Genomic DNA, 53847 nt, shown 5'->3' with positions numbered 1-53847 from the left:
TACGACAACGCGCTGGCCGAGACCGTGATCGGGCTGTTCAAGACCGAAGTCACGAACCGCCGCTCGTGGCGCAGCCGGGAAGAGGTGGAATGGGAGACCCTGGACTGGGTCGACTGGTATAACCACCGACGACTGCTGGGGTCGATCGGCAACATACCCCCGGCGGAAGCCGAGGCGGCGTTCTACGCCNGCAACCCGGGTCACGCCATGGCGGCGTGACTCAAACGAAATGGCCTCCGGAGAAGCCGGGGCGATTCACAGTGGCTGTTGTCCGGGCTGGCCTCCTGGAAGGAAATCGATGGGCATATGTTGACTGGCAGGTACGGCCGCTACGGCCAGCAGACCTGCAATGTGCGCCTGAGCCATTACCTCGACTGGATTGGAAGCGTGATCTCCGGAGAGCCGTAGGCCGGCGGGCGATTCCATTGGCCCCGCTCGAAGCGGGGTGGGATCCAGCTGCATGCGGAGCGCGTGGCCGGGATCGGCCGCTTGGCGGGACTGCGGCGTGCATTCACTCCCGGTCACGAGGCCATCGGCCGGGGAGCGAACCTGGCCCCGTTCTTTCGCGCGGTCTCCTCCAATCTCACCGCCTGAGATAGCGGCCCCGTAGAAAAGCGGGCTCCCATCCGGAGCCATCCATGTCCGCACTGACCGCGTTCGAACCGCCACGCCTGCCTGCCGCGCCGTCCGATGGAGGCGGCTTCGCCATGCGCCTGGCGGGCAAGTACAGCGGGCGGGTGACCGGGCATTTCGTGCAGCCAGGCAGGGAAGGGCGCTATGCGCCGCTGCCGGCCGACCTGTCGCCGGCGCTGGCCGCGGCGCTGCGGGCCCGCGGTATCGAGCAGCTCTACGCGCACCAGGCCGAGGCCTGGGAGGTGGTGGCGCGCGGCGGTCATGTGGTGCTGGCCACGCCGACGGCTTCGGGCAAATCGCTGTGCTACACGCTGCCGGTGGTCAGCGGGGTGATGACCCGCCAGGCCAAGGCGCTGTATCTGTTCCCGACCAAGGCGCTGTCGCAGGACCAGGTCGCCGAGCTGCTGGAGCTCAATCGCGCCGGCGACCTCGGCCTGAAGCCGGCCACCTTCGACGGCGACACCCCCGGCGACCAGCGCCAGGCGATCCGCCTCAATGGCGACATCGTCGTCTCCAACCCGGACATGCTCCACCAGGGCATCCTGCCGCACCACACCAAGTGGGCCCAGTTCTTCGAAGGCCTGCAGTACGTGGTGATCGACGAGATCCACAGCTACCGCGGCGTGTTCGGCTCGCACCTGGCCAACGTGCTGCGCCGGCTGAAGCGTGTCTGCGCGTTCTACGGCTCGAAGCCGCAGTTCATCCTGTGCTCGGCCACCATCGGCAATCCGAAGGCCCATGCCGAGGCGCTGCTGGAGGACGAGGTCCACGCCATCACCGAATCCGGCGCGCCCAGCGGCGACCGCCACGTCCTGCTGTGGAACCCGCCGGTGGTGAACCCGGACCTGGGCCTGCGCGCCTCGGCGCGCTCGCAGTCCAACCGTATTGCGAGGGCCGCGCTCAAGGCCGGGCTGAAAACCCTGGTGTTCGCGCAGTCGCGGACCATGGTCGAGGTGCTGACCAAGTACCTGAAGGACGTATTCGACAGCGATCCGCGCAAGCCCGCGCGGGTCCGCGCCTACCGCGGCGGCTACCTGCCCACCGAACGGCGCGAGGCGGAAAAGGCGATGCGCGCCGGGCAGATCGACTGCATCGTCTCGACCTCGGCGCTGGAGCTGGGCGTGGACATCGGCAGCCTGGACCTGGTGGTGCTCAACGGCTATCCGGGATCGGTGGCCGCGACCTGGCAGCGCTTCGGCCGCGCCGGCCGCCGCCAGCAGGCCTCGCTGGGGGTAATGGTGGCCAGCTCCGATCCACTGGACCAGTACATGGTGCGGCACCCGGAGTTCTTCAGCGCCGCGCCGCCGGAGCACGCGCGCATCGCCCCGGACCAGCCGGTGATCCTGCTCGACCACATCCGCTGCGCCGCCTTCGAACTGCCGTTCCTGCAGGGCGAGCGCTTCGGTCATGTGGAACCGGAGGTCTACCTGCAGCTGTTGGCCGAGGATGGCGTTGTGCATCCGGACGGCGGCCGCTGGGAGTGGATCGCCGACAGCTACCCGGCCAACGCGGTGAGCCTGCGCTCGGTGGCCGACGGCAACTTCGTCGTGGTCGACCGGACCGACGGCCGGCAGACCATCATCGCCGAGGTCGACTTCAGCTCCGCGCCGCTGATGCTTTACGAAGGCGCGATCCACATGGTGCAGTCGGTGCCGTACCAGGTCGAGCGGCTGGACTGGGAAGGGCGCAAGGCCTACGTCACCCGCACCCACGTCGACTACTACACCGACGCGATCGACTACACGAAGCTCAAGGTGCTGGAGCGCTTCGACGGCAGCATCGCCGGGCAGGGCACCTGCCACCACGGCGAGGTGCACGTGGTCCGCCGCGTCGCCGGCTACAAGAAGATCCGCTACTACACCCACGAGAACATCGGCTACGGCCCGGTGAACCTGCCCGACCAGGAGATGCACACCTCGGCGCTGTGGTGGCAGCTGCCACAGGCGGTGCTGGAGGAACGTTTCGGTTCGCGCCAGGACGCGCTGGACGGGTTCCTCGGCGCCGGCTACGCGCTGCACGTGGTGGCCAAGGTCGCGGTGATGGCCGATTCGGCCGACCTGCAGAAGGCGGTTGGCAGTGGCGACGGCGCCTGGTTCGCCACCGCCGACGGGCGGGGCAGGGGACAACTGCGCGGTCTCGACGGCAGTGCGGTGAACCCGGACCGGCACGACAGCTTCGTGCCCACGGTCTACCTCTACGACAACTATCCCGGCGGCATGGGCCAGAGCGAGCCGTTGTGGCATCGGCAGCGCGAACTGGTGACCCGCGCACGCGAGCTGGTCGAGAGCTGCGACTGCAAGGGCGGTTGCCCGGCCTGCGTCGGCCCGGTGCTGGCCGCACAGGAAGACGCCGAGGCCACGCCGCGTGCGCTGGCGCTGCGCGTGCTGGCCGCGCTGGAGGCCGCGTGAGCGTTTCCCTGGCCAAGGTGCAGCAGCTCAAGCGCCAGGCCGGCGCAGCACCGGCGCGTCCGTCGCGCGCGGAGCAGGCCTCCGCGCACAACCTTTCGCTCGACCACCTGCGCGGCCTGCTGCGCGTGCGTGCCCGCGGCCCGGAGCCGGTGGTCCGCGGCGACCGCAGCCTGCCGGGTACCGAGATCGCGCCGGGCCTGTTCTTGGTCGAGGGATTCCTGCCGGACCCGGAGGTGCCCGCGGCGCTGGACGGGAGCTTCGATCGCGGCGAACCGATCCCGACCGGCGACGTGCTGTTCTTCGACACCGAAACCACCGGCCTGGCCGGTGGCACCGGTACCCGTGCCTTCATGATCGGCGCGGCCGACTGGTGCGGTCCGCGCCTGCGCATCCGCCAGCTCACCCTGGCCAGCATGGGCGCCGAACAGGCCATGCTCGACACCTTCGCCGGCTGGCTGCAGCCACGTACCATCCTGTGCAGCTACAACGGCAAGTGTTACGACGCGCCCTTGCTCAACACCCGCTACCGCCTGGCCAGGCGCGCGAGTCCGCTGCCCGGCCTGCGCCACGTCGACCTGCTGTACCCGACCCGCCGCAGCTACCGCGGCGTCTACGAGAACTGCCGCCTCGCCACCATCGAACGCCATGTGCTCAAGATCGTGCGCGAGGACGACCTGCCGGGTTCGGAGGCGCCGGCGGCATGGCTGGGCTACATCCGCGGCGGTGGCAGCACACTGCTGCGGCGCGTGCTGGCGCACAACCGGCAGGACGTGATCACGCTGTCGCGGCTGCTGGGGCGGCTGGCCGCCGCCGCAGGCTGAGCGGATGGCCGTCGCGCGGCGCCAGCACAATCTGCGTCCGGGCCATGCACCTATGGACGTTGTCCGCGTCCCGAATCAGGGCTCCTGCGCCGCTACCCGCACCGGCAGCTCGCCGCAGAGGACGCGCAATCCCTGGCCCGGCTGCGCTGCGACACCCGTGACCGCTTCGAGCCAGTCGCGCAAACGGGCCGTCGTCGAAGCATCAGGGACCAGATCGGCGCCAAGGTTCGCCTGGGCCACGCACAGCTCATGGATCTTTTCCACCAGCTGCCCGAGCGCGGGAGGAACCTGTGCGTCTGGCAGGTTGCGGATAGCGGGCAGCAGGGTCCTCACATGCTGCCAGTTGCAATCCTCGCAGTCGTCGACCAGCGCCAGCAGACAGGCGGCAATTTCCTGCCAGGCGCGTGCGATGGCCGCTGCAGGCGCGTCGTCCATCGACATGAGCCTGTTGCGCCACTGGATTGCGCTCGAAAGCGCACGGGTGCATTCGTGGCCGTCCGGCCGGCCTTCCACCATCGTGCGCATGAGCACGCGCGCGCGCATCCCGCCATAGATGCAGGCCAAGGCCCTTGCACCAAAGGCATCGTCCCTGTACTCCACCGAACCCGGATACAGGTCCATGTCGCGCAGCGCATGGTCCATGGCATCCACGAGACGCCTGCCGTCCTCCGAGCTGAAATCCGTCGCGGCCACGAGCGCGCACAGGCGATCGATGCCTTGCCACGGGTCGTTGGCGAAGACTGGATCGTCCATTGCCTCGGCGGGCAGCGCCGATTCGACCAGCACCTGGAACTGGTAGGCCAGTAGCGAGGTGTCGTAGATGGCCCAGGACAGGAAGATCGCCGGGTCGAAGAACTGTGCCGCGTGCGGGCTATCCCACCCAACCCGGTTGATGAGCTCGGGCAGCTCGTTGGTCAGTGCCGAATCCAGGTCGACCAGTTCGACGAGGTTCCTCAGCGATGCAACCTTCCGGAACAGCTGTTCAAGAAGCTGGTAGCGGGCCGCCTGCACGACCGGGGCACCCAGTGCCTCGCCGACGAGCCGGCGGGCTTCGTCGTCCGCGATCCGGACGCGCCTGACGGTACCGACGAGCAGGGGGCCCAGGATGGCGCGGAAGAGCGACCATTCGCACGTGCTCATGGGTTCGGTGCCGTCGGCGAACTCCGGGTCCTGCAAGTCGGCCAGGCCGATCCCGTAGACCGAGGCGCAGACCAGGCCTAGCGCGCGCTCGGCGACCTGTGCGCGGTCGCCGAACTGCTCCTTCAACTCGGCGACGGTCGCCGAGTACAGCTGCTCGCGCGACGCGGGCAGGATGGCGCCTATCTGCGCGCCCATGAACTCGTCCTGCGACAGCACATCCTGCTGGCGGTTGATGCGGCTGATGCGGCGGATACGGTCGCAAAGCAGCAAGGTCTCCGTAGGCGACAGTCTAAGTTGCCGGACGGTACCCAGGATCATGCCGGAGTGCGCCGGAGCGGCTTCCTTGCCAAAAGCGCGGAAGTACCGGTCGACGAACTCCTCGTCGGTGCCTTCGGCAGTATCGAGTCGGACCAGCTCGCACCCCGGCAGCCAGCCTTTGGATTCGAGCCCGGACAGCAGTGCAGGGCGCTTGCTGAAGTCGGCCCCGACGAGCCAGCGCACGCCGTTGCGCTCGGCCTTCCAGATGTGACCGAAGATCCAGTACTTGCCCTCGATGAACATGTCTTCGGGCGCACGCCACATCGGCATGTCCTCGAAGCCATCGATGGCGACCAGCCGTGGGCTTTCGAGCGGTTCCTCCGCCAATGCCCCGATCCGGTCCAGGAATTCGATCAGGCCCTTGTAGGAAAGGATGCCTTCGGCGCCGAGATGGACCTGTTCATAGGTGCCGCCTGGATTCGCTGCCGCCCATTGCCGGCAGACTTCGTCAATGAAAGACACCCGCGCCAGGTCGTCATCGGCATCGACAAGAACGATGCGCCGGGCGTTCCCGTCGCCGTCCTCCAGGCAAAGCCGCTCGCAGGCATTGTTTACCTGCAGCTGCCGGGACATCAGGCGGCCAACCATCTGCGCCGGGAAGCGACGTTCACGCGACGCTGCTTCCGCGAGGTCATCGATCCGGTCCTCGAAGAACCGCCGGATCCCGGCCAGCATCTCCGTGTTGGTCGGCGATATCTCCTGGACGTCGAGCACCTGCGCCCCTGCATAGGCACGGATCGCCGCACGCAGGCGAGGAAGCCTGCTGGAGTCGTCCTCGCCCCCATTCTTGAGGATGAAGAGACCACTGGGGCCGGCATCGGTGCCTGGCGGTGGCGCGAAGTAGCGGTACACCTCCAGCTCGGTCACGCTGGTCCCGTCCTCGGGGCGCTCGCGGCCTTGGGCCAGCGCATCAAGCGTCTCCGGTGCGGGTGTCCAGCCGTACCGGTTTCCGATCAGGCCCAGGAAGTAGGGCTTGGCTTCGTCGACCAGATCCAGGCAACGCCGGATGATCTCGGCCTGGGTGCCGGGTCTGGAGTCGGGAATGCCCCAGACGAGGTCGATGACCCCCAGGCGGACGCCGCGGTCAGCTGCGTACTGTTCAAGTTCCTTGAATACCCCGTTGACCAGACAGCTGCGCGTGTCCTCCATGTCCTTGAACGTGGAGGAAATAAATACCAGCAAGTTTTTCATGAAGCCCCCTGTCCCCTATTGTGTTCTAGCACAGGGGGGCATGACCAGTCAGCCCGGAGGAATTCCAGGCTGAGCGGACTGGAGGGCAGGCTGGAGAAGGAGCAGGGCTGCGTCATCCGCGCACGAAACCGGCGTGTGGGTGACCGGGAACGTCTGTTAGCATCCGCCGGCGGAGCATCACACGGTCAAGGAGAGACCCATGGCATCCTGCAGGCTTGCTGCATCCAGTCTGTGCGTCACCTTGCTGGCGATGGCGCCGGCCTTCGGCCAGGCCATCAACAAGTGCACGCATCCGGTCACCGGCAAGGTGGCGTACTCCTCTTCGCCATGCCCGGCCACGGCCGAGGAGTGGCGACGGGAATTCGATCGGACCGGCAACCCGAATGACCGGGACCGGATGTCGGCGGCCGAGGCCAACGCCCGCATCGCGTCCTACGAACGCCAGGCCAGGCCTGCGCAGGCAGTGCGCGTGTCGAACGCGGGTCGCAGCGCCTCCCAGGGCGGCGTGATCCCGGTAACCGGCGGCAGCCAATGCCGGGACGCGAAGGCCCGCCGCGACCGGCTGCTGTACGAAGCCGGCCCGCGACCGTCGATCGAGTACCGCCGTGCCCTCGACAAGGAAGTGCAGGCCGCCTGCAAGTTCTAGCCGCAGGCAGACGCGAGGACCGGCACTGTTCCCGCTCAGGCGCGGAGCGCGGCAGCGCCTTCCGTCCGGTCTTTCCGGCCCGCCTCGAACGGATCCAGGTTTGGCTCTTCCTGCTCCTGCAAGCCGGCTGCCGCGCTGCGTGCGTAGCGCCCCGGCGGACTCCCGACATGCCGCGAGAAGGCGACGCTGAAGGTGCTGGCCGAGCTGTAGCCCACGCGCTGCGCGACCTCGGCGACGCCGATGTCGCCGTGCCGCAGGAGGTCCCTGGCCAGCGCCATGCGCCAGGCGAGCAGGTACTCCATCGGCGGCATGCCCATGACCCGGTTGAAGCGGTCGAAGAAGGCGGAGCGGGAGAGGGCGGCTTCCCTGGCCAGCTCGTTGACGGTCCAGCTCCGGGCAGGGTCCGCATGCATCGCACGGATCGCCGCGGCCAGGCGCGGATCCGACAGCGCCTGGACCAGGCCGCGGTCCACGCCCGACCCGGTGGCCGAACGCAGGGCCTCGATGAACAGCACATCCAGCAGCCGGGCCAACACGACGTCGCGCGCCGGCCGGCTTTCGCGCGACTCGTCGCCGAGCATGCGCACCAGCGTGGCCAGCCGGTGCTCACCGCGGATGTGGATCAGCTGCGGCATCAACGGGACCAGCAGGGCCGCGTCCGGCGAATCGAAGCTGCAGTGCCCGGCCAGGATGCGCATGTCGGCCGGTCCGTGCTGCGCCCCGATGCGGTAGAAGCCCTTGTCCAGTTCGACCGGAATCGAGTGGGTCGTGGAGTCCACCTCGTGCAGGCTGGACATGGTGACGCCGTAGGCGGCCGGGACCAGCACGAAATCCCCGGCCTGCAGGACCACCGGCCCGCTACCTTCGAGCACCAGCCGGCAGCCGCCCTCGATCACGACGCAATAGAACGGGTCCCCGCCATCCGATCGGCTGACCCGCCAGGGCCCGGCACCCACCACCTGCTTGGAGAAGCGCGCGGTGGGCTTGAGGAGCAGGACGATCTCCGCCAGTGGATCAACCATTTCCGGACTCCCGCGAACGGATAAAGGACTCTGGATTGTAGGAAGTACGGACACGGGTGCATACCTTGGTGACTAGCCCACCACTCGTGAGAACCCGAATGAAGACCGTACTGATCACCGGCTGCTCCTCCGGCTTCGGGCTGGACACCGCCCGTTATTTCCTGGGCCGGGACTGGCGCGTCGTCGCCACCATGCGCACCCCGCGCGAAGACCTGTTCCCGGCATCGCCGGACCTGCGGGTGCTGCCGCTGGATGTCACCGACCCGCACAGCATCCGGGCCGCGGTCGCCGGGGCAGGGGAGATCGATGTCCTCGTCAACAACGCCGGCTTCGGTGCGCCGGCGCCGTTCGAGCTGCAGGACATGGAGACCGTGCGCGGCCTGTTCGAAACCAACACCTTCGGCACCATCGCCATGGCCCAGGCCGTGCTCCCGCAGATGCGCGAGCGCGGGTCGGGCGTCATCATCAACGTGACCTCCAGTGCAACCTACAAGCCGCTGCCGCTGAACGGCGCCTACCGCGCCTCCAAGGCGGCGGTGAACGCCATCACCGAATCGCTGGCCGCCGAGATCGCCCAGTTCGGCCTGCGCGCGCACCTGGTCCTGCCTGGATCCTCCGGCGAGACCCGGTTCCGCGAATCCGCGCGTAGCGGCCTGCGCGGTTTCGACGACCCGGTGTACGGCCAGTTCATGCAGGACACCATCGCCCGCATGGCCAGCTCGGTCGGTCCCGGGACGCGTGCCCGGGACGTTGCCGAGGCGGTCTGGCGCGCGGCGACCGATCCGGCGGCGCCGCTCTACATTCCCGCTGGTGCGGATGCGGAGCAATGGGCCGCCGAGGCCAGGTAAACCCCGGTCGTGTGCTATCAGAAGACTCGGCCTGGGGACGGGCTTTGCCGCATGCGGCAAAGCCCGGTTTCTTCAGGGGCGAACAGAGCACCAGACGGCCTGTGGCCGGGCAGGATCCCTCTCCAAGGCCCTAAGTTAATTTCGCATAATGCACATTATGTAATAAGCAGGATGGCTCACCGTCCGGGTTCCCCTCTGGCCCGGAACTCCTTTCCGGACGCTCTGAATCCACAGCCGCCGCGACGATCCCGCCCGCGACTGCCCCCGTCTCTCCATCTTCAGTCCTCGAACGCCAACGCCCGGCATTGCCGGGCGTTGATGATTCGATTGCTTGTGGCGGGCGTTTGCCGCCTCGCAAGCACGACAGCGGCCGGCTGCCAGGCTCAAGCCGGCTGGTCAGATCGCCGCGGTCACCACGATCTCGACCTTCCATTCCGGTCGCGCCAGCCTGGCCTGCACGGTCGCGCGCGGCGGCGTGTGGCCCGGCACCACCCATTCGTCCCAGGCGTGGTTCATGCCCTGGAAGTCGGCGATGTCGGCCAGGAAAATCTCCGCGCGCAGGATCTTCGACTTGTCGGTGCCGGCCTGCGCCAGCAGCGCGTCGATCGCTTCCAGCACCTCGCGGGTCTGGCCGACGATGTCCTTGGTCGGGTCCTCGGGCACCTGGCCGGCCAGGTAGGCCACGCCGTTGTGGATGGCCATTTCCGACAGCCGCGGGCCGATCTCGAAACGCTGGATCATGGGTAACTCCTGAATAGGGATGCGAGAGCGTGCGCAGCATACAACGCGGCGCTTCCGGCCGGTTCTGGCGCGCCTCCGATGCCTCGCCCCGGATGCCGGCTCCTACGCACTCGACCGCGAATCGGGGCCGGCCAGGCGCGCGCGGAATTGCCCGAAGTTGCGCTTCCGACCAATGGGAACGCAGGGCCTCCGGTCTTCAGCCAGCAGCGAGGCTGGCGGCATACACTGGCGCTGCAGACAGGCATTCGGGAGGTTGCCATGTTCGCAAGCCTGACCCTCGCGGCAGCCCTGGCGCTGGCTCCGGCCTCGCCCGCCTCGCCATTGCCCGACATCACCGATATCCCCTCGGTACCGGTCACCCCGATCGCGCCATTGACCATGGAACAGGTCATGGCGGTGCCGGAAGAACTGCGCGCCGAAGTCCGCAAACGCGTGGTCGAACCCGGCGGCGGTTCGCGCAGCCGCAAGCTGGACCTGCTGGCGGCCTACGTGTTCGGCGACGACGGGCTGGCTCTGGACTACGACAACGACTACACCCGCACCGTCTCCGAGGTGTACCGGGACCGCAAGGCCAACTGCCTGTCCTTCACCCTGCTCTTCGTGGCCCTGGCGCGCGAGGCCGGGCTGGACGCGCAGGTCCAGGAGGTGGGCGAAGTGCTGGCCTGGTACCAGGACGAAGGCGTGATCTACAACGCCAACCATGTCAACGTCGGTGTGCGCACCGGCGCGCAGTGGCAGGTGGTGGACGTCGATACCAACATCCTGGCGGCGCGCAACCGGCCGTTCGGGGTGGACGACCGCCGCGCCATGGCCCACTTCCACAACAACCGCGGCGCCGAGCTGATGGCCGACGGCGACCTCGCCTCCGCCCACCTCGCCCTGCGCGCGGCGCTGCAGGACGATCCGGAATTCGTCCCGGCCTGGAACAACTACGGCGTGCTGCTGCTGCGCATGGGCGACCCCCAGGGCGCCGAGCACGCGTACCTGACCGGGCTTCGGCACAAGCGCGAACACGCCGCCACGCTGAGCAACCTGGTCTCGCTGTACCGCCGCACCGGCGACGAACGCCAGCAGCGACGCTACGAGTGGCGGCTGGACCGGGTGCAGCGCACCGACCCGTTCCACCAGTTCATGCTGGCCCTGGAATGCGAGCACAACGCCAACTACGAGTGCGCGATCACCCGCTACCGGCGCGCGATCGCGCTGCAGGGGGAGGAACACCAGTTCCACTTCGGGCTGGCGCGCGTGTATTTTCTCTCCGGCGACCTGGGCGCGGCCCAGCGCGAACTGGGCCGCGCGCTCAACCTCGGCGACAACGACAAGGTGCGCAGCGTGTACAAGCAGAAGCTGGACAGCCTGCGTCGCTGGCGCGAACAGGCCTCGACCCGGCTGCAACACTGAGGACAGGGATGACCGATACGCTGGAGTTCGAACTGGAAGGCGAATACGTCGAACTCAACCAGCTGCTCAAGCTGGCCGGGCTGTGCGACAGCGGCGGCGCCGGCAAGCAGCTGGTCGCCGCCGGCCTGGTCCGCGTGGACGGCGAGGTCGAATGGCGCAAGACCTGCAAGATCCGCGAGGGCCAGCGGGTCGAACTCGACGGCACCACGATCCACGTCGTGACCGCGCCCGTCGACTGAGCCCGCCCCGCGCCCGGGTCCTCTCCCCTGCCCCGTCCCCGCACCTGATCTGGACCGCCGCCGCGGCATGAAGCGCCCGCGCGCCCTTAGAATGCCGGCCAGGCGGCGCGAACGCCGCGGGAACGACGGGACGAGGACGGATGAAGCAGGCGTTGCCCACCTGGATGCGTGACTGGCTGGACGTGATCGTGCCGGTCGGCGAGGTCGTGCTGGTGCTGCTGGGGGCGTGGCTGCTGCAGCGCCTGATGCGCTCCCTGATCGTCCGCCTGGGCAACACCCGCGGACTGCCCCGGGAAATGGCCACGGTGATGCGCCGCGTGTCGGCGACGCTGATCAGCTTCGGCGCGGTGCTCCTGGTCCTGGATCGACTGGGCGTGTCCGGCACCGTGCTGTGGACCGCCTTCACCGGTTTCGCCGCAGTGGGCGCGGTCGCGTTCTTCGCCGCCTGGAGCGTGCTGTCGAACATCTTCTGCGCGGTGCTGATCTTCAGCACGCGGCTGTTCCGCCTCAGCGACTACGTCGAGGTGCTGGAGAACGGCGAGAAGCCGGGGCTCAAGGGCCGGGTCGTGGACATCAACCTGATCTACAGCACGCTGCAGGAGGTCGGGCCCGACGCCAGGGACACCGGCAGCGTGCTGCAGGTGCCCAACAGCATGTTCTTCCAGCGCACCGTGCGACGCTGGCGCGGGACCACGGTTCCGACCAGGTGGCTGGATACGCCGGCCGCCAACGCGGCGTCGCAGGAAAGCCGCTGAGGCGCGCGACCGGATCGGCGCTCAGCGCAGCTGGCTGTCCTTGCTGCCACGGCGGTTGTAGGCGCTGAACGCAGCCTCCTCGTCGTGCGCTTCCTGGCATGGCACGCACAGGCGCACTCCGGGCATGGCCCGGCGCCGCGCCAGCGGGATCGGCGCGTCGCACTCCTCGCAGCGCTCCAGGCCCGGGCCCTGCGGCAGCTGCCGGCGCGCGCGCTCCACCGCGTCCTTCACCGTCGCGTCGATCTGGTCGTTGACCGCGCCGTCGCCTGCCCAGCCTGTCGCCATGTCCGTCCTCCAGCCCTCACTCTCCCCGACAGCATGTGGCCGCCGGGAGGGGGATTCAACCCGCCCGGCCCCGCCCGGAACGGCTGCCCGTCCCGGCCTTGCGCGCCCTTCCGCCGCCAGCCGTCGTTCCTGGACCACGCACCGGACCGTCGCCGGCGACCTTGCGACCACCCGAGGTGCGCGTGGTCGCGCGGACCGTACCGGTCGACGCCTTCTTCGCCGCCTTCGCGGGAGCCTTGCGCGCGGTCTTCGTGGTGGCGGCTTTCTTTGCGGTCGTCTTCCGTGCCGCTGCCGACTTGCCTGCGCCGCCCCGGCCACCTGCTTTCTTGGCCGCCTCCATCCGCAGTTGGCCGCTGTCGCCCATGGCCGAATCGTCCTTGCGCACCCGCGAGATCACGAAGGCGATGGCCTTGCCCAGCAGCGTCGACGGACCGTCCCAGTACTCGACCGTGTGCACGGTGACCTTGATAAGGGCCAGGTCCGGATCGGTGCGGCCGCCGGGGAAGAACGCCTTCATCGCGTCGTTCCAGTAGGCGTCGATCAACGCCTGCTCGTCGACCAGTTCGGCGGTGCCGGCCACCGACAGGTAGACGTTGCGTTCCTTGGAGGCGTAACCGACGTTGACCTTGGGGTTGCGCCGGATCTCGTCGACCTTGGCGCTGGAGCGGCGGGTGAAGAACCACAGCACCTTGCCGTCGAACTCGGCCTCCTGGGTGCTCAGCGGGCGGCTCACCGGGAAGCCGCCCTCGCCCCAGGTGGTGAACATCGCGATGTCGATGCCCTTGATCAGGCCCCGCAGTTGTTCGCGCTTCTCGGTGGCGGTGGCCATGTCCTTCCTCGCTGGCGTTGGATCGCAGGTCGCGATGCCGTGACGCTAGCGGGACCGGTGGCGATCCGCCGTGAAGGACACACGGCCGGTTGCAACGCCCGGCCGGATGCCGGCGCGCGGTTCAACCCGCACGCCGGCCATTGCGAAGATCAGGCGCGCCCGGTACGCGTGCCGCGCTGGTGCCACGCCGCCAGCAGCTCGGCCTCGCGTTCGCGGCTGATCCCGGCGCGCAGCTTGGCCTGGCGCTCGGCCGGCAGCTTGCCGAACCAGTCCATCAGGTCGGCGATGGTGGTCTCCAGCGGACGGAAGATCAGGCCGGCGGCGACGGCACGGGCATTGCTGACCTGGCCGTAGCCGCCGTAGGGACCTTCGTTGCGCGGCACCCAGATCGGCAGCTCGATCTGCTTCTCCTCGACGAAGGCGCTGTCGACGTAGGTGAAGCGCGGCTGCCCGCCGGTGGCCTTGCGGCTGGCCTCGAGCATCGCGTCCATGGTCAGCGTGTCGCGCGGGCCGCAGGCGTTGAAGGTGCCGAAGGTGCGGTTCTCGGCCAGGCGGATCATCCACTCGCCCAGGTCGCGGCCATCGATCACCTGGATCGGGTCCTTGCCGTCGCCGGGCACCAGCATCTCGCCGCCCTGCGCCACGCGGTGCGGCCAGTAGGTGAAGCGGTCGGTCTCGTCGCGCGGGCCGACGATGTAGCCCGGGCGCACGATGGTCACCGCCTTGCCGAACTGGCGGAACGCCTCGGCCTCGCTCAGCGCCTTGAGCGGACCGTACAGGTTTTCCATGTCGGCGATCAGGGTCTGCCGGGTCTCGGCCATCGCGTCCTTGCCGCGGTACTGGGCCAGCGGCGCGTCCTCGTCGATGCCCGGCCGGCTGCCGTCGGCGTAGACCGAGATGGTCGAAATGAACAGGTAGTGGCCGACGTTGCCGGCCAGCACCTGGGCGGCGTCGCGCACCCACGACGGCAGGCTGGTCGGGTTGTCGATGCACACGTCCCAGGTGCGGCCCTTGAGCGCGGACAGGTCGCCGGTCTCGCGGTCGCCGTGCAGCTGTTCGACCTCGCCCGGCCATTCCGGCGAAGGCCGCTTGCCGCGGTTGAACAGCGTGACCTGATGGCCGCGGGCCAGCGCGTACTGGACCTGGAACGGACCGGTGAAGCCGGTGCCGCCGAGGATCAGGATGCGCAGCGGGCGCGCGGCGCGGGCGATCGGCGCCCACGACGGCAGAGCGGCGCTGGCGGCGGCGAGCGCGCCGATACGGAGCAGGTCACGACGGGTGGTGCGCATGGGTCTCTCCTGTCTGCGGGAGCAGCCACAGGCGGGCCTCCCGATCGACGGGATTGAAGCATCGTGCCCCGTGCCGGCGCCCATGACGAAAGTCGGGGGGCCGCCCGGCATGCCCTCCGGCCAGACCGCCCAACACCCGGCGTTGATGCGGCGACCGGCACGCTTGGCCGTACGTCACCGGCCGGAGCGATCGATGGAAGCCACCTACCACCCCTTCTCGGAACTGTTCGCCCAGCTGGGCCTGGCCGACGACCGCGCGGCGATCGAGGCGTTCATCGCCACCCACGCGCCGCTGCCGGAGCAGCTGCGGCTGGAAGAAGCGCCGTTCTGGACGCCCGCGCAGGCGCAGCTGCTGCGCGAGGAGCGCATCGACGACGCGGACTGGGCGATCGTCGTCGACCAGCTCAACCTGGCGCTGCGCGGCCCGGGCCCTCAGGCCTTGCGCAGGAAGATGGTCTTGAGCACCAGGCCCTTGATCTTGTCGGAGTTGCCCTCGATGTGCTCGGGGTCGTCCTCGACCAGGCGGATGTTGCGGATCACCGTGCCTTGCTTGAGCGGGATCGACGAGCCCTTGACCTTGAGGTCCTTGATCACCACCACCGAATCGCCGGCGGACAGCACGTTGCCGTTGCTGTCGCGCACCACCACGCCGCCTTCGGCCGCCTCGGCGACGGACGACCACTCGTGGCCGCAGTCCGGGCAGATCCAGAGCGCGCCATCGGCGTAGACATTCTCAAGCCCGCATTGCGGGCAGGCGGGGAAATCGGCCATGCGTGGCGGTCCGTTCTATGGGGCCGCGCATTTTAACCGACGCCTGCGTACGGCTGGTCAAGGCCAGCTTCGGTCCGTCGGTGCGCACCTGCCAGAACGGTTCGTTGGTGAGCAGGACCAGTTCGTCCTGCAGCGACGGCGTACGCGCGTCGGGCTCGTCCGCGGCGGCGCCGGCATCGACGGACGCGGCGGGTTCGCTCGCGCCCTGCTCAGCCGCGCGTCCGCACGCGGCCAGGGCCAGGCAGAGGGCTCCTGCATAGGAGCGGCGGGAAAGCGGAGAGTGACAGGCGCATCGTGCTTCTCCTCTTGCGGTTGGGCCAACGGCCGCGGCCCCGCCCTCAGGGCGATGCCAGGGTCTGCGCTCCGCGTACCAGTTCGTCGACGGGGTAGCCGAGCGCGCCGAGCTGTTCGACCAGCGTCGCGTACAGCTGCGCATCCATCACCGGATCGCGGGAGAGTATCCAGAGATGGTCGCGATCCGGGCCACCGACCACCGCCCAGCGGTAGTCCGGATCGACCCCGATCACCCAGTAGGGCGCCCAGGTCATCGGCAGCCAGGAGGTCCACTTCGGCGCGAAACGCACGCGCAGCGAACCCGGGTTGCCCGGCACCGGCTGGGCCACGCCCAGCGCTTCGATGCGCTTGCCCTTGGCCGTGGTGCAGGCGTTGCGCACCTCGATCGTGCCGTCGTCCTGCAGCGTGTAGGTGGCGGTGGTATCGCGCACGCACTTGCGCTGGAAGAACATCGGCAGGTGCGCCACCTCGTACCAGGTCCCGGCGTAGCGCTCCAGGTCCAGCACTGGCACCGGCATGTTGCGGGAGATGTCCTGGGCCGCGACGGGGCTGGCCGGCAACAGCAGCAGGGAAAGCAGGACGGCAGGGAGCGGGATCAGGCGCATGCAACGGTTCATGGAATTCAAGGTGGTGCGACCCTGACACCGCCGGCGTGAGTGCGCCGTCGTGGCAATGCCGGGTCGCTTCAGCATCCGGAAAAGCGTCCTCAGGCGCCAAACCTCAGCACCCGCCAGGTGTACAGGCCCAGCGCGGTCAGCAGCAGTGAGCCGCCCAGGTGCAGGGCCACGCCGAGCACCGCGCTGCCGTACTGCTGGCGCAGCAACTGCTGGACGATTTCCGCGGAGAAAGTGGAGAAGGTCGTCAGCCCGCCGAGCAGGCCGGTCACGAGGAACAGGCGCCATTCCGGGGCCAGCCCCGGTCGCGAGGTGATGAAGCCCATCGCCAGGCCGATGGCGTAACCGCCGACGAGGTTGGCGGCCAGGGTGCCCAGCGGCACCGGCGCGCGCGCCGGGTTGAGCCACACCGACAGACCCCAGCGCATCCACGCGCCGATCGCCGCGCCGGCGCCCACCGCGATGAAGGAACGCACCATCTCCACTGCCCTGCTCCCCCTTCGGATGCCGCGGTGCCGTCGCTCAGCCCTTGCCGCGGCGCGCTTCGGCGCGCGCCGCCCGCAACCGGTCGAGCTTTTCCTTGAGCTTGATCTCCAGCCCGCGCTCGACCGGTTCGTAGTAGACCCGCTCGCCCATCGCATCGGGGAAGCCGGTCTGGTCCAGCGCCACCCCGCCAGCGGCGTCGTGGTCGTACTGGTAGCCCTTGTTGTAGCCCAGCTGCTTCATCAGCTTCGTCGGCGCGTTGCGCAGGTGCATCGGCACCTCGGCCGTGCCGTACCTGTGCACGTCGGCGCGCGCGGCGTTCCAGGCGGCGTAGGCGGCGTTCGACTTGGCCGTGCTGGCCAGGTAGATCGCCACCTGGGCCAGGGCCAGGTCGCCCTCCGGGCTGCCCAGGCGTTCGTAGGTGTCCCAGGCGTCGACCGACATCTGCAGCGCGCGCGGGTCGGCCAGGCCGATGTCCTCGACCGCCATGCGGGTGAGCCGGCGCGCCAGGTAGGACGGATCGCAGCCGCCGTCGAGCATCCGCGCCAGCCAGTACACGGCCGCGTCGGGATTGGAACTGCGGATCGACTTGTGCAGCGCCGAGATCTGGTCGTAGAACTGCTCGCCGCCCTTGTCGAAGCGGCGGGTGCGGTCGGCCAGCACCTGCAGCAGGGTCTGCTCGGTGACCTGGCCGCCTTCGTCCAGCGCCAGTTCGGCGGCGATCTCCAGCAGGGTCAGGGCGCGGCGCACGTCGCCGTCGGCCGCCGAGGCGATCTCGCGCAGCAGCGGCTCCTCGACGGCGATGCCCTGCCCGCCCAGGCCGCGCTCGCCGTCGGCCAGCGCCCGCTGCAGCGCCTCGGTGATGTCGTCGACCGACACCGCCTCCATCACGTGCACGCGGCAGCGCGACAGCAGCGCCGAGTTCAGCTCGAAGGACGGGTTCTCGGTGGTGGCGCCGACGAACACGATGCTGCCGCGCTCGATGTGCGGCAGGAACGCGTCCTGCTGGGTCTTGTTGAAGCGGTGCACCTCGTCCACGAACAGGACGGTGCGGCGGCCCTCGGCGAAGCGCTGCGCCGCCTCGGCGAGCACCTGGCGCACTTCCGGCAGGCCGGAGAGCACGGCGGAGATCGCGCGGAAATCGGCGTCGGCGTACTGCGCCAGCAGCAGCGACAACGTGGTCTTGCCGCAACCCGGCGGCCCCCACAGGATCATCGAATGCACGCGCCCGGATTCGACCGCGCGGCGCAGCGCCGAACCCGGCGCCAGCAGCCGGCGCTGGCCGACCATCTCGTCCAGGGTGCGCGGGCGCATGCGCTCGGCCAGCGGGCGCATCGCCTCCTGCCGCGCGGAGTCGGCGGACAGCAGGTCGGTATCGGTGGAAGCGGCGCGGCGCGGACGGCTCATGCCACCATCCTAGCGCCTGCGATCGCGCAGGCCGCGACCGCGGCGCCGTGGATCATTCGCCGACCACGTCCACGCCCGGACCCGGGGTGAACCTGAAGGTGGTGGCGGCGAAGGCCGGGTTGCGCTTCCAGCCCTGGAAGCTGATCTCGGTCTTCTGGCCGACCAGGTCCAGCACCTGCATCCGCGCCAGGCCCTGCGCGCCGAAGCCCAGGCGCGCCATCTGGAAGTTGGTTTCGGCGCCGACCTTCGGGGTCAGGGTCAGCCACTGCAGGCCGTCGCTGGCGGCGGCTTCCTCGCTGACGTCGAACTGCCGGTCCAGGCGCGCCGGGTCGAACAGCGCCACCAGCGGGCTGTTGCGCTCTTCCTCGCCCTGCGGCTTGAGCGTGGCCTGCTCCAGGTCCGGCTCGTAGATCCAGACCTTCTGCCCGTCGGCGACGATCAGCTGCGCGAACGGCTTCGTGTACTCCCAGCGGAACAGCCGCGGCGCGGCTACGGCGACCGTGCCGCTGCTCTTTTCCTTGGCGCGGCCATTGGCGTCGAACACCTGCTGGCTGAACTGCCCCTCCAGGCCCTTGAGGCCGCTGGTGAAGCGGACCAGTTCGTCGCGGGCGCCGGCGCTGGCGTTGCCGGCCAGCAGCAGGCCCAGCCCAAGGCCGAGGACGAGACGGAAGGCGTTGCGCGGAGTGCGATGCATGGCGATGACCGGAGTCGTGATCGGATGGCGGGAGTGTGCGACGGGAAACCTGAACAGGCGTCGATGCCGCCGGGGAACTGCCTTGCTCAGTCGCGCGGCGGCGGAGGGGCCAGCACGCTGCGGTCGCCGTTGTGCTCCGGCCCGCTGACCACGCCGGCCGCTTCCATCGCCTCGATCAGGCGCGCGGCGCGGTTGTAGCCGATCTTCAGCCGGCGCTGCACGCCGGAGATCGAGGCGCGCCGGGTCTCGGTGACGATCCGCACCGCCTCGTCGTACAGCGGGTCGGATTCGTCGCCGCCGCTGCTGGTCTCGGGCAGGCCGGTGGCGCCGACCACCACGCCGTCGCCCAGCGTCTGGACCTCGTCCAGTACGCCCTCGATGTAGTCGGCGCGGCCGCTGGCCTTGAGGTGTTCGACGACGCGATGCACCTCGTCGTCGCTGACGAAGGCGCCGTGGATGCGCTCGGGCATCGCCGTGCCCGGCGGCAGGTAGAGCATGTCGCCGTGGCCCAGCAGGGTCTCGGCGCCGGACTGGTCCAGGATCGTGCGCGAGTCGATCTTGCTCGAGACCTGGAAGGCGATGCGGGTGGGGATATTGGCCTTGATCAGGCCGGTGATCACGTCCACCGACGGACGCTGGGTAGCCAGGATCAGGTGGATGCCGGCGGCGCGGGCCTTCTGCGCCAGGCGCGCGATCAGCTCCTCGACCTTCTTGCCGACGATCATCATCATGTCGGCGAATTCGTCGATGAAGATGACGATGAACGGCAGCGGCTCCAGCGGGCGCGGCGCCTCGCCCAGCTCCGGGTTCGGCCGGAACAGCGGGTCCATCAGCGGCTGGCCGGCGTCCTGGGCGTCCTTGACCTTCTTGTTGAAGCCGGCCAGGTTGCGCACGCCGACCGCGCTCATCAGCTTGTAGCGGCGCTCCATCTCCGCCACGCACCAGCGCAGGCCGTTGGCGGCCTCCTTCATGTCGGTGACCACCGGCGCCAGCAGGTGCGGGATGTCCTGGTAGACGCTCAGCTCGAGCATCTTCGGATCGATCATCAGCATCCGCAGTTCTTTCGGCGTGGCCTTGTACAGCAGGCTCAGGACCATGGCGTTGACCGCCACGGACTTGCCCGAGCCGGTGGTACCGGCGACCAGCAGGTGCGGCATGCGCGCCAGGTCGGCCACGGTCGGCCGGCCGGCGATGTCCTTGCCCAGGGCCAAGGTCAGCACGCTGGCGGACTTGTCGTATTCCTTCGAGCGCAGCAGCTCGGAGAGGAAGATCATCTCGCGGCTGGTGTTGGGGATCTCCAGGCCGATCACCGACTTGCCCGGGATCACGTCGACCACGCGCACCGACTTCACCGACAGGCCGCGGGCGATGTCCTTGTCCAGCGAACTGATCTGGCTGACCTTGACGCCCGGCGCCGGCTCCAGCTCGAAGCGGGTGATCACCGGGCCCGGGTAGGCCCCGACCACCTGCACGTCGATGCGGAAGTCCTTGAGCTTGAATTCGATCTGCCGCGACAGCGCCTCGAGGGTCTCCTCGGAGTAGCCGCGCGCCTGCGGCTTGGGATCGTCGAGCAGGGCCAGCGGCGGCAGGCCGTCGGGCGTGCTGCCGGCGCCGTGGAACAGCGGGATCTGGGTCTCGCGCTTGGCGCGCTCGCTCTTCTCCACCACCGGCGCAGCCGGCGGCTCGATCTTCACCGGCTCGCGGCGCGCCTGGCGCACGGCCTCGGTCTTGCGCGTCTCCTCGCGCTCCTCGCGCAGGTCGCGGGTGCGCTTCCACTGCTCGGCCTGCTGGGTCTTGCGCCGGACCATATCCGGCAGCGCCAGCACCAAGGCGCCGATCTTCTCCATCACCCAGAACCAGGACAGCCCGGTGGCCAGGGTCACCGATACCAGCAGCAGCACGACCAGGAACATGTTGCCGCCCAGCTCGCCGAACCCGGTGGCCAGCGACTTGCCGACCAGCTGGCCGATCACGCCGCCGGCCTGGCCCGGGTCGCCTACGTTGAGCGCGCCGATCCGGCGCAGGTGCAGCAGGCCGGTCAGCGAGATCAGGAAACCGACGATGCCGACCAGGCGCAGCGCCGGCCCGAGCTCGTCCTCCTCGCCCAGGCCGAACAGCGCGATCCACGCCACCGCGCCGAGGATCACCGGCAGCACGAAGGCGGCGTAGCCGAACAGCTGGATCAGCACGTCGGCGATATAGGCCCCGGCGAAGCCGCCGAGGTTCTGCACCGGCGCGGTCAGGCTGCCGCTGTGCGACCAGCCCGGGTCGTCAGGCGAATAGCTGGCCAGGCATGCCAGCAGGTACAGCAGCAGCGGCGCGATCACGATCAGCGCCAGGTCGCGCCACAAGCGTTGCCGGCGCGCGCCGGCCGCGGACGCGTCGGCGCGTGGGGCTGCGCCACGGCTGGACTTGCTGCGTTCCGTCAATGCCTTGGCCACGTCGTCCCGGTTCTGGAAGTTGCTCGCAGAATGCGATGTTAGGCCTTGATCTTAAATGCTTCTGTCCGCCATTGCCTAGCGCTGTCCCCGCTGGCCGGGCTCCCCTGCCCCATGGCGCCGCCGGCCCATCCTACCGGCCTGCGGACGCGGCGCATACCCGCGCTCCGGAGCACTGCATGGCGACCGCGCATGCATGCACCGACGACGCTGTGTCCGGATGTTCGCCTTGATTCGCCCCCGTACGGCCGCCACTCTATGCGCTGCCTTCCGACCCCTTCCTGGACTGCATGACCTCCACCAAGCACTCGCGCCTGCTCATCCTCGGTTCCGGCCCCGCCGGCTGGACCGCCGCCGTCTATGCGGCCCGCGCCAACCTCAAGCCGGTGGTGATCACCGGCCTGCAGATGGGCGGGCAGCTGATGACCACCACCGAGGTCGACAACTGGCCGGGCGACGCCCACGGCCTGATGGGCCCGGACCTGATGGCGCGCATGCAGGCCCATGCCGAGCGCTTCGACACCGAGGTCGTGTTCGACCATATCCACACCGCCGACCTGTCGAAGAAGCCGTTCACCCTCGTCGGCGACAACGGCACCTACACCTGCGACGCGCTGATCATCGCCACCGGCGCCACCGCCAAGTACCTGGGCATCGAGTCGGAGGAGAAGTTCAAGGGCCGCGGCGTGTCCGCCTGCGCCACCTGTGACGGCTTCTTCTACAAGGACCAGGACGTGGTCGTGGTCGGCGGCGGCAACACCGCCGTGGAAGAGGCGCTGTACCTGTCCAACATCGCCCGCAAGGTCTACCTGGTCCACCGCCGCGACACCCTGCGTGCGGAGAAGATCATGCAGGACAAGCTGTTCGCCAAGGTCGAGGCCGGCAAGATCGAGCCGGTCTGGCACCACACCATCGACGAGGTGCTCGGCAACGACGCCGGCGTCACCGGCGTGCGGGTGAAGTCGGCGCTCGACGGCAGCACCCGCGAGATCCCGTGCCACGGCTTCTTCGTCGCCATCGGCCACCACCCGAACACCAGCCTGTTCGAAGGCCAGCTAGCGATGAACAACGGCTACCTGGAGATCCGCTCGGGCCTGGGCGGCAACGCCACCCAGACCTCGGTCGAGGGCGTGTTCGCCGCCGGCGACGTCGCCGACCAGCACTACCGCCAGGCGATCACCTCCGCCGGCTTCGGCTGCATGGCCGCGCTGGACGCGGAGCGCTACCTCGACAAGGGCGCCTGATGCCTGCCAGGTCGCGGCGACGCTCCGGCGCCGCGGCCGCAACTGCCGCGCCCCGCTTGCGGGGCCGGGCACCGCGATGAGGGCGAGGCCGTGACCCTGCAGGTCCGCGAACTGGACGCGCTGGCGTCGATCGATGCGACGCAGTGGGATGCCCTGCACGACGGCCGCAACCCGTTCGTCGCGTACGCGTTCCTGGAAGGCCTGGAGCGCCACGGCTGCCTGCGCCGCGACTGGGGCTGGACCCCGCGCCATCTCACCCTGTGGGACGGCGGCGAACTGGTGGCCGCGGCGCCGGGCTACCTGAAGACCAATTCGCACGGCGAGTTCGTGTTCGACCATGCCTGGGCCCATGCCTACGCCCGGCACGGCATGGACTACTTCCCCAAGTGGCTGTTCGCCGTGCCGTATTCGCCGGTCACCGGTCCGCGCCTGCTTGCCCGCGACGACGCCTGGCGGCGCGAGCTGCTTGCCGCGATGGCCGGACACAGCGCGGCCGCCGGCCTGCCCTCGGCCCACGTCAACTTCCATACCGACGGCGAGGACGCACTGTTCGGGGACGACTGGCTGCCGCGCAGCGACGTGCAATACCACTGGCACAACCGCGGCTGGACCGGCTTCGATGCCTTCCTGGCGGACATGGACCACCGCCACCGCAAGAACATCCGCCAGGAGCGGGTCAAGGTCGCGCGGGCCGGGGTGGAGTTCCGCCGCCTGCATGGCGACGAGGCCTCGAGCGTGGAGCTGGACGCCATCCACCACTTCTACCGGCAGACCTTCGCCGAGTACGGCAACGCGCCCGCCCTTACCCGCGACTTCATCGGACATCTTGCGCGAAGCATGTCGCGCAACTTGTTGATAATACTTGCATATCTCGGGGGGTCACCCATCGCCGGCGCCTTGTGCCTGCGCGGCACCGACACCCTGTACGGCCGCTACTGGGGCAGCGACGCGGTGCTGCCGGGCCTGCACTTCGAGACCTGCTACTACCAGGGCATCGAGTACTGCCTGGAGCAGGGCCTGGCCCGCTTCGAGCCGGGCGCCCAGGGCGAGCACAAGATCGCCCGCGGTTTCCTGCCGGCCTTCGTGCGCAGCCGCCACTGGATCGCCGATCCGGCGTTCCGGGGGGCGCTGCGCGAATGGTGCGCCGAAGAGGCGGAGGCGACCCGCCGCTACGCCGCCAGCCTGGCCCGGCACAGCCCCTTCCGCGAGGCCGCCGGCCCCGCCCCCTGATCGCCATGCACCGCCTGCCCTTCGTACTGCCGGACGACCCGCACGCGCCCTTCCCTCCCGCCGACCAGGCGCTGGACGAGCCGGACGGGCTGCTCGCCATCGGCGGCGACCTGTCGCTGCCGCGCCTGCTGCAGGCCTACCGGCACGGCATCTTCCCGTGGTACTCGCGGGGCCAGCCGATCCTGTGGTGGAGCCCGGACCCGCGCACCGTGTTCCGTACCGACGGGGTGCGCCTGTCCAGCCGCTTCCGCCGCGAGCTGCGCCGCAGCCGCTGGCAGGTGCGCGCCGATACCGCCTTCGCCGAGGTGGTCGCCCGCTGCGCAGCGATCCCGCGGCCGGGCCAGCACGGCACCTGGATCCTGCCGGAAATGCAGCAGGCCTACCGCCGGCTCCACGACCTCGGCCACGCCCATTCGGTGGAGGTGTACGACGAGGACGGCGTGCTGGCCGGCGGGATCTACGGCGTGGCGGTCGGATGGATGTTCTTCGGCGAGAGCATGTTCAGCGCGCGCTCCGGCGGCTCGAAGATCGCCCTGGCGGCGCTGGCGCGGCGCCTGCACGACTGGGGCTGGCCGCTGCTGGACGCCCAGGTAGCCAATCCGCACCTCGAGTTCCTCGGCGCCGAGGCCTGGCCGCGGCCGCGGTTTCTCGCCGAGGTGGCCAATCTGGTCCGCCAGCCCGGGCGCGAAGGCCCTTGGACCGGGGCTTTCGGCACCATGGCGGCGGCCGGCCTGGCCGCGTCATCCAGCGTCCGTTAACACATTTTTTGCCTTTGCCGCCAGCCTGGCGTAAAATGCCGGGCTTTCGCCCCAGAAGCGCTTACCGGAACCGCATGTCGAAAGACGATTCCATCGAGTTCGAAGGCACCGTCATCGAGACGCTGCCCAATACCACCTTCCGGGTCCGCCTGGAGAACGGGCACGAGATCATCGCCCACATCTCCGGCCGCATGCGCAAGAACTACATCCGCATCCTGACCGGCGACCGCGTGAAGGTCGAGATGACGCCCTACGACCTGACCAAGGGCCGCATCACCTACCGCATGAAGTGACGGCTGGCGCACCGCGCCGGATCCGTAGTAGAAAAGGCGGCCACCTGGCCGCCTTTTTTCTTGCCCTTTGCGCGGGCTGGCGCCAGCGCGTGCCGCAAGTCACCGGGACCTGCGACGCAGTGTCCAAGGTCACTGTCACCTCAGGCAGATTTGCCGCCGAAGCGCGGCGCATAGCCTGTGCACGGTCCAATCCGGACCGGACCAAGAACCCTTTCCCCATGAACAAGAAGCTCATTCTCGCCGCCGCCGCGATGCTCGCCGGTTTCGCCGCCAATGCGTCCGCCGCCAATGGCAACGCCCTGACCGACTGCGTCGACCTGGGCAGCAACCAGGAAATCGTGCGCTCGGGCGGCACCCAGAACTTCCTGCTGCGCGATGGCGACGAGCACTACCTGGTCGGCTTCCGCGGCGACTGCGCCTCGCTGCCGACCACCTCGAAGCTGGAGATCATCACCGAGGGCACCGCCAACCGCCTGTGCGCCACCGGCACCATCGTCAAGACCAAGCGCGAGAACTGCCAGGTCGGCAAGGTCGAGTCGATCGACGCCGAGCAGTTCGCCGCCCGCAAGAAGCGCGCCGCGCGCTGACCGCCTGCGCCGGTCGCCCGCCGCCCGTCTACTCGTCGTGGCGGCCGGCGGCGACCCGGCCAGAAAGAAAGCCTCCGCCATGGACTGGCGGAGGCTTTTTTCTTGCGCAGGTTTTGCTGTTGCGCCACGGTCAGACCGTGGCCGGGAGCAGGCGCTCCGGCTCGGACTGGCTCTCGACCACCAGCTCGCCGTCGACCACGTCGATGTTGACCCGGCCGCCATCGACCAGCTTGCCGAACAGCAGCTCGTCGGCCAGCGGGCGCTTGATCTTCTCCTGGATGACGCGGGCCATCGGCCGCGCACCCATCAGCGGATCGAAGCCGTGCTGGGCCAACCACTCGCGGGCGGTCGGCGAGGCCGACAGCGCCACGTGCTTCTCGTTGAGCTGCATCTCCAGCTCGATCAGGAACTTGTCCACCACGCGCAGGACGTGGTCGAAGCCCAGCGGCTGGAACTGCACCACCGCGTCGAGGCGGTTGCGGAATTCCGGGCTGAAGCTCTTGCGGATGACCTCCATCGCGTCGGTGGAGTGGTCCTGGCGGGTGAAGCCGATCGAGCGCCGCGAGGCCTGGGCCGCGCCAGCGTTGGTGGTCATCACGATCACCACGTTCTTGAAGTTGGCTTCGCGCCCGTTGGTGTCGGTCAGCACGCCGCGGTCCATGACCTGCAGCAGGATGTTGAAGATGTCCGGGTGCGCCTTCTCCACCTCGTCCAGCAGCAGCACGCAGTGCGGCGTCTTGACGATCTTCTCGGTGAGCAGGCCGCCCTGGTCGAAGCCGACGTAGCCCGGGGGCGCGCCGATCAGGCGCGAGACCGAGTGCGGCTCCATGTACTCGGACATGTCGAAGCGCACCAGCTCGATGCCCAGCTGCAGGGCCAGCTGCTTGGTGACCTCGGTCTTGCCCACGCCGGTGGGGCCGGCGAACAGGAAGTTGCCGATCGGCTTGTCCGGGTTGCCCAGGCCGCTGCGCGCCAGCTTGATCGCCGAGGCCAGGGTCTCGATCGCCTGGTCCTGGCCGAAGATCACCATCTTCAGGTTGCGCTCCAGGTGCTGGAGCACGTCCTTGTCGGTGGCGCTGACCTGCTTGGCCGGGATCCGCGCCATCTTGGCGACGATGGTCTCGATCTCCTCGACGTCGATCAGCTCCTTGCGGCTGCCTTCCGGCAGCAGGCGCTGGCGGGCGCCGGCCTCGTCGATCACGTCGATGGCCTTGTCCGGCAGCAGGCGGTCGCCGATGTGCTTGACCGACAGGTCCACCGCCGCCTGGATGGCGTCGTCGGCGTAGGTCACGCCGTGGTGGGCCTCGTACTTGGGCTTGAGGCCCTGCAGGATCTCGTAGGCCTCGCCCACGGTCGGCTCGACGATGTCGATCTTCTGGAAGCGGCGCGCCAGCGCGCGGTCCTTCTCGAAGATGCCGCGGTATTCCTGGAAGGTGGTCGAACCGATGCAGCGCAGGTCGCCGGAGGCCAGCGCCGGCTTGATCAGGTTCGAGGCGTCCATCGTCCCGCCGCTGGCCGAGCCGGCGCCGATGATGGTGTGGATCTCGTCGATGAACAGGATCGCGCCGGGGATCTTCTTGATCGCCGACAGCACGCCCTTCAGGCGCTTCTCGAAGTCGCCGCGGTACTTGGTCCCGGCCACCAGCGCGCCCAGGTCCAGCGAGTAGATCACCGCGTCGGCCAGCACCTCCGGCACCTCGCCATCGACAATACGCTTGGCCAGGCCTTCGGCGATCGCGGTCTTGCCCACGCCGGCCTCGCCCACGTACAGCGGGTTGTTCTTGCGCCGGCGGCACAGGATCTGGATGGTGCGTTCGATTTCGTCGGCGCGGCCGACCAGCGGGTCGATCCGCCCGTTGCGGGCCTGCTCGTTGAGGTTGACCGCGTACTCGGCCAGCGCGTCGGCCTTGCCTTCGCCCTCGCCGTTCTCGGCCTTGCCCTCGCCTTCGCCCGGCGCCGGGGCGGCGCCTTCCTGCTCGTCGCCGAGCTTGGCGATGCCGTGCGACAGGTAGTTGACGACGTCCAGCCGGGTGACGTCCTGCTGGCTCAGGAAATAGACGGCGTGCGAGTCCTTCTCGCCGAAGATCGCGACCAGCACGTTGGCGCCGGTGACTTCCTTCTTGCCCGAGGACTGCACGTGGTAGACGGCCCGCTGCAGCACGCGCTGGAAGCCCAAGGTGGGCTGGGTATCGCGGCCGTCGTCGTCGGCCAGGCGCGAGACCGAGGCCTCGATGGCCTGTTCCAGGTCCACGCGCAGGCGGTTGGCATCGGCGCCGCAGGCGCGCAGCACGGCCTGGGCCGAGGGGTTGTCGAGCAGCGCCAGCAGCAGGTGCTCGACGGTCATGAACTCGTGGCGCGCTTCGCGGGCGCGCTTGTAGCACTGGCCGATGGTCTGTTCGAGGTCTTTGCTGAACATGGCGGACTCCGGAGCTTTGCCAACAATATGCGGCCTTCCGTCCGGATTTCCACAACCCCTGCGGATCGCAGCGTTCAGCCGGCGGCGGGGCGTCGCCGGGCCCTCCGGGCGACGCCGGTCAGGCTTTCTCCATGGTGCACAGCAGCGGGTGCTGGTTCATCCGGGAGAACTCGTTGACCTGGGCCACCTTGGATTCGGCCACCTCGCGCGTGAAGACGCCGCAGACGCCCCGCCCGCGGGTATGCACGTGCAGCATCACCTGGGTGGCGCGCTCGAGGTCCAGGCCGAAGAACTGCTGCAGGACGGCGACCACGAAATCCATCGGGGTGTAGTCGTCGTTGAGCAGGATCACCTGGTACATCGGCGGCGGGGCGACCTCGGGCTTGCCGGGTTCGACCATCGCGCCATGTTCGTGTTCGTGGCGTGGGGTATTGGGCATGTGCGCCATTATACGGAGCCGCGCGGATGGACTCGTCGAAGGCCGGGCCGGACAATGGAGCCTTTCCGCCGTGAATCCCCCGTCGATGCCGCTCCGCTCCCGCCTGCTGCTGCCGCTCCTGCTCGCCTCCCTCTGCCCGGCCGTGGCGGCCGCCCCCGCGCGGCCCGATCCCCACGTGGGCGTGCTGCTGGAGCAGCTCGGCTACGACTACGAAGTGGACGAGGACGGCGACTACAAGCTGGTCGTGCCGGTCGACGGCGAGGGGCGCACCCAGCTGGTGTACGTGCGTTCGCCGGTGGAGACCTTCGGCCACCACCGCATCCGCGAGATCTGGTCGCCGGCCTACGCCTCGCCGTCGGGCGCCTTCCCCGGCCCGGTCGCCAACCGCCTGCTGGAGGCTTCCAACGAGCTCAAGCTCGGCGCCTGGGTCAAGCAGGGCCCGCACGCGGTGTTCGTGGTGAAGATCGACGCCCGCGCTGCGGCTGCGGAGCTGGACGAGGCGATCTCCGCCGCCGTGTCCAGCGCCGACGGCATGGAACAGGAACTGGCCGGCGACCCGGCCAGCGACGAGTACTGAGCATGGCCGACCTCAACTCCTGGCACCCCGATGTCACCGTCGCCAGCGTGGTCGCGCGCGACGGCCGCCTGCTGCTGGTCGAGGAACGCATCGACGGCCAGCTGGTGCTGAACCAGCCGGCCGGCCACCTCGACCCGGACGAGAGCCTGGTCGAGGCGGCGGTGCGCGAGACCCTCGAGGAAACCGGCTGGGACATCCGCATCGACTGCTTCATCGGCACCTACCAGTGGCACGCGCCGGGCGGCCGCCAGTACCTGCGCTTCGCCTTCGGCGGCCAGCCCCTGGCCCATGACCCGGCCCGTCCGCTGGATACCGGCATCGAGCGCGCGGTGTGGCTGACCCCGGCCGAACTGCAGGCCCAGGCCGAACGCCACCGCAGCCCGCTGGTCTGGCAGGTCGCCTCCGACTGGCTGGCCGGCCGCCGCCATCCGCTGTCGCTGCTGCGATGGATGCCGTGAGCGCGCCCCGTACCGTTGTCGGCGTGTCCGGCGGCGTCGATTCCTCGGTCGCCGCCTGGCTGCTGGTCCAGGCCGGCGAGCCGGTGGCCGGGCTGTTCATGCAGAACTGGGACGACGACGGCAGCGGCGAATGCCGCGCCGAGGAGGACCGCCGCGACGCGGTCGCGGTCTGCGGGCGGCTCGGCATCCCGTTCCACTTCCGCGACTTCTCGAAGGAGTACTGGGCCGGTGTGTTCGAGCACTTCCTGGCCGAGTACCGCGCCGGGCGCACGCCCAACCCGGACGTGCTGTGCAACCGGGAGGTCAAGTTCAAGCACTTCCTCGACGCGGCGCGCGAGCTGGGCGCCGGGCGCATCGCCACCGGCCACTACGCGCAGGTGGCGTTCGAGGGCGGGCGCTGGCGCCTGTTGCGCGGCGCCGACCGCGACAAGGACCAGACCTATTTCCTGCACCAGCTCGGCCAGGAACAGCTGTCGGCGACCCTGTTCCCGATCGGCCACCTGCCCAAGGCGCAGGTGCGCGCGATCGCCCGCGAGGCCGGCCTGCCGACCCACGCCAAGAAGGACTCCACCGGCATCTGCTTCATCGGCGAGCGCGACTTCCGCGAGTTCCTCGGCCGCTACCTGCCGGCGCAGCCGGGCGAGATCCGCGACCCTCAGGGCGTGCGCATCGGCGAGCACCCCGGCGTGTTCTATTTCACCCTCGGCCAGCGCGAAGGCCTGAACATCGGCGGCGTCCGCGGCCGCGCGGCGGCGCCGTGGTACGTGGTCGGCAAGGACGTGGCGGGCAACATCCTCTACGTCGACCAGGACCGCGACAGTCCGTGGCTGCTGTCGCGCGGGCTGCGCAGCGAGGCCATGCACTGGATCGCCGGCGCGCCGCCGGCGATCGAATTCGACTGCACCGCGCAGGTGCGCTACCGCCAGGCGGGAGAGCCGTGCCGGGTGCGGGTCAACGACGACGGCACCGTCGCCGTGCGCTTCGAACGGCCGCAGCGCGCGGCCACGCCGGGCCAGTCGCTGGTGCTCTACGACGGCCCCGAATGCCTCGGCGGCGCGGTGATCGAGTCGACCGACGCGCCCGTGCCCGGCCGCGACTGAAGCAGGCCTGCAGGTAGAATGCGCGCATGACTTATTCCTACGACGACCGCGTGCTGGCCCTGGCCGGCCTGGCCCAGGCGCTGCAGCAGGTGCGCCGCATCGCCGAGACCGGACAGAGCGAGACCGGCGCCGCGCGCCCGGTGCTGGACAGCGTGTTCCGCATCGACGCCGAGTCCACCGCCGCGGTGTATGGCGGCGCGCGCGCCCTGCAGCCGGGACTGCGCACGCTGGACGGTTACTTCTCCAGCCGCGATGCCGATCCGCTGCTGCCGCGGCTGGCGCTGGCCACCCTGCAGCTGGAGCGGCGCTTCGCCTCCGAACCGGCCACCCTGCAGGCGGTCGGCAACGGCATCGCCGGGATCGCGCCGCGGGCCGAGGAACTGGGCAGCACCCATCCGGACGTGCTGTCCGCGCTGGGCACGCTCTACGCCGACACCATCAGCCACCTGCGCCCGCGGATCATGGTCCAGGGCAATCCGCATTACCTCGGCCAGCCCGGCGTGGTCTCGGAGATCCGGGCGCTGCTGCTGGCGGCCGTGCGTTCCGCGATGCTGTGGCGCCAGCTCGGCGGCAGCCAGTGGCAGTTCCTGTTCGCGCGCCGGGCGATGGTCCAGGCGCTGCAGGCGCGCCTGCCCTGACCTGCCACGACGCCCGCCGGCGCTGACCGGCGTGCGCGTTACCGGATCGCTTACTGCCGCAGCGGAGCGGCCTGGCCAGGCCCTTGCCCATCGCTTCGGCGAGCAGCTGGCGCATTTCCGCCTCGGCGCGCTGGCTGGCCTTCTCCATCTCGGCGCTGAGTCCTTCCATCTGCGCGGACAGGGCCTCCATCGGCTTGCTCGCCTGCTCCATCTCCCGCGACAGCGCCTGCATGGCCTGGTCCTGGCTGGCGACCTGGGCATCCAGCTCGCGCGACTGCGCGTCCATGCGCGCGCCCAGCGCCTTCATTTCGCGATCCAGGGCCTGCATCTGCCGGTCCAGCTCGGCCGACCGCGCGGCGTCGCCGGGCGCGCTGGCGTACTGGCGCGCCACCTGTTCCTGCCTGCGGGCCAGGGCTTCCTGTTCGCGCGCAAGCGCCTCCATCTTCTTCGCCGCCTCGTCGATGCCACGGGTGGCCTGCTTCGGCAGCGCGGCCTGCTCCATGCGCTTGCCGATCGCCTCCATCTGGCGGCCGTGGGTTTCCATGCGCCCGCCCATCGCACTCATGCGCTCGCCGATCGCCGCCGTCTCGGCCCAGCTGCGCTGGGCACGGGCGACCATCGCCGGATCGGTCACCACGTAGGCCTTGCCGTCCTGGCGCAGCCACAGGAAGTCGCCGTCGATGGCGCGCCTGGCCGCCTCGATCTGGTCGTGGTCGCCATTGGTGCCGGAAACCAGGTAGGAGTCGTCCTTCCTGCGCACCAGGGCGTAGGCATCGCCATTGCGCCCCGTGCCGACGTGCATCACCGAAGGCGACGGCGGCGCCGGGGGATTGGCCGGCGGGGCCGGTACGCGCGGCGCCTCGATCGTCGGCACCGGCGGTCTGGCCGGTGCCTCCGGGGCGGCCGGCGGTTCCGGCGCCAGGCTGCGGCTGCGGGCAGTGACGGCCTTCGGCGCAGGCGAAGCCGCGTGCGTCGGAGCCGCCGCGGGGGCTGCCTGGACAGCAGGTGCCGGCGCGGGAGCCACGGCCGGATCGCGCTGAGCCTGGGCGTAGAAGGCCAGACCGGCAGCCGCCAGGCCCAGCAGGGGGAAGACCAGGCGACCGCTGCCGCGGACCCGGCCCGGGCGGACCAGCTGTTCGATGCGGGACATGAGTTGACCTCCGTGTGACAGAGCGGCCAGGGCCGGCCGCGGAACGGCGCGCAGCGCCGCGTGATGGTCGGCCAGGGCGGCCAGGGCCAGGGCCAGCCGCCGCGGTTCACCGATGGCCCCGGCAGCGAGCCGGTCGGCGACCAGTTCGCGTTCGGCATGGATGCGACGCGACAGCCACCAGGTGACCGGGTGATAGAACAGCAGGGCCTCGGCCACGCCCTGCAGCAGGTTGACCAGGTAGTCGTGGCGGCGGACGTGCGCCAGCTCGTGGGCCAGCAGTGCTTCCACGTACTCCACCGGCAGCCGCGCCAGGACCGCGACCGGCAGCAGCACCACCGGCTTCCAGCAGCCGGCCGCGGCCGGCGTATCCAGCGCCTCCACCAGGCGCAGCGCCACCGGGCGGCGCACGCCGCAGGCCGCGGCGAGGCGGTCCAGCCGCTGCTGCCAGCGCTGCTGCAGCGGCTTTTCGCCGACGTCGGGCAGACGCCCCAGCCACCACACGCCGGCCGCCAGCCTCAGCGACAGCACGCAGGTGCCGGCCGCCCAGGCGGCGACGATCCAGGGCAACGCCTGGTCGATGGCCGGCCAGGCGAAGGCGAAGCCTGACTGCGGAGCGTTCGGCGGCAGCACGGCGAATCCGGCATCGGGCTGGGCGGGCGCAGCAACCGCGCCTGTCGCCGCTGTCCCGGACGTTCCCGCCAGCTCCAGCAGCAGCGTCGCCGCCGGTGCCAGCACGCAGGCCAGCAGGGCCAGGCAGGCCACCGCGTAGCGCAGTTGCGGCCGTGCATCGCGCAGCAGCTGCAGCAGCAGGGCGGCGAACGCCCCGACCAGCGCGCCCTGCCAGAGGAAATGCAGCAGGGTCCTGCCCAGTACCGGGATCCCGCTGGCGATCAGCTCATGCATGGCCCTTCCCTCCCTTGCCGCCGCCGCGAGCGGTGGCTTCCGGTTCCTCGAGCAGCCGGCGGATCTCCTCGCGCTCGGCATCGCTGACATGCGTGTCCAGCGCAGCCATCACCAGCGCCTTGCCCGAACCGGAGAACACCTTCTGGATCAGTTCGTCGAGCAGGTTGGTCTGCAGTGCGTCCTGCGGATGCGCGGCGGCGTAGACGTGCGAGCGCTGGCTCTCGTCGCGCACCACCAGGCCCTTGCCGTGCATCACCTGCAGCAGGCGCAGCACGGTGGCCTGCTGCACGTCGGGGCGCTCGGCCTGCAGCGCCTGGTGGACCTCGCGCGCGGTCGATGGTCCCTGCCGCCAGATCACCCGCAGCAGGTCGAGCTCGGCGGCGGTGGGACGGGGCGGGCGCGGGCGGGACGGCTTGCGGGTCATCGTGCGGTTCTCCGGGGTACGCCGGCATCCTGCACCCTCCAGACAATCTTGTCTAGACAAGATTGTCTAGGTCGAAAGTCATGCCCTGCCGGGCCCCAGGCGGCCTTCACGCCGGCTGAGCGGACGCAGGGGAAGAGTCCGCGGACCCGTCCCGTGCAGGCCGTGCCTGCCAAGAAGCTCGCGATGAACCGCATGCGCATCCAGGCCTTCGTCGTCCTTGCCACGCTGGTGCTCCCGGCGTCAGCGGCCGAGCCACCTGCACCGTCCGCGGAGGAGCAGGCGGCGATGGAGGCCTACCAGAAAGCGGCCGCGCCCGGCCCGGAGCATGCGCAGCTGGCGGCGATGGCCGGCACCTACGACATGACCGTGCGCAGCTGGTACGGACCCGGCGAACCGGCCACCGACAAGGGCACGGCGACCCGCCGCATGATCCTGGGCAACCGGGTGATGGTGGAGGACGTGGACGCGACGATGATGGGCCAGCCGTTCCAGGGCCAGGGCCTGCACGGCTACGACAATGTCACCCGCCGCTACTGGTCGGTGTGGAACGACAGCATGGGCACCGGCGTGATGCTCAGCGACGGCGAATGCGATGCGAAGGGCAACTGCAGCTTCACCGGCCGCTTCAACGATCCGGTCGGCGGAGCCGGACGTGCCGCGCGCATGACCACGCGCTGGACCGATGCTTCGACCGAGGTCTTCGAGATGTACGGCCCCGGCCCGGACGGCAAGGAAGCGAAGATGATGGAGATCACCTACCGCAAGCGCGGGCCGTGATGCGAGTCACCCTGCTCCGGCCTGGAGCGCGGTGCGGTTCGCGAAGCGGTCAGGGCTGGTGCGCCAGCGCGTAGTCCAGCGCGGCGCACGTGGCCGCGACCTGCGCCTGGTTGCCCTGTTCCGGGGTCGCGCCGGGGCTGTCCGGATACACCTCGGTGGTGGTCACGAACGGCGCGCCGGTGACGCTGGCGCACAGTCCCAGTGCTTGCACCGGATAGTTGATGACGCCATGGGCGACTACCGGCGTGCCGATCATCTTCCCTTCCGCATCCGCCGGGGCGATGTGGGTCACCTGCTCCACCGCGGCGATGATCGCCTGCTGGAACTCCGGCTGCGGGTTCCCGGTGTCGCCGACCAGGTAGAAGCCGTCGGGGATGCCACCCGGCTCGAACGGCTTGCCGTCGCGCGCGGCCAGCGCCGGGCGGAACTCGCCTTCGTCGCTGTCGGTGGTCTCGTGCAGGTCGATGTGGACCAGGAAGCGCCCGCGCAGCGGTTCGACCAGGCGCATCAGCGCCGCCGCTTCCTCCGCCGGGCACGGCTCGCGGAACGAGCGGTTCGGGTCGACCGCCTCGGCGTTCCAGCGCTGGATCCGCTCGTAACCCCAAGGACTCACGCAGGGCACGACGAGCAGGTTGAGGCGGCCGGCGTAGCGGTCCGCATGTTCGCGCGCGAACTGCAGCGCGCCCATCACCCCGCTGGTCTCGTAGCCGTGTACGCCGCCGGTGACCAGGGCCACCGGCAGTGCGTCGTCCCAGTCGCGGCTGCGCAGGGCCAGCAGCGGGTAGCGGTCGGGCGCATAGTCGAGCTGGCCGTAGGCTTCCACCTCCCAGCGCGCGCGCAGGCTTTCGATCGCGGCGACCACGTCGCCGGCATGGCTGCGCTGGCGGACCTGACGGGCGCGCCACTGCGCGCGCTCGGCCTCGCCCCAGGGCTGGCCGGGCGTGCCGATGGGATAGAAGCGTTCGATCGTGTCCAAGGCCGGGATCCAGGCAACTGCGAAGCTGCCCACTTTATCAGCGCGGTGGCGCCATCAGCCGGTCCATGACCGCGTCCTTCTCCTGCCACAGCCCGTTCATCCACTGCTGGAAGCGGGCGCGGAAGGCGCGGTCGTCCTGGTAGTTGCCGCCGACGAATTCCGGCGGGATCGGGCGCTGGCGCACGTGCACCCGGATCGCGGGCACGCGATTGGCCATCAGGTCCACCATCGACGGGCGCCCCGCCGGATAGGCGATGGTGACGTCGATGATCGAATGCAGGCCCTCGCCCATCGCGTCGAGCACGAAGGCCACGCCGCCGGACTTGGGCTTGAGCAGGTGCCGGTACGGCGAGCTTTGCCCGGCGTGCTTGGCCCCGGTGAAGCGGGTGCCCTCGACGAAGTTCATCACCGACACCGGGATGTCGCGGAACTTCCCGCAGGCGCGCCGGGTGGCCTCCATGTCGCGGCGGCCGAGCTCCGGATTGCGCGCGATTTCCTTGCGCGTGTAGCGGCCCATGAACGGGAAATCCAGCGCCCACCAGGCCAGGCCCAGCACCGGCACCCAGAACAGCTGGCGCTTGAGGAAGAAGCGCAGCAGCGGGATGCGGCGGTTGAACACCTTCTGCAGGACCAGGATGTCGACCCAGCTCTGGTGGTTGGCCAGCACCAGGTAGTGGCCGTCGCGCTGCACCACCGTGTCGTCCTCCACCTGCATGCAGGTGCCGGTGAAGGCGTCGATCATCGCGCTGTTCACCGCGATCCAGCTTTCGGCCATGCCGGTCAGGATCCGGTTGCAGGCCCGGCGCACCGGCGCCAGTGGCAGCACGGCCTTGACCAGCGCGGCCCCCAGCAATGGCAACGCATGCACCAGGGTGTTGGTTACCACCAGCAACAGCACCAGGGCCACGCGCAGCCAGGACAGCAGGGACATCGACGATCGATACAGGAGAAGTGGCGCGCAGACTACCAGATCGCTGCACGCTCGCAGCATGTTGACGACGCCGCCCCGGATGTGCCGCGCCTGAACGGCGGCCGGGCAAGGCCGGCGTTTCTCGCGTATGCTGGGGGTGCTCGCGCGCGGGCAGGATTCCGGCTCCAGCGCGCCCTCCAGCCCCCGTCGCCCACCGGCGGCGGCCAGCAAGGCGACGACATCCAACTCCAGAGCTCTCCCGCTGCCGGCCTTCCACGGCCATCGACCGCCGCACTCCGCCGCAGCGCGGGCGCCCATTGGCCGGCATCCAGGCCGCGCCACCTCCCACCGGCAAGCGCGCATCATCGCGCCTCCGCGTCCCTTCCGCTCCCGCGCGTCCGTGCGGGAACCGGCTCCCTGCCACGCGCCGTGCACGGCACCGCTGGCTTCCACTCCCATCCCGACGAGAGGACACCATGGCCAACCGCAAGACCGCCCGCATTCCCGCGCCCCGCCCCGCCTCGGGCAAATCCAGCGTCGTCCTGACCAGCGAGCGCATCTCCAGCGACCTTGAAGCCTTCCGCAAGGCCGGTGGTCGCATCGAGGTACTCGGTACCACCCGGGTGCTGACCAAGGTCGACGAGGCCGGCGACAAGAAAAGCGGCAGCTGAGTTCCGCCTGCCCCATTCCCCCAGACAACCCAAGGAGCCCCGTGGCCAAGCCGAACTATTCCTTCGAGAAACGCCAGCGTGAGCTGGCCAAGAAGAAAAAGAAAGACGAAAAGGACGCGCGCAAGCGCGCCGCCCGCGAAACCGCGGCGCCCGCCGCCGAACGCAACGGGGACGCGCCGGCGACATGAGTGGCGGCTCGGATGCCGAAGCGCTCCGGCCGCAGGTGTGGGTGGACGCCGACGCCTGTCCCGGGCCGGTACGCGAGATCCTGGTCCGCGCTGCCGGACGGGCCAAAGTGCCGGTGACCTTCGTCGCCAACCAGTGGATCCGCCTGCCCACCTCGCCCTGGCTGCGTTCGCTGCAGGTGCAGGGCGGCTTCGATGTCGCCGACGACATGATCGCCGGGCACGCCGGCCCTGGCGACCTGGTCGTCACCCAGGACATTCCGCTGGCCGCACGCGTGCTCGAGCGCGGCGCCGAGGCGGTCAATCCGCGCGGCGAGCGCTACACGCGCGACAACATCGCCCAGCGCCTGTCGATGCGGAACTTCATGGAAGAGCTGCGTGGCGCCGGCGTGCAGACCGGCGGCCCGTCCAGCTTCCACGCCCGCGACCGCCAGGCCTTCGCCGCCGCGCTCGACGCCTGGCTGGCCAGACGCCCCCGGTCGCACGACTGAAGGTTCCGACCCGCGCACAAAAGAACGCGGCCGCCATGAGGCGGCCGCGCTGCACCGTCAGGGGTGGTCCGGGTGCCACCGGCGCCCAGGGGAAGGACTCCGGCCGTTTCACAGCACCCGCACGGTGATGGTGGGCCGCGAAGGCCGCGTGCGGTGGCTGTGCAGGGACAGCGTGCCGCACGCGGCGTGCCGGTCACAGCGGATTACCTCGTCCTGCCGTGTCAGGAATTTCTGATCCTGGCCAAACAGGGACATCAGGCGCTCAACGATCGCGGCGCGAAGGCTGCGGCCGTTCCTTGTGCTCGGACGAATGCGGCTTCCGGTCCACATCCTTGCGTTCGGGCGGGCGCGACTGCGGTTGCGGCCGCGCCTGTCCCTCGTCGCGCTGCTGCGCACGCGGCGGCTGCGCCTGCCGTCCCGGCTCCGGCCGCGATTGCGGGCGCTGCGCCGGCTGCGCCTGCGGACGCGACTCCTGGCGCGGCTGCGCCTGCGCGCGCGGCGGGTGCGCCGGGCGCACCTGCGCCTGCAGCGGTCCCGACGGACCACTCGACGACGGATGCTGCGGACGCGACGGGCCCTGCGTGGACGGGCGCGGCGCCGGTACCGAAGGACGCGCATTGCCGTGGCCCGGGTTGGCCACGTGCACCGGACGCGGCTGCGCATGCGCTTGCGGCGGGCGCGGCGGTCCCGGAGGCGGACGATGCGCAGCTACCGGCTGCGGTCGCGACTGCACGTGGTGCGGGCGCGGCGGCGGTAGCGGGCGCGGCGGCGGACGGTGATGCGGCGGCATCACGTGCAGCGGATGACGGCGTTCGAAGTACGGACGCTGCACGTACCAGGCGTGGTGGCGGTAGTGGTGGTCCCAGTAGCTGCCCAGCATGAAGGTCACGATCGGCAGGCCCAGCACGGTGCGGTATTCGCTCACCCGCACCGGTCGCCCGTCGTACTCGTAGTCGAGGTAGCCGGCCGAGATCCAGCCGCGGTACGGACCGGTGGCGACATCGCACCAGGTCCATTCCTCGATGCAGCCGAACACCTCCAGCGACACGCCACGATCCAGGGTCACCACCACCGGATAGTCGATATCCGGGCCGCTGCGCAGGTTGACCACCTCGCGCGTCCACGCATCGGCCGCCGACGCCAGCGCCGGCGCGGCGAGCAGGCCCAGGGCCATCACCATCGTGGTCATCTTCTTCATTCCGGCGTCCTCACGGAGGCGGAAGCCTCCCTCGTACCTGGAAGAACTCCCGGGGAGGCGCGAAGTTGACCCGCTGGGCGGCGCCGGCGCGGTCCCGTTCAGTTTCGCGGCGGTCCGACTTCGTGCCCGCTTCACGGACGCCCCATGTCCTGCCCACCGCCGGCCGCCATGCTGCCCGCGCTCCGCCGTGGAGCGTGGAGAACGACATGCCTGATCCCAGTCCCGACCTGGTCGTGGTCGGTGCCAGTTTCGCCGGCGCCGCCTGCGCCATCGCCGCCGCGCAGCGCGGCCTGCACGTGTGCGTGCTGGAGCGCAAGCACGACCCCGGCGACAAGCTGCACACCACCGGCATCATCGTGAAGGAGGCAGCCGAGCACACCCTGCTCAACCAGCTGCCCTCCGCGCTGGTGCGGCGGATCGAACAGGTGCGCCTGTATGCGCCCAGCCTCAAGCAGGTCGCGCTGGCCGCGCCCGGCTACTACTTCCTCACCACCGACACGCCCGGAGTGATGCGCTGGCTGGCGCAGCGCATGCGCGAGCACGGCGTCGACCTGCGGCTCGGGCAGCCTTTCACGGGCTGCGAGCGCAGCCCCGCTGGCTGGCGCATCGACGGTGTCGGCCACGCGCGCTACCTGGTCGGCGCCGACGGCGCGCGCTCGCGGGTCGCGCGGCATTGCGGCCTCGGCCAGGTGCGCCAGTTCCTCTATGGCGTGGAATACGAGTTCCCCGGCGCGGTCCTGGAAAAGCCCGACGCCCTGCACTGCTTCATCAGCAAGCGCTACGCGCCCGGCTACATCGGCTGGATCGCGCAGAACCCCACCGGCATCCAGGCCGGCCTGGCCCTGCGCCACGATCCGGCGCGTGCGCGCGTGCCGGACATCGGCGGTTTCCTGCTGCGCGTCGGCATGGCCGGCGGCTTGCCGCGCCTGCTGCGTCCCGGCACCACGCGCGCCGGCCTGATCCCGTGCAGCGGCCCGGTGTTCGACATGGCGCGCGACCGCGCCATCCTCGTCGGCGACGCGGCCGGCGTGGTCTCGCCGGTCACCGCCGGCGGCATCCATTCGGCGTGGGAACACGGCTGGGCGGTCGGCCGCGCGGTCGCCGCGCACCTGCGTGACGGCGGACCATCACCGGAACAGGTGGCGATCGACTCCGCGCCGCGCTTCCGCTTCAAGCGCGCCCTGCGCTGGGCCTACGACCGCATCCAGTTCGACTGGCCGTTCGACCTGCTGCTGCACTCCCCGCCCCTGCGCTGGGCCGCCAGCCAGGTCTATTTCCATCAACGCGCCGGCTGACCCAGCTCCCCTCTCCCCCCCCCGGGAGAGGGCCCGGGGGAGAGGGCCGGTCGCGCCGCACCGCATCCGGTGCTGACGTCGCCAGCATGCCGATTGCGCAGCGAACTTCCCGAACAACGCGACCCGCCCGGCAGCAGCATGGCGCGGGCATGGCGAGGGGAGGCTCCACCATGTCCGCCACCATGCCGCTGTCGCGGCGGGCCGCGCGTGCCGCTACGGGCGCGTCACCCGCAGTCCTGCCGCCTGCACCGCCGCAGTCCCGCAGGCCTCGTCGAACTCCGACGGCGCGCCGGACACGCCGACACCACCCAGGTCCTGTCCGTCCGTGGTGAAAATCGGCACCCCGCCCTGCGCGGTGGAGATCATCGGTGCCGCCGGGATGTTCCAGGTCGCGGTCTGCGCGGTGGAATAGCCATAGATCGCGGCGGAGCGGCCCTTCCACTGCGCCACCGCGCCGGCCGCCGGCGAGGTGCGGTCCTTGCCGAAGCTGACCAGGTCGCCGCCGGCGTCGAACACCGCCACGGCGACGGTGTACCCGGCGCGGTCGGCCGCCGCGAGGCAGTGGTCGCGGATCGCATCGGCGGTGGCGAAATCCAGCGCGGGACGCAGGCTCTGCGCGTGCAGCGGGGCAATGGCCGCGCCCAGGCTGGCGGCGACGGCAACGACGACGGGCAGGGTCGCTTTCATCGGTTCCTCCTCGGATGGCGTGCGTGGGGATGGACCAGGCCTAGCGCCGGCGTTCCTCCTCGATGCCCAGCCGCAGGATCTGGCCGGGATCGTCGGTGACCAGGTAGATCGCGCCGTCGGGGCCGACCACCGGTTCGTAGGGACGGCCCTGGGTGCGCAGCAGGGTTTCCTCGTGCAGCACGCGGTCGCCGTCCAGGGTCAGCAGGCGCAGTTCGCGCGCGCCCAGGCCGGTGACCAGCAGCTTGCCTTCCCACAGCGGGAACTGGCTGCCGCGGTACACGGTGACGCCCGAGACGCCGATCGACGGGCGCCAGTAGTGGACCGGCTGGGTGACGCCGGGGGCGCGGGTATGCGGGGTCAGCACCGTCCCGTTGTAGTTGATGCCGTAGGTGGTGACCGGCCAGCCGTAATCGGCGCCGGCGCGGACCAAGTTGAGTTCGTCGCCACCGCGCGGGCCGTGCTCGGTCGACCAGAGGCGCCCGCTTTCGGCATCGAAGACCATGCCCTGCGGGTTGCGGTGGCCGAGGCTGTAGACCGTCGGCAGCGCGCCGTCGCGGTTGCAGAACGGGTTGTCCGCCGGGATCGACCCGTCGGGCATGATCCGGTGGATCTTGCCGGTGGGCCGCCCGGGTTCGCGCGCCAGCTCCTGCACGCAGCGGTCGCCGACCGAGAAGTACAGCCGACCCTCGTTGTCGAAGGCCATGCGCCCGGCGTAGTGCCAGAACGGTTCGCCATAGGTTTCCGGCGCGGCCTGGAACAGCACCTCCTCGTCCACCCAGGTGTTGTCGCGGATGCGGCCGCGCACCACCCGCAGCATCGCCAGCGGCTGGCCTTCCGGGCCGGTGCCGGGGATGCGGTGGCTGTGGCTGAGGTAGATCCAGCCGTTGTCGGCGTAGTCCGGGTCGAGGGCCACGTCGAGCAGGCCGCCCTGGTTCCAGCGGTGGCTGCTGACATAGACCACCGGGGTGGCGGACACCGGCTGCGGCTGCAGCACGCCGTCACGGATGATCCGCAGGCGCCCGGTGCGCTCGCTCACCAGGGCGGTGCGCGCGCCGATGAAGGCCATCGCCCACACGGTCTGCAGGCCGTCGGCGAACAACTCGGTGCGCACCGCGTAGTCCAGCGTCTCGACCACGCCGGGCACCGGATCGAAGCTGCGCTCCGGGGGCGGCGCCTCCTCCCCGGATTGCGTGCTCTCGCGGGCCGGCAGGAAGGCCACCAGTGCCTCCACTTCTGCCGCGCCGAGCTGCTGGCCGAAGGCCGGCATGCCCTGCGAGGGGATGCCATTGCGGATGATCCGGGCCAGGTCGCCACGGGTGCCGCCATAGCGGTAGGTCTGCGCGGACAGCGGCGGCCCAAGCCCGGTCCCCTGCCGGTCCGCGCCATGGCAGGAGGCGCAGTTGCGCTGGAACAGGGCCTCGCCCTGCGCCTGCGTCTGGCCCTGGCCCGGGGCCGGGAAGGCGGCGGCGAGCAGGATGGCGGCCAGCGCGCCGCGGATCACCAGCGGAATGAACAGGGGAATGGTCAGCATGGCCGTCCTCCAGCGTCAGTCGATGGCGCCAGAAAAGCGGAACCGGCGGCCGGGCTGGATGGAGGGAAGCTGGAGTTTTGCTATAGATTCGCTGCAGGCGCGCCCGCAGCGCCGCGGACGGTGTGGCGATGAGCGACCAGACGGCCATCGGCAGGATCGACGGGACGGCCACCGGCCACGGGGGCTGGCTCCCGGGCAGCTTCAGCGCCGGCGAGGCGCTGGTCCAGCCGTCGCTCAACCGCATCTCGATCCATGGCCGGGTCTGCCAGGTCGAACCGAAGGTGATGCAGGTGCTGGTGCTGATGGCCCGGCGTCCCGGCACCGTGGTCCCGCGCGAGGACTTCCTCGAGATCGTCTGGGCCGGCACCATCGCCGACGACTACCTGCTCAACCGCGCGGTGTCCGAGCTGCGCAAGATCCTCGACGACGATCCGCAGGCACCCCGCTACATCGAAACCATACGCAAGGGCGGCTACCGCCTGATCGCCCCGGTGGCGCCGGCGCGGGTCGCCGCGGCCGTGGCCTTGCCACCGCACGAGGCGCCACCGGCTGAGGGTCCGCCCCCCTCGCCCGCTCCCGCCACGGCACCGGCGCCCGAATCGCAAAGCGCCGGCGCCTCGCCGCCGCTGCCCGTCGCGCCGCGCCGCCGCGGCTACGGCTACGCAGCCCTGGCCGCTGCCGGTATCGCCGGCCTGGCCATCGCCGTGTACGCGTTACGCCCCGTCCCGCCACCTCCGCCGGCCGAGGCCTACGAGGTGCGCCCGCTCACCAGCCTGGTCGGCCGCGAGCTGGAACCGGCGCTGTCGCCGGACGGCAGCCGCGTGGGCTTCATCCACGACGGGACCGGCACCTTCGACGTCTACGTGAAGACCATCGGCAGCGAGGACATCCTCAACCTCACCCGCAGCGCCGTCGACGAACGCTATCCGGCCTGGATGCCCGATGGCCGCGCCCTGCTGTTCGCGCGCACTGGCGCCGACGGGATCTCGCTGCTGCGCGTGTCGGCACTGGGCGGCGGCATCACCCGGGTGCTGCAGGATCCGGCGATGCAGCAGATCCGCGGCCTGGGCCTGTCGCCTGACGGCCGCCACGTCGTCTATGCCGCCCGCGAGGCCGCCGATGCGCCGTACCGCCTGTTCCTTGCGGCGCTGGACGGCAGCTCGCGCCGCGAACTCACCTCGCCCGCACCGGGCACGCTCGGCGACATCGATCCGCGGTTCGCCCGCGACGGCCGCTCGCTGGTGTTCGTACGCGTATCGCCTTCGATGGCAGCCCGGACGGCCGCGTCGCCATCTACGTGGTCTCTCCCGAAGGCGGCGCGCCGCAGCGCGTGGTCGACGGCCCGGGCGATGCCCGCAATCCGTCCTGGTCGCGCGACGGCGCCTGGCTGTACTTCGAATCCAACCGCAGCGGGCAATGGCAGGTCTACGCGCAACCGGCCGCCGGCGGCGAGGCGGTGGCGGTGACGCCCGGGGCCGGCAGCAATGCGCGCGAATCGGTCGACGGCCGCCACCTGCTCTTTACCAAACCCGGCCTGCGCGGCCTGTGGCGCGTGCCGCGGCAGGACTGGAGCCAGGCGATCCCTGCCGCGCAGGAACAGCTGCTGCTGGCCGGGCTGGCGCCGGAGGACAGCTCCAACTGGGCGCCGGCGCGCGACGGCGTCTACTTCGTGCGGCGTCCGCAGGGCAAAGCGCCGCGACTGGCGCACGCCGATGCCGATGGCGGCAACGTCACCGACATCGCGCCGCTGCCGAGCGGATTCGAGGGCTGGGGCTTCGACCTGTCGCCGGACCAGACCCAGTTGGTGTTCTCGGAAATGACCTTGCGCGAGAGCGACCTGCGCCTGGCGGTACCGCGCACGACGGCGCAGTGACCACGAGGCGCCGATCCGCGGGAAAGCGGAGCGCGAAACCGCGCCTCAGCCCTGGAACACCGGTTCCAGCATCCGCAGCGTGCCCGCGTCCGCGTCCAGTTCGACGCGACCACCGACCGGCAGGATGAACTGGCGTTTGATGTGGCCGATCATCGCGCCGCGATACGCCGGCACGCCGAGCGGACGGATGTAGTCGTCGAGGATCTGCTCCAGGGTCAGCGAGCCATAACCATCGCCGGGCATGCAATCGGTGCATTCGCCGAAGACGAAACCGGCGATGCGCTCCAGCGCGCCGCTGAGCTTGAGCGTGCTGAACATGCGGTCCACCCGGTACGGGGCCTCGGACACGTCTTCCAGGAACAGGATGCGGCCGTCGAACTCCGGCATGTACGGCGAACCGGCCAGCGCCACCAGCACCGACAGGTTGCCGCCGACCAGCTCGCCGCTGGCCTTGCCGCCGCGCAGGGTCTGGATGCGGTTGCCGCGCGGCACCAGCTCGTCGCCGGTCTCCGGCACGTTGCGGAACTCCACCAGTTCGCGGTCCACCAGCACGCGCCGGAACTGGTCGACGTTGAAGCTGTTCCAGCTGCCGGCGCCGATCGGCCCGTGGAAGGTCACCAGCCCGGTCTTGCGGCCGATCGCCGCGTGCAGCGCGGTGATGTCCGAATAGCCCAGCAGCACCTTCGGGTTGCGCCGGATCAGCGCGTAGTCCAGCAGTGGCAGCAGGCGCGCGGCGCCGGAACCGCCGCGCACGCAGACGATGCCCTTCACCTCGCGGTCGCCGAACATGGCGTTGAGGTCGCCGGCGCGTTCCTCGTCGGTGCCGGCCAGGTGGCCGCGGCGGCCGTCGTAATGCGCGCCGGTGCGGACCCTGAAGCCGAGCGCCTCGATCACCTCGCGCGCCAGCTGCAGGCCCATGCTGTCGTCGGTGGCCGACGAAGGGCTGACCAGGCCGATGGTGTCGCCGCGGTTGAGCGGGACCGGCAGCAGGCGTCCACGCGCAGCCGTCGTTGCGGCGTGTGCGGTGCCGCTGCCCACCAGCGACAGCAGCGATGCGGCCAGGGTGCTTCCGAGGAACTGCCTTCTGTGCATGGCGTGGCGATCTGCGTGGAACCGTCGCAAGCCTAGCAACCTGCCCCGGTGGCGGCCAGCCAATGCGCAACCCCGGGCAAGCGCCGGCGCGTATCCTTGGGCGTGGCCCTGATGCCGTCCATGCCGGCTTCGATCCGGCGAACCACACGCAAGGGAGGCTCCACCATGATCGCCCCCAACACCGTCTGCATCTGGTACGACCACGAAGCGCTGGAAGCGGCGCAGTTCTACGCCAGCATCTTCCCCGACAGCTCGGTCGGCCGGATCCTGCATGCGCCGTCCGATTTCCCTTCGGGCCAATCCGGCCAGGTGCTCACCGTCGAGTTCACCGTGATCGGAATCCCCTGCGTCGGCCTCAACGGCGGTCCGACTTTCAGGCAGAGCGAGGCGTTCTCCTTCCAGGTGGCCACCGACACCCAGGAGGAAACCGACCGCCTGTGGGACGCGATCGTCGGCAACGGCGGCCAGGAAAGCGCCTGCGGCTGGTGCAAGGACCGCTGGGGCGTGTCCTGGCAGATCACCCCGCGGATGATGGTCGAAGCCCTGCACCATCCCGACCCGGCGGCGGCCAAGCGCGCCTTCGACGCGATGATGACCATGCGCAAGCTGGACATCGCCACGATCGAACGGGCGTTGCGCGGCTGAGTGCCGCGACGCCGGTCAGTCCGGCACCACCGCGAATGGATCGGGCCGGTCGATGTCCAGTCCGAGCACGCGCGCCATCGCCTCCTCGCTGCGGTCGGTGGCGAACTCCACCCACAGTGGCAGGTGGTCGCTGATCCGCGGCGACACCCGCGACTGCGCCATGCCCTTGTACACCGCGCCGGCGAAATCCACCGTGCCCGCGCGGCCGGTCGGCCGCAGGCCGAAGTCGTCGCCCTGGAACCAGGCGATCTGGTCGTAGTGCCTGGCCACCGCCCCGGTGGTGGTGCGCACCGACTGCAAGGCCTCGGGCACCCACAGCCCGGTTTCGACGAAGGCGTCGAACAGCGGATTGCCCTGACGCCGGTCGATGTTGAAGTCCCCCAGCACCAGCAGGTTGGGCTCTTCGCGGCTCTGCCCCGACTTTGCCCGTGCCCTCAGTTCGCGTGCGGTGTATGCGGCGAAGCGGCGCAGTTCCGGGATGCGCTGCGCGGGCAGGTCGCCGTAGCGGACGTGCGCGGTGAGCAGGGTGAAATGCTCCTGCCCGGCGCGGAATCCGGCGATGTACGGCGTGCGGTCGAACTGCTCCGGCAATCCGTCCGGATGCGGCGGAAGCACGATCTCGCCCGACAGTCCGGACAGCACCACGCGGCGGGTGTCGTACAGGTAGGCCAGGCGCTCGGAGTTGCCCTTGTCGCCTTCGGTCACGTCCGACAGCAGCACCGCCCAGTGCGGGCCAAGGAACTGCTCCATCAGCACGCGCAACGCCGTGGTCTCGCGCTGCACCTCCTGCAAAGCCACCACGTCGAAGCAGCGCACTACCTCGGCGATCACCGCCAGGCAGCGCAGGTTGCGCTTGGGGCTGCCCGGGTTCTCGTCCCAGTCCTGGTACAGCGCACCGAACTTCTGCAGGTTCCAGGTGCCGACCACGACGTTGGCGTCGGTGCGACGCGGCGGCAGCCCGGCCCGGGCGATGCGCCGGCGCAGGCGCACGATGTCCTCGACCAGCGCCATCGGATACCGCGAGTAGTCCACCTGTGCCTCCGCGCCAGCCCACTGGGCGTCGATGGCCATGACTACGGTGGTTGCGCGCAGGACCGGCCGCGCGCCTGGCAGGCCCTTGCCCCGAAAGTCCACTCCGGCGGCGATGCCGGATGCTGGTACCATGCGGGTCCGACCGGTTGGGGGGGGCGATGTCAGGTTGTCGCATCATCCGTGGCGCATGGCGCGTCCTGCTGCTGTGCGTCGTTCCGGTCCTCCTGCTCCTGCCTTCTCCTCTTCCTGCGCTCGAACCGGATCGCGCGATCGGGCAGTTCACCCACGTCTGGTACGAGAACCAGCTGCCGCAGGGCACGGTGCTTTCGATCGCCCAGCACGCCGACGGCGCCATCTGGCTCACCACCTACGGCGGCCTGGTCCGTCACAGCGGCGAAGGTTTCGACACCATCGATCCGCGCGTGGCGCCGGCGCTGAAGAGCTCGGCGATCACCGCGGTGGCCACCGACGGCGAGCGCGGCCTGTGGGTCGGCACCCTCAATGGCGGCCTGTACCACTACCGGCAGCGCAGGCTCGAGCAGGTACCGCTGCCGGGCGGGATCGAGAGCGTGTTCGGCGTGGTCACCGACCGCGACGGCGCGCTGTGGCTGACCACCAATGCCGGCGTGGCCCGCATCATCGACGGCCGGGCCGAGCTGCTCGGCGAAAGCGACGGCTTCCCGCCGCGCGGCTTCTACCGCGCCATCGTCGCCGATCCGGCCGGTGGCATCTGGATCGCCACCGACGGCGTCGGCGTGGTGAACTGGCGGGACGGCCGCACGCGGATGTACGACGAGGACGACGGCCTGCCGAGCAACGCCGCCTACAGCCTGGCGATGCAGAGCGACGGCACCGCCTGGGTCGGTACCCAGGACGGGCCCGCCTATTTCCGCGACGGCCGCTTCCACCGCGACCCGCGCGCCGCCTACCTCGACGGCAAGCGCATCTACACCCTCTACGGCGACCACCAGGGCACGGTCTGGTTCGCGCCGCTGGGCATCGGCCTGTGCCGCCTCAGCGACGACCGCTTCGCCTGCGACGACAGCCTCGCCGGCATGTACGGCGAAACCGTGCGCTCGATGTTCGAGGACCGCGAAGGCAACCTCTGGATCGGCACCACCTCCAGCGGCCTGCACCGTCTCAGCCAGTCCAAGCTGGTGACCGTGACCGGCAGGATGGCCTCCAACGCCGTGCGTGCCGTGCACCAGGTACCCGGCGGCCCGCTGTGGATCGGCACCGACGGCGGGGGCCTGGCGCGCTACCGCGATCCGGTGCTGGAACCGGCCGAGGACTACAACCGCCAGCTGCCCAGCCAGCTGCTGCGCTCGATCCTCTCCGACGAGAAGGGCCAGCTGTGGGTTGCCGGCACCGAGGGCGTCACCCGCTTCGACCGCCACGGCAAGGCGCGCAGCTTCGGCCTGGTCGAAGGCCTGCCCGGCACGATCGTGTTCGCCTTCGCCCCGGCCCGCCAGGGCGGGATGTGGACCGGCACCCTGCAGGGCGTGGCGCGGATCGACGGCGACCAGGTGCATGTCGTCGAAGACACGCGCGGCGACGACGTGCGCGCGCTCTACGAGGACCCGGCCGGCCGCCTGTGGATCGGCCTGCGCAGCGGCCTGCGCTGCCTGCGCGGCGAGGTGCTCGACGCCTGCGGCACCGACGGCCTGGCCGGCACCAGCGTGTTCGCCTTCCACCAGGCGGCCGACGGCAACCTCTGGCTCGGCACCAGCGTCGGCATCGCGCGGATCCGCGACGGCGTGGTGACGCGCTACTTCGAGCGCGCCGGCTTCCATGGCGATGCCGTGTTCGCCCTGCTCGACGACGACCGCGGCAACTTCTGGTTCAGTTCCAACCGCGGCATCGGCCATATCGCCCAGGCGGACCTGGCCGCGCTGGACAGCGGCAAGGCCGTTGCGGTGCAGCCGCGCTGGTACGGCACGGCCGACGGCATGCTCAACGCCCAGGGCAACGGCGCCTCGCAGACGCCCGCCGGACGCAGCGACGACGGCCGCCTGTGGTTCGGCACGGCGAAGGGCGTGGTCGTGGTCGATCCGCAGCGCATGCAGGGCAACCCGCAGCCACCGCCAGTGGAAATCGAGCGCATGCTGGTGGACGGCAAGGACGTGGACCCGCTGGCGCCTGGAGAGCTCGGTCCGGGCGTCGAGCGCCTGGAGCTGCACTTCGCCGCGATGAGCTACGTGGCGCCTTCGGCGGTGCAGTACCGCTACCAGCTGGTCGGGTTCGATCGCGGCTGGAATACCGTCGGCAATACCCGCACCGCGTACTACACCAACCTGCCGCCGGGCGACTACGAGTTCCGGGTCGCGGCCAGCAACAACGACGGCGTGTGGAACGAAGCAGGCGCCCGCGTGCGCTTCACCCTGCTGCCGCTGTGGCACCAGACCTGGTGGCTGCGCACGCTGGTGGTGCTGGCAGCACTGGGCCTGGTGATGCTGGGCGTATGGCTGCGCCTGCGCGCCGCACGCGAGCGCGAACGCAGCCTGACCCGCGAGGTGGCGCAGCGTACCGACGCCCTGCGCGAGGCCAATGCGCAGCTGCAGCGGATCGCCGCGATGGACGCGCTGACCGGCATCGCCAACCGCCGCGAGTTCAACCGCCGCCTGCTGCAGGCCTGGGAAGACCATGCCCGGCGCGACGCCTCGCTGGCGGTGCTGCTGGTCGACGTCGACGACTTCAAGGCCTACAACGACAGCTACGGCCATCTGGACGGCGACGCTGCGCTGGCCGCCGTGGCCAGCCATATGGCCACGCAGGTCCGCAGCGGCGCCGACCTGGCCGCGCGCTACGGCGGCGAGGAGTTCGCGCTGCTGCTGCCCGACTGCGACACCGCCGGCGCGCTCGCGCTGGGGCGGCAGATCGTCGCCTCCATCCGCGCCCTCGGCCTGCCGCACCGCGCATCGAGCGTCTCCGACACGATCACCGTCAGCGTCGGCGCCGGCAGCCTGCGCCCGGCCCGCGGCGGCAGCCCGGACGAACTGCTGCACGCAGCCGACAGCGCGCTGTACCGGGCCAAGGCCGAAGGCCGCAACCGCGCCCTGCCCGCCTAGGGATCCCCTCTCCCGTCGGAAGGGGGTTGAGGGCCGGATGCCAACATCAGCGTCGGTCACAGGAACCAGGCGGAGGCCTTGCCGGACGCCCACTGCAACCGGCATGCAGCCCGGATAAGGCGCAAGCCGCATCCGGGGTCTCCGCCACCCGAACCTGCCCGCAGGCGCACCAAGGGCAATCCCCGGGTGCGCTTCGCTTACCCGGGCTACGCGCGCCCCACTCCCTCGGGAGTGGCCGGCGGCCCCTGTCTGGCTGGGCACCGCGCACCGTATTGGGTCGTCAGCGCAACAGAGTTATTGGCGCCCGTCATTCCGACCAGGAAACAAAAACGGCGCACCCGTTTCCAGGCGCGCCGTTGCGTTGTCTTCTTTCCGGGTTCGAGCACCGGGAATAATGGTAGCGGGGGCAGGATTTGAACCTGCGACCTTCGGGTTATGAGCCCGACGAGCTGCCAGACTGCTCCACCCCGCACCGGGGAAACTGGCTTCCGGCGTCAGGCGATGGAGCCCTGTTTTGCCGGCGTTGGACACACGGTGTCCGCACTAAAAGAAGAACCCCCAGCCATTGGCTGGGGGTTCCGGGTAAAGACCCTGGCGATGACCTACTCTCGCATGGGAAGCCCACACTACCATCGGCGCTGTTGCGTTTCACTTCCGAGTTCGGGATGGGATCGGGTGGTTCCACAACGCTAATTTCACCAGGGAGACGGTTGGAGCGTGCAGGTGGCCTGTGACAGGTACCGCACCGTCTCGCATAGGGACTTGTGATGTAGGGAGCGGCGGATGGCTATCGACGTTGTCGTCGAGTCCAAGGCCACTTGAGGTTATATGGTCAAGCCGCACGGATCATTAGTACTGGTTAGCTCAACGCATTACTGCGCTTACACACCCAGCCTATCAACCACCTGGTCTTGATGGTTCCTTCAGGGGACTTGTGTCCCGGGAGATCTCATCTTGAGGCGCGCTTCCCGCTTAGATGCTTTCAGCGGTTATCGCTTCCGAACATAGCTACCCGGCAATGCCACTGGCGTGACAACCGGAACACCAGAGGTTCGTCCACTCCGGTCCTCTCGTACTAGGAGCAGCCCCTCTCAAATCTCCAACGCCCATGGCAGATAGGGACCGAACTGTCTCACGACGTTCTGAACCCAGCTCGCGTACCACTTTAAATGGCGAACAGCCATACCCTTGGGACCGACTACAGCCCCAGGATGTGATGAGCCGACATCGAGGTGCCAAACACCGCCGTCGATATGAACTCTTGGGCGGTATCAGCCTGTTATCCCCGGAGTACCTTTTATCCGTTGAGCGATGGCCCTTCCATACAGAACCACCGGATCACTAAGTCCTACTTTCGTACCTGCTTGATCCGTCGATCTTGCAGTCAAGCACGCTTATGCCTTTGCACACAGTGCGCGATGTCCGACCGCGCTGAGCGTACCTTCGAGCTCCTCCGTTACTCTTTAGGAGGAGACCGCCCCAGTCAAACTACCCACCATACACGGTCCCCGACCCGGATTACGGGCCCAGGTTAGAACGTCAAGCACATCAGGGTGGTATTTCAAGGATGGCTCCATGCCAGCTGGCGCCGACACTTCATAGCCTCCCACCTATCCTACACAGACGAACTCAACGTTCAGTGTAAAGCTATAGTAAAGGTTCACGGGGTCTTTCCGTCTTGCCACGGGAACGCTGCATCTTCACAGCGATTTCAATTTCACTGAGTCTCGGGTGGAGACAGCGCCGCTGTCGTTACGCCATTCGTGCAGGTCGGAACTTACCCGACAAGGAATTTCGCTACCTTAGGACCGTTATAGTTACGGCCGCCGTTTACCGGGGCTTCGATCAAGAGCTTCGCCTTGCGGCTGACCCCATCAATTAACCTTCCGGCACCGGGCAGGCGTCACACCCTATACGTCCACTTTCGTGTTTGCAGAGTGCTGTGTTTTTGATAAACAGTCGCAGCGGCCTGGTTACTTCGGCCTCCCCCAGCTATGAACCAGAAGAGGCGCACCTTCTCCCGAAGTTACGGTGCTATTTTGCCTAGTTCCTTCACCCGAGTTCTCTCAAGCGCCTGAGAATTCTCATCCTACCCACCTGTGTCGGTTTTCGGTACGGTCTTCGTGAGCTGAAGCTTAGGAGCTTTTCCTGGAAGCGTGATATCAGCAGCCTCGCCCTATAGGGCTGGTCCTTAGTCTCAACGTTGCGCCCCCGGATTTGCCTAAGGGCACCGCCTCAACTCTCTCACCGGGACAACCAACGCCCGGCCTGCCTAACCTTCTCCGTCCCTCCATCGCACTCACGCGAGGTGCAGGAATATTAACCTGCTTCCCATCGACTACGGCTTTCGCCCTCGCCTTAGGGGCCGACTCACCCTGCGCCGATTAACGTTGCGCAAGGAAACCTTGGGCTTTCGGCGTGCGGGCTTTTCACCCGCATTATCGTTACTCATGTCAGCATTCGCACTTCCGATACCTCCAGCAGACCTCTCGATCCACCTTCGCAGGCTTACGGAACGCTCCTCTACCGCGCACACCGAAGTGTGCACCCCAAGCTTCGGTTTACCGCTTAGCCCCGTTAAATCTTCCGCGCAGACCGACTCGACCAGTGAGCTATTACGCTTTCTTTAAAGGGTGGCTGCTTCTAAGCCAACCTCCTGGCTGTCTGTGCCTTTCCACATCGTTTCCCACTTAGCGGTAATTTGGGACCTTAGCTGTGGGTCTGGGTTGTTTCCCTTTTCACGACGGACGTTAGCACCCGCCGTGTGTCTCCCATACAGTCCGTCTCGGTATTCGGAGTTTGCAATGGTTTGGTAAGTCGCGATGACCCCCTAGCCATAACAGTGCTCTACCCCCGAGAGGATACATATGAGGCGCTACCTAAATAGCTTTCGAGGAGAACCAGCTATCTCCGGGTTCGATTAGCTTTTCACTCCTAATCACACCTCATCCCCTACCTTTGCAACGGGAGTGGGTTCGGGCCTCCAGTGCGTGTTACCGCACCTTCACCCTGGGCATGACTAGATCACCCGGTTTCGGGTCTACAGCCCGCGACTATGCGCCCTATTCAGACTCGGTTTCCCTTCGCCTCCCCTATACGGTTAAGCTTGCCACGAACTGTAAGTCGCTGACCCATTATACAAAAGGTACGCAGTCACCCTTGCGGGCTCCTACTGCTTGTACGCACACGGTTTCAGGGTCTATTTCACTCCCCTCTCCGGGGTTCTTTTCGCCTTTCCCTCACGGTACTGGTTCACTATCGGTCGGTCAGGAGTATTTAGCCTTGGAGGATGGTCCCCCCATGTTCAGACAGGGTTTCACGTGCCCCGCCCTACTCGTCTTCACTGATGTGGCCCTTTCGAATACAGGGCTGTCACCTTCTATGGCCAACCTTTCCAGGTTGTTTTCCTAGAACCACGCCAGCTTAAGGGCTAGTCCCCGTTCGCTCGTCACTACTTAGGGAATCTCGGTTGATTTCTTTTCCTCCGGTTACTTAGATATTTCAGTTCACCGGGTTCGCCTCCAGCAGCTATGTATTCACTGCAGGATACTGCCGAAGCAGTGGGTTTCCCCATTCGGACATCGCGGGATCAATGCTTATTGCCAGCTCCCCCACGCTTTTCGCAGGCTGTCACGTCCTTCATCGCCTCTGACCGCCAAGGCATCCACCGTGTGCGCTTATTCGCTTGACCATATAACCCCAAGTCGCCTCGGGGTCGTCTGTGCCCAGGGGTACAAATCCCCAGGCGCGAATTGCAACGACTCAATTTTTAGGGATCTTGCGATCCCCGCCTTAGCCTCAACGACACGTCGAGATAGTCATCTCAAACGCTCGCTACATCACAAGTTATTAAAGAACACGCACCGGCCTCAACGCCGATCCGTATAAAAGTATGTGCGCTTACATCCAGAGTTGGTGGGTCTGGGAGGACT

At 69.3% G+C, this 53847-nt stretch carries 47 protein-coding genes, 1 tRNA gene, 2 rRNA genes and 4 pseudogenes; 27 read left to right on the top strand and 27 right to left on the bottom strand.

What is annotated here, in order from left to right; all coding sequences use genetic code 11:
- The 3 genes and pseudogenes from M503_RS0109890 to M503_RS16170 all read left to right on the top strand — a co-directional run.
- On the top strand, positions 1-219 hold a 219-nt coding region (locus tag M503_RS0109890; protein ID WP_028920271.1), incomplete at its 5' end, for an integrase core domain-containing protein.
- Between the two features lie 419 nt (positions 220-638).
- Entirely contained in the window at positions 639-3041 is a 2403-nt protein-coding gene (locus M503_RS16175; protein WP_028920272.1) for a DEAD/DEAH box helicase, read from the top strand.
- A 44-nt stretch (positions 3042-3085) separates the two neighbouring features.
- A pseudogene (locus tag M503_RS16170) lies at positions 3086-3862 on the top strand (ribonuclease H-like domain-containing protein); the annotation flags it as partial.
- 75 nt (positions 3863-3937) lie between these two features.
- Here M503_RS16170 and M503_RS0109875 read toward each other — a convergent pair.
- Complete coding sequence (locus M503_RS0109875; protein ID WP_028920273.1) at positions 3938-6511, bottom strand: DUF4062 domain-containing protein; 2574 nt, start codon at positions 6509-6511, stop codon at positions 3938-3940.
- A gap of 199 nt (positions 6512-6710) precedes the next feature.
- On the opposite strand from M503_RS0109875, the gene M503_RS0109870 reads away from it, so the two are divergent.
- Positions 6711-7157, top strand: a complete 447-nt coding sequence (locus tag M503_RS0109870; RefSeq protein WP_155952020.1) for a hypothetical protein — start codon at positions 6711-6713, stop codon at positions 7155-7157.
- A 35-nt stretch (positions 7158-7192) separates the two neighbouring features.
- Here M503_RS0109870 and M503_RS0109865 read toward each other — a convergent pair whose 3' ends face one another.
- Positions 7193-8179 (bottom strand): AraC family transcriptional regulator, encoded by a 987-nt coding sequence (locus M503_RS0109865; RefSeq protein WP_028920275.1) that lies wholly within the window; start codon positions 8177-8179, stop codon positions 7193-7195.
- A gap of 98 nt (positions 8180-8277) precedes the next feature.
- Here M503_RS0109865 and M503_RS0109860 point away from each other — a divergent pair, with 98 nt between their 5' ends.
- Positions 8278-9027, top strand: coding sequence for an SDR family oxidoreductase (locus tag M503_RS0109860; protein ID WP_028920276.1), 750 nt, complete (start codon positions 8278-8280; stop codon positions 9025-9027).
- 396 nt (positions 9028-9423) lie between these two features.
- Here the strand turns inward: M503_RS0109860 and M503_RS0109855 are convergent, their stop codons facing one another.
- Positions 9424-9768, bottom strand: a complete 345-nt coding sequence (locus M503_RS0109855) for a RidA family protein (RefSeq protein ID WP_028920277.1) — start codon at positions 9766-9768, stop codon at positions 9424-9426.
- Between the two features lie 258 nt (positions 9769-10026).
- On the opposite strand from M503_RS0109855, the gene M503_RS0109850 reads away from it, so the two are divergent.
- The 3 genes from M503_RS0109850 (at position 10027) to M503_RS0109840 (ending at position 12163) form a co-directional block, all read left to right on the top strand.
- Positions 10027-11169 (top strand): transglutaminase domain-containing protein, encoded by a 1143-nt coding sequence (locus M503_RS0109850; RefSeq protein ID WP_028920278.1) that lies wholly within the window; start codon positions 10027-10029, stop codon positions 11167-11169.
- An 8-nt stretch (positions 11170-11177) separates the two neighbouring features.
- Complete coding sequence (locus M503_RS0109845; RefSeq protein ID WP_028920279.1) at positions 11178-11408, top strand: RNA-binding S4 domain-containing protein; 231 nt, start codon at positions 11178-11180, stop codon at positions 11406-11408.
- Between the two features lie 140 nt (positions 11409-11548).
- The gene (locus M503_RS0109840) at positions 11549-12163 is read left to right on the top strand and encodes a mechanosensitive ion channel family protein (protein ID WP_028920280.1); all 615 of its coding nucleotides are present in this window, start codon (positions 11549-11551) and stop codon (positions 12161-12163) included.
- A 21-nt stretch (positions 12164-12184) separates the two neighbouring features.
- Here the strand turns inward: M503_RS0109840 and M503_RS0109835 are convergent, their stop codons facing one another.
- From M503_RS0109835 to M503_RS0109825, 3 genes and pseudogenes are all read right to left on the bottom strand, one after another.
- Entirely contained in the window at positions 12185-12448 is a 264-nt protein-coding gene (locus M503_RS0109835) for a DksA/TraR family C4-type zinc finger protein (protein WP_028920281.1), read from the bottom strand.
- Between the two features lie 352 nt (positions 12449-12800).
- Positions 12801-13277 (bottom strand): annotated as a pseudogene (locus M503_RS17785) (pyridoxamine 5'-phosphate oxidase family protein); the annotation flags it as partial.
- 149 nt (positions 13278-13426) lie between these two features.
- Positions 13427-14566, bottom strand: a complete 1140-nt coding sequence (locus tag M503_RS0109825) for an SDR family oxidoreductase (protein ID WP_028920282.1) — start codon at positions 14564-14566, stop codon at positions 13427-13429.
- Between the two features lie 193 nt (positions 14567-14759).
- Here M503_RS0109825 and M503_RS17120 point away from each other — a divergent pair.
- Positions 14760-14984: pseudogene (locus M503_RS17120) on the top strand (DUF2789 domain-containing protein); the annotation flags it as partial.
- Between the two features lie 14 nt (positions 14985-14998).
- Here M503_RS17120 and M503_RS0109820 read toward each other — a convergent pair.
- The 6 genes from M503_RS0109820 to M503_RS0109795 form a co-directional block, all read right to left on the bottom strand.
- The gene (locus tag M503_RS0109820; RefSeq protein WP_028920283.1) at positions 14999-15337 is read right to left on the bottom strand and encodes a zinc ribbon domain-containing protein YjdM; all 339 of its coding nucleotides are present in this window, start codon (positions 15335-15337) and stop codon (positions 14999-15001) included.
- Between the two features lie 338 nt (positions 15338-15675).
- The gene (locus M503_RS16160; RefSeq protein WP_037061049.1) at positions 15676-16236 is read right to left on the bottom strand and encodes a lipocalin family protein; all 561 of its coding nucleotides are present in this window, start codon (positions 16234-16236) and stop codon (positions 15676-15678) included.
- 101 nt (positions 16237-16337) lie between these two features.
- Complete coding sequence (crcB, locus tag M503_RS0109810; RefSeq protein ID WP_037061071.1) at positions 16338-16724, bottom strand: fluoride efflux transporter CrcB; 387 nt, start codon at positions 16722-16724, stop codon at positions 16338-16340.
- Between the two features lie 43 nt (positions 16725-16767).
- Positions 16768-18135: a replication-associated recombination protein A gene (locus M503_RS0109805; protein WP_028920285.1), complete on the bottom strand. Its 1368-nt coding sequence runs from the start codon at positions 18133-18135 to the stop codon at positions 16768-16770.
- A 52-nt stretch (positions 18136-18187) separates the two neighbouring features.
- Positions 18188-18829 carry an outer membrane lipoprotein chaperone LolA gene (gene lolA / locus M503_RS0109800; protein WP_028920286.1) on the bottom strand — a complete coding sequence of 214 codons (642 nt, stop codon included), beginning with the start codon at positions 18827-18829 and terminating at the stop codon, positions 18188-18190.
- Positions 18830-18915: 86 nt separating this feature from the next.
- A complete protein-coding gene (locus tag M503_RS0109795; protein WP_028920287.1) occupies positions 18916-21270 on the bottom strand; it encodes a DNA translocase FtsK in 2355 nt (784 codons plus the stop codon).
- 287 nt (positions 21271-21557) lie between these two features.
- Here M503_RS0109795 and trxB point away from each other — a divergent pair, with 287 nt between their 5' ends.
- The 5 genes from trxB to M503_RS0109770 all read left to right on the top strand — a co-directional run bounded on the left by trxB (position 21558) and on the right by M503_RS0109770 (position 25379).
- On the top strand, positions 21558-22511 hold the full coding sequence (trxB, locus tag M503_RS0109790) for a thioredoxin-disulfide reductase (protein WP_028920288.1): 954 nt from the start codon (positions 21558-21560) through the stop codon (positions 22509-22511).
- Between the two features lie 90 nt (positions 22512-22601).
- Positions 22602-23741 carry a GNAT family N-acetyltransferase gene (locus M503_RS0109785; RefSeq protein WP_428992229.1) on the top strand — a complete coding sequence of 380 codons (1140 nt, stop codon included), beginning with the start codon at positions 22602-22604 and terminating at the stop codon, positions 23739-23741.
- Between the two features lie 5 nt (positions 23742-23746).
- A complete protein-coding gene (aat, locus tag M503_RS0109780) occupies positions 23747-24499 on the top strand; it encodes a leucyl/phenylalanyl-tRNA--protein transferase (RefSeq protein ID WP_037061046.1) in 753 nt (250 codons plus the stop codon).
- A gap of 74 nt (positions 24500-24573) precedes the next feature.
- Positions 24574-24792 (top strand): translation initiation factor IF-1, encoded by a 219-nt coding sequence (gene infA, locus M503_RS0109775; RefSeq protein ID WP_013535213.1) that lies wholly within the window; start codon positions 24574-24576, stop codon positions 24790-24792.
- A 218-nt stretch (positions 24793-25010) separates the two neighbouring features.
- Positions 25011-25379 carry a hypothetical protein gene (locus tag M503_RS0109770; protein ID WP_028920291.1) on the top strand — a complete coding sequence of 123 codons (369 nt, stop codon included), beginning with the start codon at positions 25011-25013 and terminating at the stop codon, positions 25377-25379.
- 130 nt (positions 25380-25509) lie between these two features.
- Here M503_RS0109770 and clpA read toward each other — a convergent pair whose 3' ends face one another.
- Positions 25510-27795: an ATP-dependent Clp protease ATP-binding subunit ClpA gene (gene clpA, locus M503_RS0109765; RefSeq protein ID WP_028920292.1), complete on the bottom strand. Its 2286-nt coding sequence runs from the start codon at positions 27793-27795 to the stop codon at positions 25510-25512.
- Positions 27796-27913: 118 nt separating this feature from the next.
- Positions 27914-28234, bottom strand: coding sequence for an ATP-dependent Clp protease adapter ClpS (gene clpS, locus M503_RS0109760; protein ID WP_028918241.1), 321 nt, complete (start codon positions 28232-28234; stop codon positions 27914-27916).
- An 85-nt stretch (positions 28235-28319) separates the two neighbouring features.
- On the opposite strand from clpS, the gene M503_RS0109755 reads away from it, so the two are divergent.
- From M503_RS0109755 to hflD, 4 genes are read left to right on the top strand one after another with little or no spacing between them, the layout of a single operon-like run.
- On the top strand, positions 28320-28811 hold the full coding sequence (locus tag M503_RS0109755) for a hypothetical protein (RefSeq protein WP_028920293.1): 492 nt from the start codon (positions 28320-28322) through the stop codon (positions 28809-28811).
- Between the two features lie 2 nt (positions 28812-28813).
- Positions 28814-29269: an NUDIX hydrolase gene (locus M503_RS0109750; RefSeq protein ID WP_081720999.1), complete on the top strand. Its 456-nt coding sequence runs from the start codon at positions 28814-28816 to the stop codon at positions 29267-29269.
- Positions 29266-30369 (top strand): tRNA 2-thiouridine(34) synthase MnmA, encoded by a 1104-nt coding sequence (mnmA, locus tag M503_RS0109745; RefSeq protein ID WP_028920294.1) that lies wholly within the window; start codon positions 29266-29268, stop codon positions 30367-30369. The genes M503_RS0109750 and mnmA overlap by 4 nt, the downstream gene beginning before the upstream one ends.
- Positions 30370-30395: 26 nt before the next feature.
- The gene (gene hflD, locus M503_RS17115) at positions 30396-31007 is read left to right on the top strand and encodes a high frequency lysogenization protein HflD (protein WP_028920295.1); all 612 of its coding nucleotides are present in this window, start codon (positions 30396-30398) and stop codon (positions 31005-31007) included.
- 1285 nt (positions 31008-32292) lie between these two features.
- Here hflD and M503_RS17780 read toward each other — a convergent pair.
- A pseudogene (locus M503_RS17780) lies at positions 32293-33060 on the bottom strand (M56 family metallopeptidase); the annotation flags it as partial.
- Positions 33053-33484: a BlaI/MecI/CopY family transcriptional regulator gene (locus M503_RS16150; protein ID WP_051414497.1), complete on the bottom strand. Its 432-nt coding sequence runs from the start codon at positions 33482-33484 to the stop codon at positions 33053-33055. The gene M503_RS16150 and the pseudogene M503_RS17780, both read right to left, overlap by 8 nt.
- A 183-nt stretch (positions 33485-33667) precedes the next feature.
- Here M503_RS16150 and M503_RS16145 point away from each other — a divergent pair, with 183 nt between their 5' ends.
- Positions 33668-34261, top strand: a complete 594-nt coding sequence (locus M503_RS16145; RefSeq protein ID WP_155952019.1) for a DUF1579 domain-containing protein — start codon at positions 33668-33670, stop codon at positions 34259-34261.
- Between the two features lie 49 nt (positions 34262-34310).
- Here M503_RS16145 and M503_RS0109720 read toward each other — a convergent pair whose 3' ends face one another.
- Both M503_RS0109720 and M503_RS0109715 read right to left on the bottom strand, forming a co-directional pair.
- The gene (locus M503_RS0109720; protein ID WP_428992230.1) at positions 34311-35237 is read right to left on the bottom strand and encodes a M14 family metallopeptidase; all 927 of its coding nucleotides are present in this window, start codon (positions 35235-35237) and stop codon (positions 34311-34313) included.
- Positions 35238-35274: 37 nt separating this feature from the next.
- Positions 35275-36168, bottom strand: coding sequence for an acyltransferase (locus M503_RS0109715; protein ID WP_037061044.1), 894 nt, complete (start codon positions 36166-36168; stop codon positions 35275-35277).
- A 455-nt stretch (positions 36169-36623) separates the two neighbouring features.
- Here M503_RS0109715 and M503_RS0109710 point away from each other — a divergent pair, with 455 nt between their 5' ends.
- Genes M503_RS0109710 through M503_RS0109700 form a run of 3 tightly spaced genes read left to right on the top strand, consistent with a single transcriptional unit; the run spans position 36624 to position 37494 of the window.
- A complete protein-coding gene (locus M503_RS0109710) occupies positions 36624-36818 on the top strand; it encodes a hypothetical protein (RefSeq protein ID WP_024867821.1) in 195 nt (64 codons plus the stop codon).
- A gap of 41 nt (positions 36819-36859) precedes the next feature.
- Complete coding sequence (locus M503_RS17620) at positions 36860-37006, top strand: hypothetical protein (protein ID WP_197017210.1); 147 nt, start codon at positions 36860-36862, stop codon at positions 37004-37006.
- The gene (locus M503_RS0109700; protein ID WP_028920298.1) at positions 37003-37494 is read left to right on the top strand and encodes a YaiI/YqxD family protein; all 492 of its coding nucleotides are present in this window, start codon (positions 37003-37005) and stop codon (positions 37492-37494) included. The genes M503_RS17620 and M503_RS0109700 overlap by 4 nt, the downstream gene beginning before the upstream one ends.
- A 108-nt stretch (positions 37495-37602) precedes the next feature.
- On the opposite strand, the gene M503_RS17415 is transcribed toward M503_RS0109700, so the two are convergent.
- Positions 37603-37749, bottom strand: coding sequence for a hypothetical protein (locus M503_RS17415; RefSeq protein WP_155952018.1), 147 nt, complete (start codon positions 37747-37749; stop codon positions 37603-37605).
- A 7-nt stretch (positions 37750-37756) separates the two neighbouring features.
- The gene (locus tag M503_RS16860) at positions 37757-38692 is read right to left on the bottom strand and encodes an SH3 domain-containing protein (RefSeq protein ID WP_051414493.1); all 936 of its coding nucleotides are present in this window, start codon (positions 38690-38692) and stop codon (positions 37757-37759) included.
- A 206-nt stretch (positions 38693-38898) separates the two neighbouring features.
- Here M503_RS16860 and M503_RS0109685 point away from each other — a divergent pair, with 206 nt between their 5' ends.
- The gene (locus M503_RS0109685; RefSeq protein WP_028920299.1) at positions 38899-39987 is read left to right on the top strand and encodes an NAD(P)/FAD-dependent oxidoreductase; all 1089 of its coding nucleotides are present in this window, start codon (positions 38899-38901) and stop codon (positions 39985-39987) included.
- A gap of 213 nt (positions 39988-40200) precedes the next feature.
- Here M503_RS0109685 and M503_RS0109680 read toward each other — a convergent pair whose 3' ends face one another.
- Both M503_RS0109680 and M503_RS0109675 read right to left on the bottom strand, forming a co-directional pair.
- Positions 40201-40674: a GlcG/HbpS family heme-binding protein gene (locus tag M503_RS0109680; protein WP_028920300.1), complete on the bottom strand. Its 474-nt coding sequence runs from the start codon at positions 40672-40674 to the stop codon at positions 40201-40203.
- 40 nt (positions 40675-40714) lie between these two features.
- Complete coding sequence (locus M503_RS0109675) at positions 40715-42205, bottom strand: PQQ-dependent sugar dehydrogenase (RefSeq protein WP_051414490.1); 1491 nt, start codon at positions 42203-42205, stop codon at positions 40715-40717.
- Between the two features lie 128 nt (positions 42206-42333).
- Here M503_RS0109675 and M503_RS0109670 point away from each other — a divergent pair, with 128 nt between their 5' ends.
- Together M503_RS0109670 and M503_RS17110 are read left to right on the top strand one after the other, a co-directional pair.
- Positions 42334-43671: a winged helix-turn-helix domain-containing protein gene (locus tag M503_RS0109670; protein ID WP_155952017.1), complete on the top strand. Its 1338-nt coding sequence runs from the start codon at positions 42334-42336 to the stop codon at positions 43669-43671.
- Positions 43662-44078: a hypothetical protein gene (locus tag M503_RS17110; RefSeq protein WP_155952105.1), complete on the top strand. Its 417-nt coding sequence runs from the start codon at positions 43662-43664 to the stop codon at positions 44076-44078. Before M503_RS0109670 ends, M503_RS17110 begins: the two co-directional genes overlap by 10 nt.
- A 45-nt stretch (positions 44079-44123) precedes the next feature.
- Here the strand turns inward: M503_RS17110 and M503_RS0109660 are convergent, their stop codons facing one another.
- On the bottom strand, positions 44124-45170 hold the full coding sequence (locus M503_RS0109660; RefSeq protein WP_028920304.1) for a S66 peptidase family protein: 1047 nt from the start codon (positions 45168-45170) through the stop codon (positions 44124-44126).
- A gap of 165 nt (positions 45171-45335) precedes the next feature.
- Between M503_RS0109660 and M503_RS0109655 the strand changes: the two genes are divergently transcribed.
- Positions 45336-45815 (top strand): VOC family protein, encoded by a 480-nt coding sequence (locus M503_RS0109655; protein WP_028920305.1) that lies wholly within the window; start codon positions 45336-45338, stop codon positions 45813-45815.
- A gap of 15 nt (positions 45816-45830) precedes the next feature.
- Here M503_RS0109655 and M503_RS16135 read toward each other — a convergent pair whose 3' ends face one another.
- Entirely contained in the window at positions 45831-46886 is a 1056-nt protein-coding gene (locus tag M503_RS16135; RefSeq protein ID WP_051414488.1) for an endonuclease/exonuclease/phosphatase family protein, read from the bottom strand.
- Positions 46887-47005: 119 nt separating this feature from the next.
- Between M503_RS16135 and M503_RS0109645 the strand changes: the two genes are divergently transcribed.
- A complete protein-coding gene (locus M503_RS0109645; RefSeq protein WP_028920306.1) occupies positions 47006-49915 on the top strand; it encodes a ligand-binding sensor domain-containing diguanylate cyclase in 2910 nt (969 codons plus the stop codon).
- A 395-nt stretch (positions 49916-50310) separates the two neighbouring features.
- On the opposite strand, the gene M503_RS0109640 is transcribed toward M503_RS0109645, so the two are convergent.
- The 3 genes from M503_RS0109640 to M503_RS0109630 form a co-directional block, all read right to left on the bottom strand.
- A tRNA-Met gene (locus M503_RS0109640) sits at positions 50311-50387 on the bottom strand.
- A gap of 117 nt (positions 50388-50504) precedes the next feature.
- Positions 50505-50618: ribosomal RNA gene (gene rrf, locus M503_RS0109635) — 5S ribosomal RNA — on the bottom strand.
- Positions 50619-50743: 125 nt separating this feature from the next.
- Positions 50744-53606 (bottom strand): 23S ribosomal RNA (locus M503_RS0109630).
- Positions 53607-53847 lie beyond the last annotated feature (241 nt).

Origin of the sequence: Pseudoxanthomonas suwonensis J47 (assembly GCF_000513955.1) — a bacterium.
Taxonomy (GTDB): Bacteria; Pseudomonadota; Gammaproteobacteria; order Xanthomonadales; family Xanthomonadaceae; genus Pseudoxanthomonas; species Pseudoxanthomonas suwonensis_C.
Note: the sequence above shows the minus strand (reverse complement) of the source record. Positions and strands in the feature narration are given on the sequence as shown.

Coding starts and splice junctions, on each gene's coding strand:
- M503_RS16175 (WP_028920272.1), top strand. CDS start 639: ATGTCCGCACTGACCGCGTTCGAACCGCCACGCCTGCCTGCCGCGCCG.
- M503_RS0109875 (WP_028920273.1), bottom strand. CDS start 6,511: ATGAAAAACTTGCTGGTATTTATTTCCTCCACGTTCAAGGACATGGAG.
- M503_RS0109870 (WP_155952020.1), top strand. CDS start 6,711: ATGGCATCCTGCAGGCTTGCTGCATCCAGTCTGTGCGTCACCTTGCTG.
- M503_RS0109865 (WP_028920275.1), bottom strand. CDS start 8,179: ATGGTTGATCCACTGGCGGAGATCGTCCTGCTCCTCAAGCCCACCGCG.
- M503_RS0109860 (WP_028920276.1), top strand. CDS start 8,278: ATGAAGACCGTACTGATCACCGGCTGCTCCTCCGGCTTCGGGCTGGAC.
- M503_RS0109855 (WP_028920277.1), bottom strand. CDS start 9,768: ATGATCCAGCGTTTCGAGATCGGCCCGCGGCTGTCGGAAATGGCCATC.
- M503_RS0109850 (WP_028920278.1), top strand. CDS start 10,027: ATGTTCGCAAGCCTGACCCTCGCGGCAGCCCTGGCGCTGGCTCCGGCC.
- M503_RS0109845 (WP_028920279.1), top strand. CDS start 11,178: ATGACCGATACGCTGGAGTTCGAACTGGAAGGCGAATACGTCGAACTC.
- M503_RS0109840 (WP_028920280.1), top strand. CDS start 11,549: ATGAAGCAGGCGTTGCCCACCTGGATGCGTGACTGGCTGGACGTGATC.
- M503_RS0109835 (WP_028920281.1), bottom strand. CDS start 12,448: ATGGCGACAGGCTGGGCAGGCGACGGCGCGGTCAACGACCAGATCGAC.
- M503_RS0109825 (WP_028920282.1), bottom strand. CDS start 14,566: ATGCGCACCACCCGTCGTGACCTGCTCCGTATCGGCGCGCTCGCCGCC.
- M503_RS0109820 (WP_028920283.1), bottom strand. CDS start 15,337: ATGGCCGATTTCCCCGCCTGCCCGCAATGCGGGCTTGAGAATGTCTAC.
- M503_RS16160 (WP_037061049.1), bottom strand. CDS start 16,236: ATGCGCCTGATCCCGCTCCCTGCCGTCCTGCTTTCCCTGCTGCTGTTG.
- crcB (WP_037061071.1), bottom strand. CDS start 16,724: ATGGTGCGTTCCTTCATCGCGGTGGGCGCCGGCGCGGCGATCGGCGCG.
- M503_RS0109805 (WP_028920285.1), bottom strand. CDS start 18,135: ATGAGCCGTCCGCGCCGCGCCGCTTCCACCGATACCGACCTGCTGTCC.
- lolA (WP_028920286.1), bottom strand. CDS start 18,829: ATGCATCGCACTCCGCGCAACGCCTTCCGTCTCGTCCTCGGCCTTGGG.
- trxB (WP_028920288.1), top strand. CDS start 21,558: ATGACCTCCACCAAGCACTCGCGCCTGCTCATCCTCGGTTCCGGCCCC.
- aat (WP_037061046.1), top strand. CDS start 23,747: ATGCACCGCCTGCCCTTCGTACTGCCGGACGACCCGCACGCGCCCTTC.
- infA (WP_013535213.1), top strand. CDS start 24,574: ATGTCGAAAGACGATTCCATCGAGTTCGAAGGCACCGTCATCGAGACG.
- M503_RS0109770 (WP_028920291.1), top strand. CDS start 25,011: ATGAACAAGAAGCTCATTCTCGCCGCCGCCGCGATGCTCGCCGGTTTC.
- clpA (WP_028920292.1), bottom strand. CDS start 27,795: ATGTTCAGCAAAGACCTCGAACAGACCATCGGCCAGTGCTACAAGCGC.
- clpS (WP_028918241.1), bottom strand. CDS start 28,234: ATGCCCAATACCCCACGCCACGAACACGAACATGGCGCGATGGTCGAA.
- M503_RS0109755 (WP_028920293.1), top strand. CDS start 28,320: ATGCCGCTCCGCTCCCGCCTGCTGCTGCCGCTCCTGCTCGCCTCCCTC.
- M503_RS0109750 (WP_081720999.1), top strand. CDS start 28,814: ATGGCCGACCTCAACTCCTGGCACCCCGATGTCACCGTCGCCAGCGTG.
- hflD (WP_028920295.1), top strand. CDS start 30,396: ATGACTTATTCCTACGACGACCGCGTGCTGGCCCTGGCCGGCCTGGCC.
- M503_RS16150 (WP_051414497.1), bottom strand. CDS start 33,484: ATGACCCGCAAGCCGTCCCGCCCGCGCCCGCCCCGTCCCACCGCCGCC.
- M503_RS16145 (WP_155952019.1), top strand. CDS start 33,668: ATGAACCGCATGCGCATCCAGGCCTTCGTCGTCCTTGCCACGCTGGTG.
- M503_RS0109715 (WP_037061044.1), bottom strand. CDS start 36,168: ATGTCCCTGCTGTCCTGGCTGCGCGTGGCCCTGGTGCTGTTGCTGGTG.
- M503_RS0109710 (WP_024867821.1), top strand. CDS start 36,624: ATGGCCAACCGCAAGACCGCCCGCATTCCCGCGCCCCGCCCCGCCTCG.
- M503_RS0109700 (WP_028920298.1), top strand. CDS start 37,003: ATGAGTGGCGGCTCGGATGCCGAAGCGCTCCGGCCGCAGGTGTGGGTG.
- M503_RS17415 (WP_155952018.1), bottom strand. CDS start 37,749: ATGTCCCTGTTTGGCCAGGATCAGAAATTCCTGACACGGCAGGACGAG.
- M503_RS16860 (WP_051414493.1), bottom strand. CDS start 38,692: ATGAAGAAGATGACCACGATGGTGATGGCCCTGGGCCTGCTCGCCGCG.
- M503_RS0109685 (WP_028920299.1), top strand. CDS start 38,899: ATGCCTGATCCCAGTCCCGACCTGGTCGTGGTCGGTGCCAGTTTCGCC.
- M503_RS0109680 (WP_028920300.1), bottom strand. CDS start 40,674: ATGAAAGCGACCCTGCCCGTCGTCGTTGCCGTCGCCGCCAGCCTGGGC.
- M503_RS0109675 (WP_051414490.1), bottom strand. CDS start 42,205: ATGCTGACCATTCCCCTGTTCATTCCGCTGGTGATCCGCGGCGCGCTG.
- M503_RS0109670 (WP_155952017.1), top strand. CDS start 42,334: ATGAGCGACCAGACGGCCATCGGCAGGATCGACGGGACGGCCACCGGC.
- M503_RS0109660 (WP_028920304.1), bottom strand. CDS start 45,170: ATGCACAGAAGGCAGTTCCTCGGAAGCACCCTGGCCGCATCGCTGCTG.
- M503_RS0109655 (WP_028920305.1), top strand. CDS start 45,336: ATGATCGCCCCCAACACCGTCTGCATCTGGTACGACCACGAAGCGCTG.
- M503_RS16135 (WP_051414488.1), bottom strand. CDS start 46,886: ATGGCCATCGACGCCCAGTGGGCTGGCGCGGAGGCACAGGTGGACTAC.
- M503_RS0109645 (WP_028920306.1), top strand. CDS start 47,006: ATGTCAGGTTGTCGCATCATCCGTGGCGCATGGCGCGTCCTGCTGCTG.